This window comes from Pseudomonas sp. JL3 (assembly GCF_031570575.1).
GTDB lineage: Bacteria > Pseudomonadota > Gammaproteobacteria > Pseudomonadales > Pseudomonadaceae > Aquipseudomonas > Aquipseudomonas cucumis.
Window position 1 is genome coordinate 1 of the sequence record NZ_JAKWJK010000008.1, and the last position, 54,995, is coordinate 54,995.

Here is a 54,995-nt window from a genome sequence, read left to right on the forward strand (position 1 = left end):
ACAGTAGGGGCGAGTCCATACATAGGAGCGAGGCTTGCCCGGCTTCACACTGTATGCCTGATTCACCGTGCAAAGGCCTTCGCGGGCAAGCCTCGCTCCTACAGGTGATTTCATTCGGTCTGAACAGCCTCGAAACTTTGAGACGACGGCTCCCGTCGAATCATCCCCTTCATCTTCCACTCAAACGCCAGTGTCAGGCTCACCGCCGCACATGCCAGTCCCAGTGCCAGGCCCCACCAGACCCCCGTTGGCCCCCAGTTCAAATGGAAAGCCATCCACCAGGCGGCCGGCGCGCCGATCAGCCAATAGCAACCCAAACCCACCAGGAACGTGGTCTTGGCATCCTTGAGCCCGCGGATGCAACCCATGGCGATGGTTTGCGTGCCGTCGAACAGCTCGAACCATGCCGCTACCGCCAGCAGGCTCACGGCCAGGTTAATGACTTCGCGAAACGCCGGGTCGTTGTGGTCCAGGAACAAACCGATCAACTGATGCGGCAGCAGCCAGAAGACCATCGCAAAGCCGAGCATGGCCGCCGCACCAAAGGCGATCCCGACCCGTCCGGCCAACCGCGCATCAAGCAATTGCCCGGCGCCGTAATGCTGGCCGATGCGCATGGTGATCGCGTAGGAAAGCCCCGCCGGGATCATGAACGCCACCGAGACGATTTGCAGGGCGATCTGGTGCGCCGCCAGTTGCGTACTGCCCATGGTGCCCATGCACAGCGCGGCGAAGGCAAACAGACCGACTTCCACCGCATAGGTCCCGCCAATTGGCAGGCCCAGGCGCCACAATTCCTTCAAGTACTGACGGTTGGGCCGCGACAGCCCCTGACGCAATGGATACGCGTCGTAAGCCGGATGCCGACGAATGTGTAGCGCGAGCGCCAGCGCCATGAGGTTGGCAACGATCGCCGTGACCAGCCCGATGCCCACCAGACCCATTTTCGGCAGGCCGAACATGCCGGTGATCAACGCATAGTTGAGCAGGAAGTTGGCCACGGTGCCGGCGAGGCTGATGACCATCACCGGTGTCGCCCGGCCGATGGCGCTGGTGAAGCCGCGCAGCGCCATGAAGCTCAGGTAGCCGGGCAGGGCGAACGGCAGGATCAACAGAAACTGGCCGGCCGCCTGAACGTTGGTTGCGGTCTGTCCGAACAGCAGCAACACCGGTTTGAGGTTCCACAGCAGCAACCCCGCCACCAGTGCCATCAACCAGGCCAGCCACAACCCGGCCTGGGTCAGTCGCGCGGCGCCGATGATGTCGCCCGCGCCCTGACGGATCGCCACCAGGGTGCCGACGGCGGCGATCACGCCGATGCAGAAAATCGACACGAACGAATACGTCGCTGCGCCCAGACCACCACCGGCCAGCGCCTCGGGACTCAGGCGCGCCATCATCAATGTGTCGGTGAGGACCATCAGCATGTGCGCCAACTGCGAGGCAATCAACGGCCCCGCCAGCCGCAGGATGGCCCAGAGTTCAATACGCGCTGGATGCTGCATGATCATCACGCTCGATTGTCAGAGAGAACAGGAAGCGTCGATTCTCGGCGCTCTGCGGGGTTTCCACAAAGGGATAAAAAGGATGGGTGGCATGATTAAAACTCATGCCAGGGACTTTCTGATAAGTTGAGGCAACCGCGCTATAGGAGCTTTCCCAATGTCTCGTCGTCTTCCTCCCTTGTATGCCCTGCGAGCATTCGAAGCGGCGGCGCGACATAGCTCGTTCACCCGCGCCGCCGAAGAACTGTCGATCACCCAAAGTGCGGTCAGCCGGCACATTCGTACGCTCGAAGAGCATTTCGCCTGTCGGCTGTTTCACCGCAGCGGGCGCAACCTGCAACTGACCGAATCGGCGCGGCTGATCCTGCCCGGCATTCGTGAAGGCTTCACCGCCCTTGAGCGGGCCTGCAATACCTTGCGCGCCGAGGACGACATCCTGCGCATGAAAGCCCCGTCGACCCTGACCATGCGCTGGCTGTTGGCGCGGCTCAGTCGTTTTCGACACCTGCGACCGGGGAACGAGGTGCAATTGACCAGCGCCTGGATGGACATCGATACGGTGGACTTCAACCACGAACCCTTCGACTGCGCTGTCATCCTCAGCAACGGGAATTTTCCACCAGACTGGGAGGCGACTTTCCTGTTCCCCGAAGAGCTGATTCCGGTGGGCGCACCGAATCTTCTGAAGGATCAACCATGGGACGTTGCGCGCCTGGCCAGTACCGAGTTGCTGCACCCGACGCCGGACCGTCGTGACTGGCGCAACTGGCTGGAGCGCATGGGCCTGACCGATCAAGTCTCGCTCAAGGGCGGGCAGGTATTCGACACGTTGGAGTTGGGCATGATCGCCGCTGCCCGAGGTTACGGCGTGTCCATGGGCGACTTGCTGATGGTGGCTGAGGATGTTGCGCAGGGACGTCTGAGTTTGCCGTGGCCGACGGCCGTCGCCAGTGGTGAGCATTATTACCTGGTCTGGCCGAAAACCCGCCCCGGCGGTGAGCGTTTGCGTCGCCTGAGCGATTTCCTGCAAGGCGAAGTCCGGGCCATGGAATTACCGGATGTCGAACGCCTGGGCTGAATCGATGGAGCCGCCGCAATGGCGGCCTTGAGCCATATCCCCGTTAATTGCTCAAGTATTCAGCTTTGCCGCCGAAAATCTGCTGATGGCACCGTCGTGCAGGTTCCATGTTTTCCCCACAATCAGAAATTTTGCCGAGTGTGCGACGGGTCAGAATGATCCGGCCACTGGGTCAGGAGCTGTCATGTCTCAACCTCGTGCTCGGATTGCCTCACAGCTGGGTCTTGCGCTTGCCGTGATTCTGGCGATTGTCATCAGTGGCAGCACAGTATTTGCCCTGCGCTCGCTTGACTCGGCCAACCTCGCCACCCGCGAAGAGCATCTGGCCAGTGAGGCCCGCTTGCTTGCCGATCAGCTGAGCACCTTTCACGGCACCTTGCGTGAAAGCACCCAGCGCCTGGCCGGCCTGTTCGAGAAGCGCTTCAGTGCCGGTTTGAGCGTGCATCCGGATGAGCCGGTGACTGTGGCGGGTGTGCAGACTCCGGGCCTGCACCTGGGCAGTGATGTGTTGAACAACAACTTCGCCGAAGTCGACGAATTCAAGCAAATGACCGCAGGCGTCGCGACCGTGTTCGTGCGCAGCGGTGAAGAGTTCATTCGGGTCAGCACGAATGTCACCAAACAAGACGGCAGCCGTGCCATTGGCACGCTGCTCGACCACGCGAATCCGGCTTACGCCCGTTTGATGGCGGGGCAGAACTATGTGGGTCGAGCTTTGCTTTTCGAACGCTTCTACATGTCGCAGTACACCCCCGTACGCGACAGCAGCGGTAAGGTCATTGCCGTGCTGTACGTGGGTTTCGATTACACCGACGCGCAGAACGCGCAGTTCGCCAACCTCAAACGCTTCCGCATCGGTCAGACCGGTTCGCTGGCATTGCTGGATGAACAAGGCAAATGGCTGGTGCCTATTGCCGGTGTGGAGGCACTGGATCAGGCGGTCTCGAGCATCGTCGGTCTGGCCAAAACACCGGGCAAAGGCGACTTCTGGAACGACAAGTCGCAAGACTTTTACAGTGTTGCCGTACCGTTCGAAGGCGGGCCGTGGTCGGTGGTGGCGAGCATGCCGAAAACCGAAATCCGCGCCGTGACCTGGAGCGTCGGCATTCAATTGGCGATCGGCAGTCTGCTGGCGATGCTGCTGGCGGTGGGGGCGGCGGTCTGGTTGCTGCGCAGCAAATTGGCGCCACTGGGTGACTTGGTGCGCCAGGCCGAAGCCTTGGGCGCTGGTGATTTGAGTGTTCGCCTGAACGTGTCGAGCAATGACGAAATCGGCCAACTTGCCCGCGCCTTCAATCAGATGAGCCAGGCCCTGTCGACCATGGTCGAGCACATCCGCAAAGCCTCGGGTGAGGTCAACAGCCGTGCCCAGGCGTTATCCGGTTTGTCCGGTGGCGCCTATGAAGGGATGGAGCAGCAGTCCGGCGAAATCACCAGCATGGCCGGCGCCGTGGAAGAGTTCAGCGCCACCTCGCTGAACATTGCCGATAACATGAGCAACACCCAGCGTCTGGCGCAGGAAAACGCACAGCAAACCCAGATCGGTCGTACGTCGATGGACGAAGCGTCCTCATCCCTGGAGCAAATCGCCGGTGCACTGAACAGCACCGCGACGGTGATCAATACCTTGGGCCAGCGCTCCCAGGAAATCGGCGGCATTGTCGGGGTGATTACCGCGATCGCCGAACAAACCAACCTGCTGGCGCTCAACGCAGCCATCGAAGCCGCCCGCGCCGGTGAGCAGGGCCGTGGGTTTGCGGTGGTGGCCGATGAGGTGCGCAACCTGGCCTCACGCACCCGCCAGGCCACTGACGAAATTTCCGGGATGATTCAAAGCATCCAGCAGGAAACCGGCAACGCCATCAGCACCATGGAGCAAGGCAATGTGTTGATGCAGGAAGGCCTGTCGCGCAACGCCAACGTTGCTTCGGCCCTGGCACGGATCGACGAGCAAAGCCGCTCGGCCGGTCAGCAATTCGCCGCCATCACCACCGCCACCCAAGAGCAAAGCAGCACCGCGACCTTGCTCAGCAGCAATCTGCAAAGCATTGCCCTGGCGAACAGTGAGCAACGGGAAGTGGTGTCGAACCTGGCGGTGACTGCCAAAGAGCTGGAGAAGCTCGCGGCGGATTTGCGGCATGAGGTTGACCGGTTTCGTTGAGTCGCCTCTGAAACCGCTTTCGCGAGCAAGCCCCACATTTAGACCTGCGGTGAACACAGTATCTGTGAACGCTAGAGAGCATGTGGGAGCGGGCTTGCCCGCGAAAGGATCGACTCGGTTCCCGATTTCCCCCCCAAACCTGTGGATCAACTATCCGATTGTCTTTCTTTGGTGTTTGCGCCGCTATCTCGGTTTTTATGCTTGCTGAAACGTTTCTTCACGTTTATAAAAATGGCACAACTCCAATAAAGGCTGCTGCCATGACCCCGCTCAAACTCTTCGTTGCTCTCAGCGCACTGTCCGCTGCCTCCCAAGCCATGGCCTGGGACTACGTCCTGCTCGACACCGACAAAGCCGCCCAGAACTGGCAGATCACCAGCCAGCAACTCGGGGTAAAAACCGACAAACCCTTCAGTGTGACCCTGCGCACCTTGCACGGCGGTCGGCAGGAAGGCGTGAGCATCGTCGACATCGATAACGGCACGATGAAACTCTCGGTGGTGCCGACTCGCGGCATGAACGTCCTGCAGGCGTCTGTAGGCGATGTGCGCATGGGCTGGGATTCGCCGGTCAAGGAAGTGGTCAATCCGTCCTTCATCGAACTCAACGGCCGTGGTGGCCTGGGCTGGCTGGAAGGATTCAATGAACTGGTCACCCGCTGTGGCTACGAATGGGTCGGCCACCCCGGCATGGACAATGGCGAACTGCTGACCCTGCACGGTCGCGCCGCCAACATCCCTGCGAACAAAGTCACCCTGCACATCGATGAAAAACCGCCGTACGCCATCAGTCTGCGTGGCGAGCTGAAAGAGCAGGCGTTCAAGAAAGTCGACTTCTCGGTCGCGACCGAACTGGTCACCGAACCCGGCAGCGTAGTGTTCACCCTCAACGACACCCTGAGCAACAACGGTGACTATCCGAAGGAATACCAGGCGCTGTACCACAGCAACTTCAGCACTCCGTTCCTGGAACAGGGCGCCCGCTTCGCCGCCCCGGTGAAACAGGTGTCGCCGTTCAACGACAAGGCCAAAGGCGATCTGCCGGACTGGCAAACCTACCGCGCGCCGACCAAGGACTACGACGAAACGGTTTACAACGTGGTGCCGTATGCCGATGCCAAGGGCGATACGTTGACCGTGCTGCATAACAAGGCCGGCAGCCTGGGTGTTTCGGTCGGCTTCAATACTCAAACACTGCCCGTGTTCTCCCTGTGGAAAAACACCGATACCCAAGGGCAGGGCTATGTCACGGGGCTGGAGCCGGGGACGAGTTTTTCCTACAACCGCCGGTATCAGCGGCCACTGAACCTGGTGCCGACGATTGGGCCTAAGGAACAGAAGCAGTTCGGGATCAGCTACAGCTTGTTGGCGGATAAGGCTGCTGTGGATAAGGCGTTGAAGCGGGTGAGCGAAATTCAGGGCGGGCGGGAGACTGAGGTGCGGCAGACGCCGTTGGTTGATCTCACCAAGGGGTGATGCCTGCTAATTTGTGCTCGGCCGGTATTGCAGTGCCTCGGCCAAGTGCTCGCGGGTAATTCCATCGACTTGCTCAAGGTCCGCCAGGGTGCGCGCCACTTTGAGCAGTCGATGGGCTGACCTCAGCGACAAGGTCAGCCGTTCACACGCCGTTTCCAGCCAGGTTTGGTCAGCAGTGACGTGAATCGCGCGAGCCCTCCCAAAATGCCCTACCGGGTTTTCAGTGCATTGGCCAGGCGCAGCATGGCCGCTTCGATTTCATAAGCGGTCAGCGACGAGTAACCCAATAACCAGCCTTGTTTCTTCTCCTCACCGGCGTACAACCGGCTCAGACCGGAAAGCTGAACGCCCGCGCTGGCTGCTTGGCGGATGGTTTTTTCTTCAGACCAGCCATCGTGCAGCAGGCAGGGAATTTGTAGCCCGCCAGGAGGGCGCAAGGCGGTAACGATGCCGTCCAAGTGCTTACCGATCGTGTCGAGCATGATGGAGCGGCGTCCGGCATACAGCTTGCGCATGGCTCGGACGTGGGCGTTGTAATGGCCGTCCTCCATAAAGCGCGCCAGGGTCAGTTGCAGAATTTGGGGTGTATGGCCGTCAATCATGCTGCGGGCGTAGGTAAAAGCCTTGATCAGCTCGTGGGGCAGTACCATGTAACCCATTCGCAAACCGGGGTAGAGGGTCTTGCTGAAGGTGCCGATATAGAGCGTACGCTGATACTTGTCCAGACCCTGTACGCAGGCGGTCGGTTGCCCGTCGTAGTGAAACTCGCTGTCGTAATCATCTTCGATGACCCATTTGCCTTTCTCCGCTGCCCAGTTGATCAACTCAAGACGACGCTCCAGTGGCAAGGTTGCGCCGGTGGGGTATTGATGAGAAGGCGTGACATAAACGCAATTGGCGCCGCTGCGGTCGGCGTGCAGCAGGTCGGTGCGTATGCCCAGTTCATCGACATCGATGGGAAGAACGTTGGTCTCGGCGGTTTCAAAGGCTTTCTTGGCGCCATAGTAACCCGGGTTTTCCAGCAGGATCGGTTTGCCGGCGTCCACCAGCAACTGCGCACACAGAAAAAGAGCCTGGCGAGTGCTGCTCAATACCATGATCTGGTCGGGGGAGCATTTGGCCCCGCGCTCGAGGTTCAAGTAGGTGGCGATGGCCTTGCGCAGCGGCTCGGCGCCTTGCGGGTCGCCGTGCAACAGCACGTTGGCGCGATAGTCCTTCATCACCTGGCGTTGCAGGCGCTCCCAGACATCGGTAGGGAAGGTACGGGTTTCCGGCAGCCCGGTCGCAAACGCCTTGATTACCTGCTGATCGTTCACGCCGCCACTGTCGAAGATCATCCGCCCGCGCTGGCTCAATCCCGCCCCCGGTGCCGCCTGACTGCTTTTGACTTCCTGCGCCTTGATGCGTCGGCGCGCTGCGCCGCGCAATTCGGTGCCCAGCGTTTCACAGACATAACTGCCAGCCCCCTCGCGCCGCACGATAAAACCGTCGCGGTGCAGTTGCACGTAGGCGTTTTCAACGGTGTCGCGGGCAATCCCGAGTGACTTGGCCAGGACCCGGGTCGCGGGCAGCTTCAAGCCTGGGGCAAGGGCGCCATCGAGGATCAATGCACGCAGTGCGCGCTGAATCCGCTGATGCAGATTCAACAGCTGAAACTCAACATCGTTGAGGCGCATTTTCAGCGTTTCCAGCTCGAACGTTTTCGCCATGCGGTCTGCCTGATCTTATTAAATTGGCCTGCAAAGGCAGGCCAGTCTATCCGTAGAATCCGCCCCTCGTCACTGCCTTTGCGCTCGGTGATCGGTCGATGCATTGAGCGACTTCATGAAGAATTTTGCCCGCGGGCTGAGGCAGGGATCGCTTTCAGTCACAGCAAGCGGTCTGGTAAGTGGTCTGGCCTTCTGCGAGAAAGTGTAGGGGCAAAACATGCCATTTCAACGTTATAAATCCGCCCTTATCCGGGACAGGCACCTCGTTTTGCAAGGAGCAAAGCCATCATGTCGTCTTCAGCATTGCCATCGCCCCTGCGTCTACGGGACCTTATGCATCCGATTGTCGCCGGGCTGATTTCAGTCATCGTCAACTATGGCGGCACTTTCATCCTGGTCTTTCAGGCCGCCAAAGTGGCCGGGCTCAGCCCAGAGCTGACGGCGTCGTGGGTATGGTCGGTGTCGATTGGCGTGGGCATTACCGGGCTGTTTCTGAGTTGGGTGAGCCGTGAGCCGATCATTACCGCCTGGTCGACACCCGCGGCGGCTTTTCTGGTCGTCGCGCTGTCCACCACGCCTTACGCCGAGGCGGTGGGTGCGTACATTATTTCGGCCGCCGCCTTCGTGCTGCTGGGTTTGTCCGGTTGCTTCGAAAAACTCATCCGCCTGATTCCGTCGGGTGTGGCTGCGGGCCTGCTGGCCGGTATCTTGCTGCAGTTCGGAATCGGCGCGTTTGGTGGCATGAGTCTTGACCCAGTGTTGGTCGGGTTGCTGATTGCCGCTTACGTTGTGCTCAAGCGCTTTACCGCGCGCTACGCGGTGGTGGGCATTCTGGTGCTGGGGCTGGCGTTTCTTCTGACGCAGGGCCGTGTAGAACTGTCGGGGCTGGCGCTGCAATTCGCGGCACCGGTATTCACCCAGCCTGAGTTTTCGATCAATGCACTGCTCAGTGTGGCACTGCCGCTGTTCCTGATCACGCTCACCGGCCAGTACATGCCGGGCATGCTGGTGCTGCGCAACGATGGCTTCAGCACCAGCGCTAATCCTATCCTGACTGTCACAGGGCTGGGCTCCTTGCTAATGGCGCCCTTCGGTTCTCACGCCTTCAATATCGCGGCCATCACGGCGGCCATCTGCACCGGCAAAGAAGCCTCGGAGGATCCGTCCAAGCGCTGGATCGCCGGGGTTGCTGCGGGACTGTTCTACATCCTCGTAGGGATTTTCGGGTTGACCCTCGCTGCAGTGTTCATGGCGTTACCGGCCACCTTCATTACGACGCTGGCCGGGCTGGCCCTGCTCGGCACTATCGGCGCGAGCCTGGCCAGCGCCATGGCTGACGTCAAAACCCGCGAAGCCTCGCTGATCACCTTTCTGGCGTCCGCCGCGAACATCACCTTGCTGGGGATTGGTGGGGCGTTCTGGGGATTGCTGATCGGTCTGGCGGCTTACGCCTTACTCAATGGCCGCTTACCGCGTCGCGAGACGATGGTCATTCCGGCTGCCGACGTTGTTGTGACGACCAAAGGAGCCACCCACTGATGTTTGATCAATTGGAAAAAACCGTCACCCTGCACGAGCGTCATGGCCGTTACCCACAGGCCACCAGCGTCGAGGACTTTCGCCGCAACCTGGCAGCCGTGCAGCAGCGGATCGCTAACGCCTGTCAGCGGGTTGGACGTGATCCGGCGAGTGTGCGCCTGCTGCCGGTCAGTAAAACCTTTGACGAAGCTCATCTGCGTCTGGCCTACGCTGCCGGCTGCCGGCTACTGGGTGAGAACAAAGTGCAGGAAGCGCAGCGCAAATCGCAGGCCATGGCCGATCTGGCCGACTTGCAGTGGTCGGTTATCGGCCACCTGCAAACCAATAAGGCCAAGCAGGTGGCGCGTTTTGCCAGTGAGTTTCAGGCGCTGGACAGCCTGCGAGTGGCCGAGGCCCTGGATCGTCGCCTGCACATCGAGGGGCGCCAGCTGGATGTGTTCGTTCAGGTCAATACCTCCGGCGAAGCCAGCAAATACGGCTTGGCGCCCGAAGCCGTCGCGGACTTTTTGTCCGCCCTGCCGGCGTTCTCGGCGTTACGGGTGCGTGGGTTGATGACACTGGCGCTGTTTTCGGCCGACGTGCTCCGTGTCCGCCCTTGCTTTGTACGGCTGCGCGAACTGCGCGAGCGCTTGCGCCAGCGCGCCCCGGCGGGCGTCGGGCTGGAGGAACTGTCCATGGGCATGTCCGGTGATTTCGAAGTCGCCATTGAAGAGGGGGCCACCGTGGTGCGTGTTGGTCAGGCCATCTTCGGCGCACGTGCCATGCCGGATGCCTACTACTGGCCGACCGCGGATGCCCATCCGGGAAGTGATGAGTAGTCGTCGCTGACATTCCCCTTAACATCTTGATCCAGCTCTACAGGAAGCCAATCCGATGTACGACTCAACGCTGACCCTTAAAGCATTCGACGCCGAGCTGTGTGAGGCGATTCATAACGAAGAACATCGTCAGGAAGACCACGTCGAACTGATCGCTTCCGAAAATTACGCCAGCCCTCTGGTGATGAAAATCCAGAGCACCGTGCTCACCAATAAATACGCCGAAGGCTATCCAGGCAAGCGCTACTACAGCGGCTGTGAGTATGTCGATGTGGCCGAGCGCCTGGCCATCGAGCGGGTCAAGGCCCTGTTCAACTGCGACTACGCCAACGTGCAGCCGCATGCCGGTGCCCAGGCGAACGCCGCGGTATTCCTGGCATTGATCAATCCCGGCGACACGGTGATGGGCATGAACCTGGCCCAAGGTGGCCATCTGACCCACGGTAATCCTTCAAACTTCTCGGGCCGTCATTACAAGATCGTTCCTTATGGCCTTGACCCGGAGACGGGCTTTCTCGACTACGACGAGATGGAGCGTATTGCTCTGGAAACTCGACCGAAGATGCTAATCGGTGGTTTTTCTGCCTACTCTCGGTACAAAGACTGGGCGCGCATGCGGGCCATTGCCGACAAGGTCGGGGCCATTTTCTGGGTCGACATGGCCCACGTCGCAGGTCTGGTCGCCGCTGGCGAATACCCGGACCCATTGCCGCATGCCCATGTGGTCACTAGCACCACGCACAAGACCCTGCGGGGCCCACGGGGTGGCTTGATTTTGTCCAAGGGGCAAGACGAAGCATTCTACAAAAAGCTCGATTCTGCGGTATTCCCAGGTGTCCAGGGCGGTCCATTGATGCACCAGATCGCCGCCAAGGCCGTCGCTTTCAGGGAAGCACTGAGGCCCGAGTTCAAAACCTATCAGGCACAGGTGGTGATCAACGCCCGGGCCATGGCGGCCGTGCTGCAAGAGCGGGGTTACAAGATCGTCTCCGGTGGCACCGATAACCACATGATGCTAATCGACCTGTCCGACAGGCCCTATACCGGCAAGGAAGCCGATGCGGCCCTGAGCAATGCCTATATCACCGCTAACAAGAACTCGGTGCCCAACGACCCGCGCTCACCGTTCGTGACCTCCGGGCTGCGCATCGGCACCCCGGCCATCACCACCCGTGGTTTCGGCGTGATCGAATGTGAACAATTGGCGGGCTGGTTGTGCGACGTACTGGACGCCCTGGAAAACGGCAACAGCGAGAAGGTGGGGCATCACGTGCGTGAACAGGTGGTGGAGCTCTGCCGCCGTCATCCTGTCTATCGTTAACCCTGTTACTCCGGGCTATTGCCAGGCTGATGTCATCATTGGGCGAAAAACCAGGCGCGCGGCAAGACGCCTGGGACGAATGGGTGCATCCGATGCCAACCTGTTGCATCTCTAGCTGGGTGCTGATGGCCGATATTGCAGTGCTTCGGCTACGTGGCTGCGACCGATAGCGTCTACTTGTTCCAGATCCGCCAGGGTACGGGCGACTTTCAGTAGGCGGTGAGCCGCACGAAGCGAAAGAGTTAGTCGCTCGCAGGCGCTTTCCAGCCAACCTTCATCTGCTTTGGATAACGCGCAATGCTGGCGTAGCCCTGGCAGGTCGAGAAAGGCGTTGGCGCAGCCCTGACGCTGTTGCTGACGCTCCCTGGCCTGGGCGACCAGGGCAGAAGCGCTGGCCGTGTCGTCACCGGTTTTGATCGGGTTCAGTGCCGTGCTTTCCCGGGCTACGGTCAAATGCAGGTCGATGCGGTCCAGCAAGGGCCCGGACAATTTGTTGCGATAGCGCTGAACCATGTCCGGTGTACAGGTGCAACGGCCGCTCGGCTCGCCAAGATATCCACAGGGGCAGGGATTCATCGCGGCGACCAGTTGAAAGCGCGCCGGAAAGCGCACGCGGTCCTTGGCGCGGGAAATCACGATGTGGCCGGATTCCAGTGGCTCTCTCAGTACCTCCAACACCTTGCGATCAAATTCCGGGAGTTCATCGAGGAACAGCACACCATGGTGAGCGAGGGTGATTTCGCCCGGTTGTGGTTTCGAGCCACCGCCCACCAGTGCTGGTCCTGAAGCGGAGTGGTGTGGCTGTCGGAAGGGGCGCTGTGGCCAATGACTCAACGGCACGCAACTGGCGACCGATTGAATCGCCGCCACTTCCAACGCCTCACTCTCGATCAATGGCGGTAGCAGCCCCGGCAGACGACTCGCCAATAACGTTTTCCCCGTCCCCGGCGGTCCGCTGAACAGCAAGTTATGAGCTCCCGCCGCTGCAATCAGCAAGGCGCGTTTGGCCGCGAGTTGCCCCTGCACTTCATTCAAATCGGGGTAGGGTTTGCTGGCGTAGAGCAAGCCATTGGAAGCGTAGGGTTCGATGGGCGTGTGGCCATTGAAATGCGCGACCGCCTCCAGCAAATGATCCACCGCAATCACTTTCAACCCCGACGCCAAGCAGGCCTCCTCGGCATTCGCTCGTGGCACCACCAGCGTGCGCCCGGCCTTGCGCGCTGCCAGCGCCGCCGGCAACACACCCCGAACCGCCCGCACAGCGCCCGACAACGCCAGCTCTCCCAGGCACTCCACGTCATCCAGCGTCAACGTCGGCACCTGCACACTGGCCGACAGAATCCCCAAGGCAATCGCCAGATCGAACCGTCCGCCGTCCTTCGGTAAATCCGCCGGGGCGAGATTCAGAGTGATGCGCCGAGCCGGAAATTGCAGGCCTGAATTGATGATCGCGCTGCGTACCCGATCCTTGCTTTCCTTCACGGCCGCTTCGGGCAAACCGACCATCGTCAGTGACGGCAAGCCGTTGGCCAGATGCACTTCTACGGTAACGGCGGGCGCTTCCACGCCAACCTGGGCGCGGCTGTGGACGATGGAGAGGGACATGGTCGTTCCTTGAGCTGACAGGGAACCGCTTCCTGCGGTTTTTGAAGGGTAGCCGGGGAGTGAGGGTTTAGCGTGGCGGCAAGGGAAGGAAACTTTCGCAGGATGTTGCGAGTTTTGGTGAGCTAATTCGGGAGCTTCGTCAGGCTCGTGCCTGCAAGCCAGCCACTCGGTTCAAGTTCTTTGCCCTGAGCAGCTGCGACATCAAAAAAGCGGCGTTGATTGACCGATACGCTCCTGGCTAACCGGAGTGCCTCAGCATGGTGTTCAGCGACGAGTAACTGTCTGGCTTTTTGTTTTTTAGATTTCATAGCGACCTCTTTTGGCTTTGTAGATTGTTTTTTTGGTCAATCAGCTTAAGCGGTGGACACGGTTTTGATGCAATGGGAATTGGCGCTTGTTTTTGTAGGATCCGGCTGGATTTCGAAAGCCTTCTGAAGGGCGCAGGTAGTCTTTTTCCTAAAGTTTTGAAAGGGTGGCCAAGAATCGCAACACCGCGTTTGCATAAGTGAATTCAGGTTATACACTCAAGATTAATGCATAACGTTAAGCTTTAAATTATGATCGTTAGCTTTAAGTGTTCTGAGACCGAGTACCTGTTTCGCAGCGGAAAGACCCGTATGTGGTCAGCCATTCTGAGTGTCGTGGAACGAAAGCTGACGATGCTTGATGCTGCTGCCGTGCTGATGGACCTTCGATCACCACCAGGCAATCGATTGGAGGCGCTGGAAGGAGATCGAAAAGGTCAGCACAGCATCCGCATCAACGCTCAATGGCGAATTTGCTTTGTTTGGGGTCTTAACGGGCCAGAGAATGTCGAAATCGTCGATTATCACTGAGGTGAGTAATGACTAAGAATGGTATGCGCCCGGTTCATCCTGGCGAGATCCTCAAAGAGGAATACCTGGAGCCTCTGAGCCTTACGGCTGCGGCCTTGGCCAGAGCGTTGAGCGTTTCGACGCCTACGGTGAACGACATCGTGCTTCAGCGTCGAGGTGTCAGTGCCGATATGGCTCTAAGGCTATCTATCTGCCTGGACACGACTCCCGAGTTTTGGCTGAACCTGCAATCGACATACGATTTGCGAAAAGCCGAGATCGAACGAGGGGCTGCGATCCGGGATCAGGTTGAGCGTCTTCCGCACTGTGCTTGATCCTCTGCTCCTGAACGAACCCCACGCTACGAACGTGGGGTTTTTTTGTCGTTCAGAATGCCTGAAGTATTCGCGACGCACGTTTCCACCACGGCGCATTGACCGAATGCTGTGGCTGTTCTCGATCTGGCAGGATCTGCGGAACATCCTGCAATCGAATCCACGGCTGGTTATTCCAGTGCAGCAAACTCAACGACATCTCCGGCCAATTCAGTAGGCTCAGCATCGGGCGCTCTGTTGAGGTGGGTTGTTGGGCGTCTCTGAGGGCTGGCACGACATCGTGGGTCAGCCATTCGCGCAGGCCTCGGTATTCGGGGCAGTAGTGGTAGATCAGTAACGCGTAGACGCCGGATTCGCTGATCAGCAGTGTGTTTTCTACGGTGCCGTGGATGAGCATTCGCACGGACTGGTGTTGGTCGGGATCGAGTTTTCGTAACGCTCGTTCGTCGAGGAAAAGCCTGAGCAATCGGCCGAGGTCGCGGGCGCTGAACCAGGGTTGGTTTTCCAGGAGGAGGGCGTGGAGGTGGAGTTTGTGGCGGGTGAAGATGTGGGGGATCAGATAAGCGTCATCGCGATTCATTGATACAGCTCCTTTTGCTTAAGGGGCTGCCGGCAATTGTCGCCAAACAATTGGGTGGCAGCTGTACGCGGGTTGGCGAACCGGAGCAAAAGGAACCCGGCAGACCCGAAGATCTCCCACGCACAGCCGCCATGACTCGATGTGGCGGAAATTAGCCCGCCGTCGGATGGTCGTTGTGCACCTTAAGCTTCAGGTCGCCAAACCCAGTGCTGAACATTCAGCAGTAAGGTGAGCTTAGGAACCGGGGCCTTACGACGCAATCGGACGGCGGTGGTGTTCTTTGTAGGACGTTGCCGGGATTTTTGAGGGCTTAAAGATCAAAAGATCGCAGCCTTCGGCAGTTCCTACAGAACACATTGAATGATCGTTCCCACGCTCTGCGTGGGAATGCATCCCGTGACGCTCTGCGTCACATCTGGAGCGGAACGCGGAGCGTCCCTGGCGGCATTCCCACGCAGAGCGTGGGAACGATCAGGTTACTCGGCGTCAGCAGGTGGATTGAGCTTCGCTTCCAGCTCCGCCACTTTCGCCTCAAGGCTCTCCAACCGTGCCCGGGTCCGTGCCAGTACGACCATCTGGCTATCAAACTCTTCCCGGCTCACCAGGTCCAGCTTGCTGAAGCCGCTCTGCAACAGAGCCTTGAACTGGCTTTCGATTTCGCTTTTTGGCAGCGGGGTGTCGCCGCTGAAGAGGCGGGAGGCGGTGCCGCTCAGGGCGTCGAGGAAGTCTTTGGGCGCGAGCATGGGAAATGTCCTGTCAACAATGGCGGGCAGTGTATCACGCAGTGTCTATAGTCAATCTCGGCAGCTGCGATGCACGCTTTTCGCGCAGTCGATTGGGCAGTCGCGCACTGTTGTTGTGCGTAACGGTTGCGCCAATCGGTCGAAAGGCGCTTTGGCAGCGGCCAAGGTATTGAAATCAATGGGTTTTGGATAGATGGCAAGCTTTCTGCTTAGTCGCTGGTGACCCATGCACTGATGCAGTCGCTGTGACGAATGCAGTGCGCCAAGCGGAACGGGGGAAGTTTCGTGCGGAGTGGTTCGCTGGCGTCGGACGGGCAGGTAAGGCCGACGATGCGTTACAAAGCCAGGCACTGCGCTTAGACTTGAGTCGGGTTTGTTTTCCTGGGGCAAGTCCACCAATTCGGGAGAGAGTTTTCATGAAGCTAGTCACTGCCATCATCAAGCCGTTCAAACTGGACGACGTGCGCGAGTCGCTGTCCGAGATCGGCGTGCAGGGCATTACCGTTACTGAGGTCAAAGGCTTCGGTCGGCAGAAGGGTCACACCGAGCTGTATCGCGGCGCGGAGTACGTGGTCGATTTTCTGCCCAAGGTGAAGATCGATGTCGCCATTGACGACAAGGATCTGGACCGGGTTATCGAGGCGATAACCAAGGCCGCCAACACCGGCAAGATCGGTGACGGCAAGATCTTCGTGGTCAATCTGGAACAGGCGATTCGCATCCGTACCGGCGAAACCGATACCGACGCAATCTAAGCCGCCACAAACCCAACGCCCCAGGAGAAAACAATATGACTCTGCGTAAAATCGCAGGGCTAGGAGCCCTGTTGTCCCTCGTAATGCCCGGCCTGGCCATGGCGGCAGACGAGGTGGCGGCCCCAGTCCTCAATTCCGGCGATACCGCCTGGATGATGACCTCGACAGCCCTTGTGCTGTTCATGACCATTCCCGGCCTCGCGCTGTTCTACGGCGGCATGGTTCGCTCGAAAAACATTCTTTCCGTGATGATGCAGTGCTTCGCCATTACCGGTTTGATCAGCATTCTGTGGGTCATTTATGGCTACAGCATTGCGTTCGACACCACCGGCATGGAGCAGGGCGTCGTCAACTTCAACTCGTTCTTCGGCGGCATGGGCAAGGCGTTCCTCGCCGGTGTCACGCCTTCGAGCCTGACCGGTCCCGCGGCGCTATTCCCCGAGGCGGTCTTCATCACCTTCCAGATGACTTTCGCCATCATTACCCCAGCGTTGATCGTCGGTGCTTTCGCCGAGCGGATGAAGTTCTCCGCCATGCTGGTCTTCATGGGCATCTGGTTCACCCTGGTTTATGCACCGATCGCGCACATGGTCTGGTCCGGCAACGGCGGCCTGATGTGGGACTGGGGCGTGCTCGACTTCGCCGGCGGCACCGTGGTGCACATCAATGCCGGTGTGGCCGGTCTGATTGCCTGCCTGGTATTGGGCAAGCGTAAAGGTTTCCCGACCACCCCGATGGCCCCGCACAACCTCGGCTACACCCTGATGGGCGCCGCGATGCTGTGGATCGGCTGGTTCGGCTTCAACGCCGGTTCCGCTGCCGCCGCCAACGGCACTGCCGGCATGGCGATGCTGGTCACCCAGATCGCCACCGCTGCTGCGGCGCTGGGCTGGATGTTTGCCGAGTGGATTACTCACGGCAAGCCAAGCGCACTGGGTATCGCTTCGGGTGTTGTGGCCGGTCTGGTTGCAATCACTCCGGCGGCAGGCACCGTGGGTCCGATGGGCGCTTTGGTGATCGGTCTGTCGGCGGGCGTGGTGTGCTTCTTCTGCGCCACTACCCTGAAACGCAAACTCGGTTATGACGACTCCCTGGACGCCTTCGGCGTGCACGGTATCGGCGGTATCCTCGGCGCGATCCTGACCGGTGTGTTCGCGGCACCGGCCCTCGGTGGCTTCGGCACCGTCACCGACATCGGTGCACAAGTCTGGATTCAGTGCAAAGGCGTGGGCTTCACGGTGATCTACACCGCGATCGTCACGTTCATCATCCTCAAGGTCCTGGACGCTGTCATGGGTCTGCGTGTTACCGAGGAAGAAGAAGCTGTCGGCATCGATCTGGCGCTTCACAACGAACGCGGCTACAACTTGTAAGCACGCGCATGAAAAATTTGCCCGGCTTGCCGGGCATTTTTTTGTCCGGGATTTGTCAGTGAAGGAAGGGCTGAAAGGTTTTTTCATACACGTTCAGTCGCGTTTATGACGGGCGTTTTTCTGCGGCCAATGGCTTACACGATTGAAGGAATATTAGGGCCTTTGTTTTTTTCCAGAGCGCGCTAGAATGCGCCCCGAACGTGCGGAGAACAGTATGTGGCAACAGACTCTGATCACCTTGCGAGCACGGCCCCGAGGCTTTCATCTGGTAACGGACGAATTACTCGCCGGCTTGCCTGAACTCAAGGCGTATCGAGTCGGTCTGTTGCATTTGTGGTTACAGCATACCTCGGCGTCGTTGACCATCAACGAGAACGCCGATCCGGCGGTACGTCGCGACTTCGAACGATTTTTCAATCGTCTGATCCCACAAGGAACAGACGGCTATGAGCATAACGACGAAGGCCTGGACGACCTCCCGGCGCACTTCAAGGCCAGCGTACTTGGCTGTCAGCTCAGTTTGCCGATCTCGGCAGGCCGACTGGCGTTGGGGACCTGGCAAGGTGTTTATCTGGGCGAGCACCGTGATCATGGCGGTGCCCGTAAAGTCCTCGCCACCGTGCACGGTGAAGGGGCATAAAACCGCTGGTTACCAGCGGTGGTTGATTTTTTTCCGGCAGCCGTCGACAGACGGCAAAGCTGGGCTATAACTAATCTGCTTTTCGCAAGTCATGAGGTAGAACATGAGCGACGATGATCTGGAAAACGACGACCTCGAAGTAGGCGACGACGAAACCGAAGAAGGCCTTGAAGCGGCGGCAGAAGACGTCGCTGAAGACGACGGTGGTGATGTGCCCGTTCCGACTGCCAAAGGCAAGGCCAAGGCTGCGGTATCGGTCGATGAGCTGCCGAGCGTCGAAGCCAAAAACAAGGAACGCGATGCCCTGGCCAAGGCCATGGAAGAGTTTCTGGCACGGGGCGGCAAGGTGCAGGAAGTGGAGGCCAATGTGGTCGCCGATCCTCCCAAGAAGCCTGATAACAAGTACGGCAGCCGGCCTATCTAAGCGCCTGTTTGTTGCTTGCTGAAAAAGCCCGCCGTCGCTGCGGGCTTTTTCATGGGTGAGGATAAGTGGGCCCGCGAAGGCGATCTCAAAGCTGCTACGAAACCGAATTCCACCGCGCCAACAACCCCGGCAATTCGTTCAGGCTACGGATCTCGGCATCCGGTACCTTCTCGGCTTCCCACACCTTGCCCGCCGGGTTAAACCAGATTGCCCGCAACCCCGCCTGCTGGGCGCCGGCAATGTCATCGCCAGGATGGTCGCCGATATGCACCGCTGTTTCGGCGGTCGCGCCGCCCCGCTGAAGCGCTTCATGAAACAGTCGCGCATCCGGTTTGGCGATGCCGATGTCTTCGGCGCACAGGGCAAACTTGAAGTAGTCCGCCAGCCCCAGTCGGCGCACATCGGCGTTGCCGTTGGTAACCACGCCAAGCGCATAGTGATTGGCCAGAATTTCCAGGGTCGGTTGCACCTCCGGGAAGATCTCCAGCTGATGCCGCGCATGCAGAAACACTTCGAAACCCTGATCGGCCAGGTTAGATGCGTCGGTATGCCCGTAACCGGCTTCTTCCAGCGCATGGAACAACACCCGCCGACGCAAGGCACTGATGCGGTGCTTGAGGCTCGGTTCGTTGCTCAGCACTCGTTCGCGAATCGACCACAGATGTTCCACCGGCACCGCGCCCAGGTTCGGCGTGTGCTCGGTCAGCCATTCACGCAATATGGCTTCGGCGCTGGCAATCACTGGGGCGGTGTCCCACAGGGTGTCGTCGAGGTCGAAGGTGATCAATTGGATGGTCATGAATCATCGCCTTTAATGCGTTTGGCCCGTGGATGGGCACTGTCGTAGACCGTCGCCAGGTGCTGGAAGTCCAGGTGGGTATAGATCTGGGTGGTCTTGATGTCCGAGTGGCCGAGCAGTTCCTGTACCGCCCGCAAGTCCTGGGAGGACTCCAGCAAATGGCTGGCGAAGGAGTGTCGCAACATGTGTGGGTGCAGGTTCTGCCCCAGCTCGCGTTCGCCAGCGGCCTTGACCCGCACTTGAATCGCCCGTGGACCGAGGCGCCGGCCTTGCTGGCTGACAAACACCGCGTCGTCCGCCGGGTTGGTCATGGCTCGTAGCGGCAGCCACAATTCCAGCGCTTCGCGAGCCTTTTTGCCCACTGGCAACAGGCGGGTTTTACTGCCCTTACCCAGCACCTGAACCATACCGTCAGCCAGATCCAGCTGATCAAGATTGAGCCCCGTCAATTCAGAAAGGCGCAGGCCGGAGGAATAGAACAACTCCAGAATCGCCTGATCCCGACGCGCCAGAAAGTCATCCTCAACCGCGCCCTCCAGCAGTTGTAGCGCGCGGTCGGTGTCGAGGGTCTTCGGCAGGCGGCGTTCGCCCTTGGGCGGTGCCAGGCCATTGGCCGGGTCGTGATCGCACAGGCCTTCGCGGTTCAGATAGTGATAGAGCCCGCGCACTGCGGAGAGCAACCGCGCCAGGCTGCGGGACGATTGACCTTGGGAATGCAGGCGAGCGATCAGGCTGCGCAGGCGCTGGATGTCCAGCGCGGCCCAGCTGTCGATGTTCTGTTTGGTGCACCAGCCCAGCACTTTGTCGAGGTCGCGGCGGTAGGCGTACAGCGTGTGCGGCGACACCTGCCGCTCACTGCGCAGGTGTTCGCAGTAAGCGTCCAGTTGTCGTTCCATGGTCAGCGTACCGAGCGCAGGGAGCTGTTGACCCGTGGCAGCACGCGGCCCATGACTTCGGCGATGTAGCTGAGGAACAACGTGCCCACCGAACTCTTGTAGTGCTGCGGATCGCGGCTGGCGATGGCCAGAACACCATGGATGCCCTGGTGACTGATGGCGACGACGGCGGTGGAGCCGATCTGCTTGCGCTGTTCTTCGCCGAACAGGAAGTCCAGTTCGTGTTCCCGCAGGCTGCCGCTGACGCTTTTATCTTCCGAGAGCAAGCCGCCGATGGCTGTTTGCGCGTCGGCATGCGTCACCCAACGGCCCACCGGCATCGGGTTGTCGCCCAGCAGGATCAGGCTGACGAAGGGCACCTGGAAGTCCTGACGCAGACTGTCTTCAACGCTGATCACCACATCTTCCAGGCTGGTGGCGTCCATCAGCGCGAGAATCAGGCGGCGGGTCTTGTCGAAGAGTCGATCATTGTCCCGGGCCACGTCCATCAAGTGCGAGAGACGATGACGCAACTCGATGTTGCGGTCGCGCAGAATCGTCATCTGGCGTTCGACCAGCGAAATGGTGTCGCCGCGCTGGTGCGGAATGCGCAGGGCCGGGAGCAGTTCTTCATGCTCGATGAAGAAATCCGGATGAGCCTCCAGGTACGCGGCAATCGCCGCCGCCTCAAGGCTTTCGGAAGGGGATTCGTCGGGCTGTAGGGCGGGAACCTGGGGCTTGTCGGTCATGGATTTGGCTCACTCAAAGACGCACTTGTCCTTCGTATACGCGCACTGCCGGGCCGGTCATCATGACCGGTTGGCCAGGGCCTGCCCATTCAATGGACAGACGCCCGCCAGGCAGGTCGATCAATAGCGGCGAATCCATCCACCCCTGGCTGATCGCAGCCACTGCAGCTGCGCAAGCGCCGGTACCGCAGGCCTGGGTTTCCCCGGCCCCGCGTTCCCAGACGCGCAACTGCGCACGGCTCCGGTCGATGACCTGGAGAAAACCGACATTGACTCGCGCCGGGAAGCGCGGGTGATGTTCGATTTTCGGCCCCAGTTCATGCACCGGTGCGTTGTTGATGTCGCTGACCCGCAACACGGCATGGGGGTTGCCCATGGACACTGCGGCCAGTTCGACCGTGGTGCCGTCGACGTCGACCTGATAGCTCAGGGCCTGGCTCGGGGCTTCGAATGGAATCTCGGCCGGCACCAGGCGCGGGGCGCCCATGTTGACGCTGATCTGACCATCGTTGCGGATGTCCAGTTCGATGATGCCGCTTTTGGTCTCGACGCGAATCTGCCGCTTGGCGGTCAGGCGCTTGTCGAGCACGAAGCGGGCGAAGCAGCGCGCACCGTTGCCGCACTGTTCCACTTCGGAGCCGTCGGAGTTGAAGATCCGGTAGCGGAAGTCCACGTCCGGGTTACTCGGCGCTTCGACGATCAGCAACTGATCGAAACCGATGCCGGTGTGCCGATCGCCCCATTGCTTGGCATGTTTTGGCAGGATGTGCGCGTGCTGGCTGACCAGGTCGAGAACCATGAAGTCGTTGCCCAGGCCGTGCATCTTGGTAAAACGCAGCAGCATGGGTTTACTCCGGCAGCAGGCTTTCGCCAGCAAACAACTCGGCTACCGTCTCACGGCGACGCACTTCAAATGCCTGATCACCGTCCACCAACACTTCAGCGGCACGGCCGCGGGTGTTGTAGTTGGAACTCATGACAAACCCATAGGCACCGGCCGAATGCACGGCCAGCAGGTCGCCTTCTTCCAGCGCTAGTTGACGATCCTTGGCCAGGAAGTCGCCGGTTTCGCAGATCGGGCCGACGATGTCGTAGGCGCGAGCGTCGCTGTTGCGCGGGCGCACGGCGGTGACGTCCATCCAGGCTTGATACAGCGCCGGGCGGATCAGGTCGTTCATGGCCGCGTCGACGATGGCGAAGTCTTTGTGTTCGGTGTGCTTGAGGTACTCGACCTGGGTCAGCAGCACGCCGGAGTTGGCGACGATGAAACGGCCCGGCTCGAACACCAGCGCCAGGTCACGGCCGTCGAGACGCTCGCGCACGGCTTTGATGTAGTCGGCAGCCAATGGCGGCTCTTCATCGCGATAACGCACGCCCAAACCACCACCGAGATCGATGTGGCGCAGGTAGATACCGCAATCGCCGAGGCGATCGACCAGGCCCAGCAGACGGTCGAGGGCATCGATGAATGGCGGCAGAGTGGTCAGTTGCGAACCAATGTGGCAATCGACGCCGACCACTTCCAGGTTAGGCAGTTGCGCGGCGCGGACGTACACGTCTTCGGCGTCGGCGATGGCGATGCCGAACTTGTTCTCTTTGAGACCGGTGGAGATGTACGGGTGCGTGCCGGCATCGACGTCCGGGTTGACGCGCAGCGAGATCGGCGCGCGAACGCCCAGCTCGGCGGCGACCACTTGCAGACGCTCGAGCTCGTCGGTGGATTCGACGTTGAAGCAGTGCACGCCGACTTCCAGCGCCCGACGCATGTCGTCACGGGTCTTGCCGACACCGGAGAACACGATCTTGTCAGCCGTGCCGCCAGCGGCCAGTACGCGCTCCAGCTCGCCACGGGAAACGATGTCGAAACCGGCGCCCAAACGCGCCAGGACATTCAGCACGCCCAGGTTGGAGTTGGCCTTGACCGCAAAGCACACCAGGTGCGGCATGCCGGCCAGCGCATCGGCGAAAGCCAGGTACTGGGCTTCGATGTGGGCACGGGAGTAGACGTAAGTCGGTGTACCAAAGCGTTCGGCGATGGCGGACAGGGCAACACCTTCCGCGAACAGCTCACCGTCACGGTAGTTAAAAGCGTCCATAGCGTTCCCTTAGTAGACGTCGTGCTTGTGTGCTTTCGACGGAGTCTGCTGCGACGATTTGGCTTGCTCTGCAGGGTCCTGATTTTCATCAGGCAGGTACAGCGGGCCTTTTTGACCACAGGCCGATACAAGGCAGGCGACCGCGACGAGCGCAGCAAGGGAAGAGATCAGGCGCTTCATGGCGAAATCCTTGAAAATGCGTTAATTGCGCCGGAGTATACCGGCCACCCGGCAGCTTGCCTATGCGACGCACCTCCCGTCCGGCGGGGCTTGGCCGGATGTGCGTCGGTTTAATGCAAGCCCGCTCCCACAGATCGGCGCTTGGACGTTATCCTTTGCAATCACCGGGGCTCGGCCGTATCTTGCGGCGCTTGAGCGTGAGTAGACACTTTTTGAGGTTCCCGCAATGAGTTTGACCGAAGCCCGTTTCCACGACCTGGTCGATGCCACCCAGCAGACGCTGGAGGATATTTTTGACGAGAGTGGCCTGGATATCGATCTGGAGAGCTCGGCCGGTGTGCTCACCGTCAAGTTCGAAAACGGCAGCCAATTGATCTTCAGCCGTCAGGAACCTCTGCGTCAGCTGTGGCTGGCGGCCGTGTCGGGCGGCTTCCACTTTGATTACGACGCAGAGAGCGAGCGCTGGATGTGTGACAAAAGTGAAGAGCAGCTCGGTGAGATGCTTGAGCGCATCGTCAAGCAGCAGGCCGACGTCGAACTCGACTTCGAAGGTCTGTGAGAACGTGACCCAGCCTGCGCCCGTTCGTCCGCCCAAACCGCTTTACAGCAATGTCAGCCCGGCGGTGCCTTCGCCGTGCAGCGGTGTGTGTCGGCTGGATGAACAGAAGGTTTGTCTGGGGTGTTTTCGGCATGTCGAAGATATTCGCGAATGGCGCTCGGCCGATGATGAGCGGCGGCGGGTGATTTGTGCGCAGGCCTCGAATCGTAAGGCCACCGCCAGTTCACTGTAGGAGCGGAAAACCGTCCGCCGCCCCTCACTTGTATATTTATTGAGCTGTGATAGTGTCCAGAGACGCCTCAACCCACCGAGGCTCGTGAAAACCCCGCCTTTTTCTGGCGGGGTTTTGCTTTTTTCGTGCAGAAGAAAGGAGTCTGCCCTGATCATGACCGCACCTTCCATCACCCTTACCCGTCTGGACGTACAACGTCTGGAGCGCCTGATCGACAGCCTGGATGACACGCTGCCGGGCGTTATCGCGCTGCAAACCGAATTGGATCGCGCCGATACCCTGGTCGGTCACGAAGAGGTGCCAGCCGATGTCGTGACCATGAATTCCCGTGTGCATTGCCGTGAAGAGAGCAGCGGCAAGGACTATCACCTGACCTTGGTCTACCCCAAGGATGCCAACGCCGACGAAGGCAAGATTTCCATTCTGGCACCGGTCGGCAGCGCCCTGCTGGGCCTGAAGGTCGGTCAGCACATTGACTGGCCAGCGCCGGGTGGCAAAACCCTGAAACTGACCTTGCTGGCAGTCGAGTCGCAACCGGCCAATGGCGGCGACTTTCCGGAATAAAACCCTCAGACCTGCTCGAGCGCCTCGTTCAGTGCGCGTTCCAGGTCGGCCTTGTAGCGCAGATACAGCTGGCTTGAACCCTGACCATCACCGAGCAGGCCCGACAGGTCCAGGTCGGTGATGTAGCAGCGATAGCGTTCAGCTTCGCGGCGCTGCTCGACGATTTCCCCAGCGACCACACTGAACAGTTGGTCGCCATATTCCAGCTCCGAAAACTCCCGCTGATTGCAATACAACGTGACCTGTACCTGCTCTGGTGCGGCTTTGCCGACGATCGCCTGCACGTCATAGAACGGTTTGTTGACCGGCGTTTGCGGCGCCGGTCGGGCTTCGACCCGACGCGCCCGTGCGGTACCTGAAGGCAATAACTGGTAATACAAAGTCTCCAGGCTCAGTGGCTGGGCTGCGTCCATCGGCAGCAAGGCATCGCGTCGGTACTGGATCGATTGCAGGAAACGTTGCAGTGGCACCAACAGGCTTTGTTCATCGTGATAAGGCAAGCGCTGCTGCCACAAGGCATTGAACTCATCCAGCACATACAGATCCGCCTGGTGTTCGTTGATCCGGTAGAACACCTGAACGCAGTCGGGTTGCCCCATGGGCAGGATCAGCGCCAGATCGTGGTCTTCCAGTGCCGTCGGGTCCAGATGAAACGGGCTGTAGCTCGCCAGCTCTTCGCCGAGGTAGTCGAGCAGCGCCGGCAGGGTAGCAAGGGCGACATGATTGACCTGGCCCGGCACCAGCTCCAGTACGTGGTAATGCTGCTGGACCTGTATCAGGTAACGATGATTGAGTTTGCTCAGCAGCAGGTTCTGCGCGGTGTCGAGGATTTCTTCGACCCGCCGGGCAATGAATTGCGCGCGGTTGTGGCAGAAACAACGCACCCGCAGCTTGGGTTGTTGTGGCCCGTCCGGCAGGTTATTGAGGTAATCGCGCAGACAGTCGAGCAGGGCGTGGGGGCCATCAAAACGGCTGACCAGCACTTCGTTCCAGCTATTGAGCGTGACCTGATCCAGGGTCAGCACCAGGTTTTCCCGCACGCCGGCGTAGCTCAGGGAATCGGTGCGCTCGGTGGTCATCAGGATGTTCAGGTCGCGATGGTGCTTGAGCGGATCGACGCCGACGTTCACCAGGATCAGTATTTCGCTCGGCACGCTGGCACGCAGCAAAGGCTCTTCGGCGACTGTGGCCAGGGGCAGGGCGATGCTTTGTTGCAGGCTGCCGAGCAGGTTGAACAGTTCGAACTCGCTCAAATCGCTGGTGCCGGGGTGCAGGGCCAGGCGGGTGCTATTGTCGATCACGCCGTTACGGTGGCACCAGGTGAGCAGCTCCAGTAACTGACGGCTGCGCTTGATCGGCGCGAAATGTTCCCACTCATGGGCGGCCAGGCTGCCGTTGTACAAACCCCATTGGGTTTGCCCCGGTTCTTTCTTGTTGGGCGCCTGCACCAGCGTCAGAGTGTCTTCGGCCAGGTCGGGAGCGATGCCCGGGTTGATGAATTCGACCTTGTCGGCCTTGCGCTCGAAGGCCGCGTACAGCCGCCGGCCCAGTACATTGAGGTCGCGTTTGTTGATCAGGCTTACGGTCTGCTCGTTGCGGGCAAACTGCGTGAGGAAGCGGTAGCTGTAATTCAGCTCGCCAACCAGGGCTCGACGTTCGGCGCTGACCTGGCGGACTTTCCATTGGCTGCGGCTGTCGAGCAGCGCGAGCTGGCGCTGATCCCAATGCCATTCGTGGGCCAGGCGTTCGAGCAACGAACGCTGCCAGCTCTGGGTGCGACCGCTGCTGGCGGTGAGCTTGCGATTGACCTTCAAGTACAGCGCGCGGCGTACCAGCTCCAAACGTTCCGGTTCACCCCGGGCAGTGAGGTATTCCTCGATTCGCCGGTAAACCACGACGTATGGATCCAGTTCATCGAGGTCCAGTCGATTGGCAAACACCGCCTGCTTGAAGCGCAGGCTCAGGCAATGGACCTTGGGGTGTTCGCTGGCGTAGACCTCGGTCAGCAGCAGTTTGAGCACTGATTTGTACGGTGACTCGATGCCTTTGAACAACTGCCAGAGCCCGGCACCGATGAATTCCCCGGGCGGAATATAGGCCAGATGCCCCAAGTCCAGGGTTTCGTCGGCACGAATGAAACGCTTGGATAACAGCGTGTGGGTATAACGGTCGTACGCCGCCTCTTCATAAACCGGCACCAGCCACCAGATGGGGGTGCGCCCCGCCAGCCAAATCGCGGTGCGGTAGAACTCGTCCAGCAGCAGATAGTGCTGGGTGGTGCCGCAGTCTTCCGAACTCAGTTGGGTATCGCGCTCGCCGAGCACGAAGCGAGCCGGGTCGATCAGGAAGAAATGCGCCTCGGCACCCTGGCTGGCGGCCCATATCTCAAGCAACTGGCATTTCTTGCGCAGCTCTGTGAGCTCGCTTTCGCTCAAGTCCGGCCCGTGACAGACCCATACGTCCATGTCGCTCTGATCGGCCTGGGCCAAGGTGCCGAGGCTGCCCATCAGGAACAGGCCGTGAATCGGTCGCGGCGGATTGCTGCCGTGGCGCGGCTTGTAGGAAAACGAGCGCGTCAGGCGCTGGGCTTCGGCGAGGGCGTTGGCGTCAGGTTCGAAATTCGACAGCCCGGCCGGGGTGCTACCTGAAACATATCCAGGCAACAGCGGGTGATTGACGTGGAAAAACAGCGGCAACAGGGTCAGAACCGTTTGCTGGCGGGGCGACAACCCTTCCATGGCACGGGCCATCCGGCCCTCGTTGAGCTTCAGAAAGCGGGCGCGCAGCTGGCTGAGAACCTTGCGGTCGATTCCCTCGTCCAGATCGGGGCGGATTTCATGGGTGCGGGTCATGTCAGCTCAATCCGGCTCGCGGGGCTCGGACGTGGAGGGCTCGGGATGAGGGGCAGTTTAGCGCCTCGGCCCCGGGACTTTTCAGCGGATTTTGTATTTCTGGCGTCAGATTTCTATCGCACGGCGACAGCGGGCACCAAAGTGTGCCCGCGGAAATCCCGTGACAGAGGTTTCCGTGGGCGATGCGGTGAGGCTCAGGCTGTTTCGCGCACGGACAGAATGGTTAGAACGGTTTGCACATTTTGTGCAGCGTCACGCCCCAGGCTGGTCAGATAACCGCCATCGGGCTGGGTGATCAATTCTTTGTCGAACAGTCTTTGGGCGGCGGCAATGGCTTTCGGGGCAGCGGTCTGATGAATTTTCAAACCTTCCTGGGAACTGTCCAGGTTGAAGAGGGCGAGGATTTCCAGTTCGGCAACCAACTCAGGGGTAAGCGACATAAGGACTCCAGACTTTCTAGGAATTGGACGATAGCGCTCCTAAGGTGATCCCACTCGCGCAGCATGTCCAGTGCTCGTAACAGGGTTTTTTCGCCCCGGGGGGAGCATTCCCTGGCGAGGGCGTGGTTTCTGTAGGAGCGAGGCTTGCCCGCGAAGAACGATATCGCGGTCTTCCTGAAAAACCGCGTCATCGTTCTTCGCGGGCAAGCCTCGCTCCTGCGGATTTGGGGAGTTATTTCTTTTCCGGCGGCAACTCTGGCAGAGCGCGCAGTGCAGCTTCGTACCATTCAGTGTTGAACGCGCGGTCTTCTTCGAGGATCGCGTCGATTTCCACCGCCAGCACGTGGGCCATCAGGTTGAGGATTTCTTCCCGCTCGTAACCCACCAGGGTCAGCTTGTTGAAGGTCGCCTTGGCCGCTGGCGGGTTGTCGCTTTCGATCTGGTTCTCGATCGCTTCGATCAGCGTCGTTTCGGTGAACGCTTCTTCGTCGTTATCGATGTCGTTTGGCTCGCTCATGGCAGGCTCCTCAAGGAAAGGCGGCCAGTTTACCTGCATTCAGCGCTGTGATGCTGCTGGCAAGAAGTGCCCGGGCGTTCTATAAATGGCGCTACCAACCCCTGCACGGCCTGGAGGCTATGTAATGCTCAAGCTTTATGGATTTTGCGTCAGCAACTACTACAACATGGTCAAGCTGGCGTTGCTGGAGAAGGGACTGCCGTTTGAAGAGGTGCCGTTTTACCCAGGCACTACCCCCGAGGCGCTAGCTATCAGCCCACGTGGAAAGGTTCCTGTGCTGGGCGTCGAAGAAGGTTTCATCAATGAAACCAGCGTGATTCTCGAGTACCTTGAGCAGAGCCAGAAAGGCACGCCGCTGCTGCAGAGCGAGCCTTTCGAGCGAGCGCAGGCGCTGGCTTTGGCCAAGGAAATCGAGTTGTACATCGAGCTGCCGGCGCGCGCCTGCTACCCCGCAGCGTTTTTCGGCATGTCCGTGCCGCAGGCTATCCAGGAAAAGACCAAGGCCGAGTTACTGCTGGGGTTTGCCTCTCTGGGCAGACACGGCAAATTCGCTCCTTATGTGGCGGGTGACAGCCTGAGCGTGGCCGATCTGTATTTCCTCTACAGCGTGCCGATGGCCTGTGCCGTGGCGCAGAAGCTGTTCGATATTGATCTGCTGGCCGAGATGCCGGCGGCCAGGGCGCTGCTGGAGCGTCTGGAGCAGAATCCGCATGTGCAGCGGATCGCAATGGACAAGGACGCGGCGATGCCAGCGTTTCTGCAGATGATCGCGTCCAAAAAGTAGGTTTTGTAGTGCTCTGAAGTCAGTCATCGCGGGCAAGCCCGCTCCCACAGGTTTCTCTGTCTGCCATAGATTTTGGCCAATCGGAGATCCTTGTGGGAGCGGGCTTGCCCGCGAAGCTTTTTAACGGCTGGCGAGCAATGCCTGACCGCGAGCCACGGCAGCCTTGACCTGCGCCGGCGCAGTCCCGCCGATGTGGTCACGGGCATTCACCGAGCCTTCCAGGGTCAGCACGGCAAATACGTCCTGCTCGATCTGATCGCTGAACTTGCGCAATTCATCCAGGCTCATTTCCGCCAGGTCCTTGCCACTTTCCACGCCGTACTTCACCGCGTGGCCAACGATTTCGTGGCAATCACGGAACGGCAGGCCACGGCGAACCAGATAGTCAGCCAGGTCGGTGGCGGTGGAGAAACCGCGCAGAGCCGCTTCGCGCATCATCGCGTGCTTGGGCTTGATCGCCGGGATCATGTCGGCAAAGGCCCGCAGCGAGTCGCGCAGGGTGTCGGCGGCGTCGAACAGCGGTTCCTTGTCTTCCTGGTTGTCCTTGTTGTAGGCCAATGGCTGGCCTTTCATCAGGGTCAGCAGGCCCATCAACGCGCCGAATACCCGGCCAGTCTTGCCGCGAACCAGCTCTGGGACGTCCGGGTTTTTCTTTTGCGGCATGATCGAACTGCCGGTGCAGAAACGGTCCGGCAGATCGATGAACTGGAACTGCGCGCTGGTCCACAGCACCAGCTCTTCGGAGAACCGCGACAAGTGCATCATCGCGATGCTCGCGGCCGAGCAGAACTCGATGGCGAAGTCGCGATCGGACACGTTGTCCAGGGAGTTACCGCCGACTGCGTCGAAGCCCAGCAGTTGAGCGGTGTACTCGCGGTCGATCGGGTAAGTGGTGCCGGCCAGCGCGGCGCTGCCCAACGGCATGCGATTGGTGCGCTTGCGGCAATCCACCAGACGCTCGTAGTCGCGGCTGAGCATTTCGAACCAGGCCAGCATGTGGTGCCCGAAGGTCACCGGCTGCGCGGTTTGCAGGTGAGTGAAGCCCGGCATGATGCTGGCGGCTTCGCGCTCGGCCTGCTCCAGCAAGCCTTGTTGCAGGCGAGTGATTTCGCTGAGGATCAGGTCGATCTCGTCTCGCAGCCACAGGCGGATGTCGGTGGCGACCTGGTCGTTACGGCTGCGACCGGTGTGCAGCTTTTTACCGGTGACGCCGATGCGGTCGGTCAGACGCGCCTCGATGTTCATGTGCACGTCTTCAAGGTCGATGCGCCAGTCGAACTGGCCGGCCTCGATTTCACCCTGGATGGTGTTCAGGCCATCGATGATGCTGTCGCGCTCGGCATCGGTCAGCACGCCGACCTTGGCCAGCATGCTGGCGTGGGCGATCGAGCCCATGATGTCGTGGCGATACAGGCGCTGGTCGAAGGTGACGGAGGCGGTGAAGCGGGCGACGAAGGCGTCGACGGGTTCACTGAAGCGGCCGCCCCAGGACTGATTGGTCTTGTCAGTGCTCATGAATTCGCTCGTATCGGCTTGAAGAAAGATGGCGTGGAACGCTGACGCGGATAATAACAGGGTTGCCAATCCTGTCGCTGATACTGGTCGACAGGTTTTTTTCTCATTGCGCTGCCCCTGCTCGAAGCAAGCGATGCGGAAATTGCGCAACGATATTTTTCAATTGAGCAATAACGTCCCGGCAACCGTCTACAGTTGGACAGAGGATCAGCGCACTTCTCGATGCTGCAGCTGACTATAGAGAGAAGAGGGGTGTTCATATTGTGTATCAGCAAACCCTACGGCGATGCCTCGCCAGTGCGGGCCTGGGCCGCCAGTCACGCGGCAGATGAAAATTTAGCCGCCGGTCTCGCGGCACTTTTTGGCCCTCGCGCTAGTCTTAGCGTGGATCGCGGTGACGGACGTCACTTCACCTGTCTACGCTATCCTTGTGCGAGACTCACGCAGGAATCCAGCGCAATATGAATGTCCTGATCGTTGATGACGAACCCCTGGCCCGCGAGCGCCTGAGCCGAATGGTCGGCGAACTCGAGGGATACAATGTCCTGGAGCCCAGCGCCACGAACGGCGAAGAGGCGTTGGCACTGATCGACAGTCACAAACCGGATATCGTGCTGCTCGATATTCGCATGCCGGGCCTCGATGGCCTGCAAGTGGCTGCACGATTGTGCGAACGCGAAACCCCGCCCGCCGTGGTGTTTTGCACCGGGCCCGATGAATTTGCCGTGGAAGCCCTACAGGCCAGCGCCGTGGGCTATCTGGTGAAGCCTGTGCGCACAGAACAGTTACACGAAGCATTAAAGAAAGCCGAGCGACCCAATCGCGTCCAGCTCGCGGCCTTGACTCGTCCGGCAGCCGAAACCGGTAGCGGTCCGCGCAGCCACATCAGCGCCCGCACCCGAAAAGGCATCGAACTGATTCCGTTGGGTCAGGTGGTCTACTTCATTGCCGACCACAAGTACGTCACCTTGCGTCATGAAGGCGGTGAAGTGCTGCTCGACGAACCACTCAAGGCCCTCGAAGACGAATTTGGCGACCGTTTCGTGCGGATCCACCGCAACGCCCTGGTTGCTCGCGAACGCATCGAGCGGCTGCAACGCACGCCCCTGGGGCATTTCCAGCTGTTTCTCAAAGGACTGAACGGCGATGCCCTGATCGTCAGCCGACGTCATGTGGCCGGCGTGCGCAAAATGATGCAACAGCTTTAAGGGCGGATTTCTACCCTATTACCGGACATTGAGGGCCAGGGAGGCCATGCGGTTTCTGATACAAGTCAAAGTGGATTTGGCTGAGCTGTTATTATCCGCCGTATCTATTCAGTACGGATTGATTGATCCATGTCCTCTCGCGAAATCCGCATCGCCACCCGCAAAAGTGCTCTCGCCCTGTGGCAGGCCGAATACGTCAAGGCTCGTCTGGAACAGGCCCATCCGGGCCTGCTCGTGACGCTGGTACCCATGGTCAGCCGCGGCGACAAGCTGCTCGATTCGCCGCTGTCGAAAATCGGCGGCAAGGGCCTGTTCGTCAAGGAACTGGAAAACGCGCTGCTGGAAAATGAAGCCGACATCGCCGTGCATTCCATGAAAGACGTGCCGATGGACTTCCCCGAAGGCCTCGGTCTGTTCTGCATTTGCGAGCGCGAAGACCCACGCGATGCCTTCGTTTCCAACACCTACGCCAGCCTGGATGAGTTGCCCAAAGGCAGTATCGTCGGCACCTCCAGCCTGCGTCGTCAGGCTCAGCTGTTGACCCGTCGTCCGGACCTGGAAATCCGCTTCCTGCGCGGCAACGTCAACACTCGCCTGGCCAAGCTCGATGCCGGCGAATACGACGCTATCATCCTCGCCGCGGCGGGTTTGATTCGCTTGGGCTTCGAAGACCGCATCGCTTCGGCCATCAGTGCCGAAGACAGTCTGCCGGCCGGTGGCCAGGGCGCGGTCGGTATCGAATGCCGTAGCGCCGACACTGAAATCCACGCGCTGCTGGCGCCGTTGCATCATCAGGACACGGCCATTCGTGTTACTGCCGAGCGTGCTCTCAACAAACATTTGAATGGCGGCTGCCAAGTGCCAATTGCTTGCTACGCCGTGCTTGAAGGTGAGCAGATCTGGTTGCGTGGGTTGGTAGGCGATCCGAGCGGCGGTCTACTGCTCTGCGCCGAGGCCCGTGCGCCACGGGCTGATGCCGAGGCATTGGGTGTGCAAGTGGCCGAAGACCTGCTGAGCCAGGGCGCCGCCGACATTCTGAAAGCAGTCTATGGCGAGGCAGGGCACGAGTGACTGGCTGGCGCCTGTTGTTGACGCGCCCTGCGGATGAATCGGCGGCGCTTGCCCGTGTGTTGGCCGACGCGGGGGTTTTCAGCAGCAGCTTGCCGCTTTTGGATATCGAGCCGATTCCCGCCTCTGACACAATGCGCGAAGTGATTCAGAACCTGGAACGCTATTGCGCGGTGATCGTGGTCAGCAAACCGGCCGCCAGAATCGCGGTCGATCTGCTCAACCAGTACTGGCCGCAGCCACCGGCTCCGAAATGGTTTAGCGTGGGCGCGGCGACGGCGCAGATCCTCGAGGATAACGGACTGGATGTGAGCTTCCCGGTCGACGGCGACGACAGCGAAGCATTGCTTGAGCTTGTGCCGTTGCGTGAGGCTGTTATCCGACCCGATCCGCGGGTGCTGATCATGCGCGGGGAGGGTGGCCGCGAGCTGCTGGCTGAGCGTTTACGCGAGCTTGGTGCTAGTGTCGAGTATCTGGAGTTGTACCGACGCGGTTTACCGCGGTACCCGTCGGCAACGCTGCCTGACCGGATCAAGGCGGAACACTTGAACGGGCTGGTGGTCAGCAGTGGACAGGGTTTTGAGCACCTGCACCGACTGGCTGGCGATGCCTGGCCGAGCATGGCGCGGTTGCCGTTGTTTGTTCCAAGCCCCAGGGTCGCCGAGCTGGCACGTGCCGCCGGGGCCCAAACAGTTGTGGATTGTCGTGGCGCCAGTGCCGCGGCATTGCTGGCGGCGTTACGGGAACATCCCGTGCCCGTTTTCTAATGCAAAGGATGGATACGTGAGCGAAACAGCCTTGCCTAAAGATGACGTCCGGCCCGTGCTTGATGCACCGGCTGATGCACCGGTTGAAACTGCGCCACCTGCTGTTGAGCAGCGCCGAGGCAATGGGTTGGCAATCGTCGCGCTATTGTTGGGCGCGGCCGGAGTTGCCGTGGGCGGTTGGGGAGTCTGGCAGGTGCGTCACCTGCAAGCCAATAACCAACAACAGTTGAGTCAACTACAGGCGTTGAATGATCAGGCGCAGAGCCTGAAGCTCAACGAGCAACGCCTGACGGCTCGCCTCGAGCAAATGCCTGCCGCCGAGGAGCTCGACGCACGCAGTCGTCTGGTCACTCAACTTCAGGGCGATCAGCAGCGTCTGAATCAACGTCTGGAAACCGTCCTCGGTGCCAGCCGCAAGGACTGGCGTCTGGCTGAAGCCGAGCACTTGCTGCGTCTGGCCAGCCTGCGCCTGTCTGCGTTGCAGGACATCAGCAGCGCCCAGGCTCTGGTGCAGGGCGCCGATGAAATTCTCCGTGAACAGAACGACCCGGGGGCTTTTGCCGCTCGCGAGCAAGTGGCCAAAACCCTGGTAGCCCTGCGCAGTACCGAACAGCCGGATCGCACCGGGCTGTTCCTGCGACTGGGTGCCTTGCGCGATCAAGTGATCAACCTCACCGAGTTGGCGCCTGAGTACAAGGACCGTGGCGAATCCCTGCTGGGCCTGACCGCCGATGGCGACGGTGCCAGTCGCTGGGCGCAATGGTGGGATCAGATCTCCCGTTATATCCGCATCGATTTCAGCGCTGACAAGAATGTCCGGCCGTTGCTGGCAGGACAGAGTCTGAGCCAAGTGCGTCTGGCCCTGAGCCTGGCGCTGGAGCAAGCACAGTGGGCCGCGCTCAATGGCCAGGCCGCGGTTTACACCCAGGCGCTGGCCGAAGCGCGGGACGTGCTCAAGGGCAATTTCAACCCGGACAACCCTCAGAGCAAAATCATGCTCGAGCAGGTGGTCGAACTGAGCAAGCAGCCGGTCACGGTGGTCACGCCAGATCTGACAGGCACGTTGAGTACGGTTCAGGCCTATCTTGAACGGCGCAACGTCAACGCCGAGGATTCGGTGAAACCTCTGGCCAAACCTGCCGCGAACACTATGCAGGAGGCCACGCCATGAAGCGCCTCTATGTGATCGTGTTCGTGGTCATCGCCGCTGCCGCCGCGCTGGGATTGGCGATTGCCGAGCATTCCGGCTATGTGCTGATCGCCTACAAAACTTTCCGTTACGAATCGAGCCTGTGGGCAACTCTGGCCCTGGTGGTCGTGCTGTGGCTGGTGTTCTGGGGCATCAAGGCGTTGATTGAGCTGGTGACGACTTCCGGTGGAGTGGTCAACCCATGGTCACGGCGCAATCGCAGTCGACGGGTGCAAGTGGCGATCGAGCACGGTCAGCTGGATCTGGCCGAGGGCCGCTGGGCCAGTGCGCAGCGTCATCTGTATCGCGCAGCGGAGGCCGAGCGCCAGCCGTTGCTCTATTACCTCGGTGCCGCCCGCGCCGCGAACGAACAAGGTCACTACGAGGAAAGCGACAACCTGCTGGAGCGCGCCCTCGAGCGGCAGCCCCAGGCCGAGCTGGCGATTGCCTTGAACCATGCCCAATTGCAGACTGACCGCGGCGACACTGAAGGCGCTCTGGTCACCCTGCAAGCCATGCACGAGCGTCATCCTCATAACGTCCAGACTCTGCGCCAGTTGCAGCGCCTGCATCAGCAGCGGGGCGACTGGTCGGCAGTGATTCGCTTATTGCCAGAGTTACGCAAGGACAAGGTGCTGCCACCGGCGGAACTGGCTGAGCTGGAGCGCCGCGCCTGGGGTGAAAATCTTTCGTTGGCGGCGCACCGGGAAGAGGACGGAACGGTTGGTCTGCAATCGCTCAATCGCGCCTGGCAGCAACTCACCGCTGCTCAGCGTCAGGAACCGCAACTGGTGCTGGCCTATGCCGAGCAATTGCGGCAACTGGGGGCGCAGGTAGAGGCCGAAGAGGTCCTGCGTGCAGCCCTCAAGCGCAAGTACGACAGCCATCTGGCACGCCTGTACGGGCTGGTTCGCGGCAGCGATCCGGCCAGGCAACTGCACACCGCCGAGGGTTGGCTCAAAGATCATCCCGCCGATCCGAGCCTGTTGCTGACGCTGGGCCGTTTGTGTCTGCAAAGCAGTCTATGGGGTAAGGCCAGGGATTATCTGGAAAGCAGCCTGCGTGTGCAGCGCAACCCTGAAGCCTGCGCCGAACTGGCGCGATTGCTGGCGCAACTGGGTGACACCGAACGCAGTAATCAGCTGTTCCAGGAGGGCTTGGGTCTATTGGATGAGCGCTTGCTGGCGGCACCGCTGCCGGTGCCGGCTCACGTTTGATTCGCGCGCGGGGCCAATGTAGGAGCTGCCGAAGGCTGCGATTTTTTGATCTTCTTATAAAAGAGCGCAGTCGCTTCGAATCCGCCACTGTTTCAGCGTTGTAATCCTTCACCGGCAAAGTCCTACAAAGGACTACATCAAATCCTCTCGACACTGTCGGGAATTCCCTACACTTCTGGTGAAGTGTCCGTGGCGGCCTGCCTTGAAAGGCTGCCGCGCTTTCCTCTACCGTAACCACCTGTCTCTACTGTTACGGAAAAGCCATGTCTTTGGCCTGCTCACGCTCCTTGTTTTTCATGGTTTTCATTGCAGGTGCCCTGGCCTTGGGCGTTTCCTATCACCTGGAATATGTGGTCGGCCTCAAGCCTTGCGGGTTGTGCCTGTTGCAGCGAGTTTGCCTGGCACTGCTCACGACTGTCTGCCTGGCGGCTTCAGTGCAGGGACCTGGCCGCTTTGGATCCTTCCTGTATTGGTTGCTGGGTCTGCTTTGCAGTCTGGCGGGTACCGTCACGGCATGGCGGCAAGTTCTGTTGCAGAGCAATCCGGTGCATCAGCTATCGGCATGTTCGCCCAATTTGGCCGATCTGTTCGCCAGTACGCCCTGGTTGTGTGTCGTGCAGCGAATGTTTAAAGGAACCGCCGACTGTGCGGAAATTTCCTGGACGCTGTTCGACCTGAGCATCCCGGAATGGAGTCTGCTGTTCTTCGTTGCGATGATGATTCTGGGCGGGTATCAGTTGTTGCGCCTTGTCTGGATCGCATGTCAGCGACCGCTCAGCGGCGAGTCGTCGCACCGGGTACTGCCAGGTGATTAAACACTTGTATGAACTTTATCTCCTGCGTACCTTGAAGCCATAGGCGCGCGGGCATAATCTGGCCCGCACGTGTCATTGGAATTATGTTGCTCGTTGCTGTTCTGCCTGACCAAGACCGGATGTGCCGAGTGTTGGGGGCAGGCGTAGAACGGCATGACCCATTAGGGAAGTGAGATCGCCATGTTAGATAGTTGTCAGAATGCTCAGGAACGCTGGGGTGGGGTTCATAAGCTCATTGACCGCTGGCTACAAGAGCGTGAAGAGTTGGTAAAGGCATTCCACGACTTGCGAAATGCCAAACCGGCTTTCGCCGACAAGTCCTTGAACGGTCGGTTCTGCGAGATTCTTGTCGATTATGTTTCTGCCTGGCACTTCGAAGTGAGCGAGCATCTGGTCAATGAGGCGAAGGCCTTTGGCGACGATGGCGGCCTTGAACTGGTGAAGCAGATCAACCCGCGTATCGACGTGAGCACCGAGATGGCCCTGTCCTTCAATGATCATTGCCACAAAGGTGATTGCAACGATACGGAGCGTTTCGCTGAAGCGCTGGAAAAACTGGGCAGCCAACTGCGTGAGCGCTTCGAGCTGGAAGATTGCCTGATCGAAGTGCTGCACACTGCTCACAAGGAAGAAAGTTCGGTTCAGGCCTGAACCCTTCTCGGCTAGAAACTGAAAACGGTGCGCAAGGCGCGCCGTTTTTCGTTTCCGGCATTCAGCTTGTAGCACCCCGCAATTCGACTTCGAATACCAGCGGGGTGAACGGCGCGATCAAGTCGCCGGCACCGTCGGCACCATAGGCTTGGGCCGATGGAATCACCAGACGCCATTTCGCGCCGACCGGCATGTTTTGCAACGCACTGCGCCATCCGCCGATTACGCTATCAAGACTGAACCACTGCGGCTGGCTGTTCTGGTCGAACACTGTGCCGTCAGGCAGGCGTCCGATATACAGCACCTGGACCTTGCCATTGGGGCCGGCCTTGGTACCGGTGCCCGGCGCCAACTCTGTCAGCAATATTCCATCGGCCATTTCGCGAACGCCAGGTTTGGCTTTTTCCTCGGCTAGAAAACGTCGCTCGTTTTCCAAAGCCAATTCGCTTTGCGGCACAGGCGATTGCATGGCAACCCGGGCTTCATGCTCGGCCAGAATCTGTTCGATTCGCTCATCTTTCAGTGCCAGCGGCTTGCCTTGATAGGCTTGCTGCAAACCTTCGAGCAGGGCCTGGAGTTGCAGATCCGGAACTTCCTGGCGCAAGCGTTCGCCAAGGCTTGCGCCCAAGCTGTAAGCGAGATCGTGAGCGTCATTTGCGGCGATTTTTTCGGCGGCCTGGGCCACGGAAAAAAACACGCACAGCGATAAAAAAAGGTAGCGCGACATGGGCACTCTCCGACCTGAGATGCGCAGGATTATGCCAGTGCGAATGCGCTCGAAGGTGAACTGGTTTTATCTAAGCGCAGAACTTTTTTGATTCGTTGCAACGGAGTACTTTAGATACTGTCAACATGCCCTAGCGGCGGTAGCAGCAGAGGTCTAGTATGAGCCGCATTCACGTCAGCCAGGAGGTAAACCATGTCGGCCACCAAGAAGCCTGTAAATACTCCGTTGCACTTACTCCAACAACTCTCGGGCAGCTTGCTCGAGCATTTGGAAAACGCTTGTTCCCAAGCTATGGCTGATGCTGAAAAACTGCTCGCCAAGTTGGAAAAGCAGCGCGGAAAAGCGCAGGAAAAACTGCACAAATCCCGGACCAAATTGCAGGACGCTGCGGCGGCCGGCAAAGCCAAGGCGCAAGCCAAAGCCAAAGATGCGGTGAAAGAACTTGAGGACTTGCTCGATGCCCTCAAGGATCGCCAGTCCGAAACGCGCAGCTACATCCTGCAACTCAAACGCGACGCTCAAGAAAGCCTGAAACTGGCCCAGGGTGTCGGTCGTGTCCAAGAGGCTGTCGGCAAGGCGTTGTCCCTGCGTTCGGCCAAGCCAGCTGCGGCACCTGCGAAGAAAGCCGCTGCCAAACCGGCTGCTGTAAAAGCATCGGCCAAGCCTGCTGCCAAAGCTGTAGTGAAAGCCGCAGCCAAGCCAGCTGCAAAACCGGCGGCGAAAAAACCAGTCGCTGCCAGTGCTGCGAAACCAGCGGCTAAAACGACGGCTGCCAAACCTGCCGCCAAGCCAGCTGCTGCTAAAACAGCTGCAAAAACCACCGCGGCAAAAACTGCAGCGGCAAAACCAGCGGCTAAATCTGCTGCCAAGCCAGCCGCTAGAACTGCCGCCGCTAAACCGGCTGCCAAGCCAGCCGCTAAACCTGTCGCGGCTAAAACCGCCGCAGCCAAGCCTGCTGCAAAACCAGCGGCTAAACCCGCTGCCAAGCCAGCCGCTAAACCGGCTGCCAAAACTGCTGCTGCGAAACCTGCTGCTGCCAAACCAGCCGCCGCAAAAACGGCTGCAAAACCGGCTGCAAAACCAGCAGCTAAGCCAGCAGCAAAACCGGCCGTGAAAAAGCCAGTCGCCACTGCCAAGCCGGCCGCTGCGCCAACGATCAAGCCAGCAACTCCGGCCCCGGCTTCCTCGGCTTCGCCCTCGCCGGCAGCAACCACCTCGACCACCACGTCTGCGCCAACGCCAGCCGCGTCGTCGAGCACCAGCACCACCCCAACCAGCGCTTCCTAAGTGCCGGTTGCCGCGACGCGCAGCTGATGCAGCGCGTCGCGGTCCAGGTTGGCGGCGTCTGCTGCCACACCTTCCAGCCAGGCCGTTCGTTCGGTCTCCTCACACTGCGGCCAACTCTGTGCCAATCTTTCCAGCCGTGACAACAGATGTCGTTCGGCTTCCATCTCTAGTGACTTTACTTGTTCGCGCAAATCATTCAGCCCGGCATCCTCGCTAGCGGCGGCTTTCCATTGCAGGCGCAAGGCGCGCAACGGTTGCACGACATCCGCGTCCCAAGGCCCGGCTACATCGCGAAGCAGCTGCAAGCGTTGCTTGTTGCAGGTAACTCCACGCTCTTCCAGCCACAACCCGCATAGCAGCAGGCACACATTCACGCCTGCCGACTGCAATTGCAGGCACGCACGTTCCACCCCGCGACGGGAATAAGTGAAAACGGAAAAGCTCCACAGGTCAGAGGACATAGTGCTACTCGCGCCAGTTGCGAGCGAAGCTGGTAGACTCCGCCGCCATTATGATTCGACTTCAGAACCTGACTTTACAGCGTGGCCCGCAACGTCTGCTAGAAGACGCCGAGCTGACCCTGCACGCCGGCCACAAAGCCGGCCTCATCGGTGCCAACGGCGCCGGCAAATCGAGCCTGTTCGCCTTGATTCGTGGCGAACTGCACCCGGACTCGGGTGACTGCTTCCTGCCGGCCGACTGGCGCATCGCCCACATGCGTCAGGAAATCGAGACGCTCGAACGCCTGGCGGTCGACTACGTGCTCGATGGTGACCTGCGTCTGCGCCAGGTGCAACATGACCTGGCGGCAGCCGAAGCAGCCCACGACGGTGCCGCTCAGGCCCGCCTGCATTCGGAACTCGACAGCGCCGATGGCTACACCGCCGACGCTCGGGCTCGAAAGCTGCTGGCCGGCCTTGGGTTCACCAACGAGCAGATGGATCGACAGGTAGGAGATTTCTCCGGTGGCTGGCGGATGCGTCTGAACCTGGCGCAGGCTTTGATGTGCCCTTCGGACCTGTTGCTGCTCGACGAACCGACCAACCACTTGGACCTTGACGCCATCATCTGGCTCGAAGAGTGGCTTAAAAGCTACCCCGGCACCTTGCTGCTGATTTCCCACGACCGGGACTTCCTCGATGCCGTGGTCGATCACGTAGCCCACGTCGATCAACGCAAGATCACCCTGTATCGCGGTGGTTACAGCGCCTTCGAACGCGCCCGTGCCGAACGTCTGGCCCAGCAACAACAGGCCTACGAGAAGCAACAGGCGCAACGTGCGCACATGGAAAGCTACATCGCCCGCTTCAAGGCCCAGGCCACCAAGGCCCGTCAGGCCCAGAGCCGGATCAAGGCGCTGGAGCGGATGGAAGAGCTGTCCGCCGCCCACGTCGATTCGCCGTTCGACTTCGTCTTCCGCGAATCGACGAAAATTTCCAGCCCACTGATTGACCTATCGGATGCTCGACTGGGTTACGGCGACAAAGCCGTGCTGGAGAAGGTCAAGCTGCAACTGACCCCCGGCGCGCGGATCGGTTTGCTCGGCCCCAACGGCGCGGGTAAATCGACCCTGATCAAAAACCTCGCCGGTGAGCTTGAGCCGTTGGCCGGTCGCCTGACGCGCGGTGAAAACACTGTCGTTGGCTACTTCGCCCAGCATCAGCTGGATTCCCTTGACTCCAAGGCCAGCCCGTTGCTGCACTTGCAGCGCCTGGCGCCGACCGAGCGTGAGCAGACCCTGCGCGATTTCCTCGGCGGGTTCGATTTCCGCGGCGCGCGTATCGATGAGCCGGTACTGAATTTCTCCGGCGGTGAGAAGGCGCGTCTGGCCTTGGCCTTGATCGCTTGGGATCGACCGAACCTGTTGCTGCTCGACGAACCGACCAACCACCTGGACCTGGAAATGCGTCTGGCGCTGACCATGGCCCTGCAGGAGTTCAGTGGCGCGGTACTGGTGGTCTCACACGATCGCCATCTGCTCAAAAGCACCACTGACAATTTCTATCTGGTGGCAGACGGCAAGGTCGAGGAGTTCGACGGCGACCTGGAAGACTACGCCCGTTGGCTGGTCGAATACCGTCAACGCAATGCCCCGGTCAGCAATACCCCGGTTAATCCGGACAAGACCGACAAGAAGGCCCAGCGCCAGGCCGCTGCTGCGTTGCGTCAGCAACTGGCACCGCACAAGCGTGAGGCCGACAAGCTTGAAGCCGAGTTGGGCAAGCTGCACGAGAAGCTGGCGAAAATCGATACCAGCCTTGGCGACAGCGACATTTACGAGCCGATGCGCAAGAACGATTTGCGTGATCTGCTGGCTGAACAAGCCAAGCTGAAGGTGCGTGAAGCCGAACTGGAAGAAGCCTGGATGGAAGCGCTGGAACTGCTCGAAAGCATGCAGGCGGAGCTGGAGGCACTCTCCTGATGGAAGCCTTCAAGCTGCCGTTGCCGGCGATGTGGGTCGAGCCGCTCTGGCTGGTCGTGCAAATTCTGCTGATCCTGCTGGCCGGTTATATCGTCCAGCGAATCGTCGCTAAATGCCTGACGCGATTGGGTGAGCGCTACCCGTTTCCGCCGCAGTTTTTCATGCCGCTGCGCGGCGGTTTGCGCTGGCTGATCATGGGCAGCGCGTTGATCTTCGTGCTGGAACGCCTCGGCGTGTCGGCCACGGTGCTCTGGACGGCGTTGTCCGGTTTCGTTGCGGTGGCCGCCGTGGCGTTTTTCGCCATGTGGAGCGTGCTCTCCAACCTGCTGTGCGCGATCCTGATCTTCACCGTCGGCCCATTCCGTATCGGTGATGTGGTCGAGTTGGTGGATACGACCGACAAGCCCGGCGTCAAAGGCCGGGTGGTGGCGATCAATCTGCTCTACACCACGCTTATCGAAGCCGAAGAACTCGGTACCGGCAGCGCTATGGTGCAAGTGCCCAATAGCCTTTTCTTCCAGCGTTCGGTTCGACGCTGGCGCGGTACTGATGTGTTCCCTTCGAGCGGCTTCGAAAGGTAAGCCTTCTGTTGCCTGACACACCGCTTTCGCGGGCTTGCCCGCGATGGCGGTCTGTCAGGCGATGGGCCCTTCAAGCCGTAAACGCTGGTCGACAGTCGCTCTGTCCTACAAAAAATCGGTAGTCATCGGCCCAAAGGCGCATTAGCTTAGACGTCTGTCACGAGTCTGAGTCGAGGTGTGCGATGGTGCTTCAAACATGGCTGGCGTTTTTTGCCGCCTGCTGGGTGATTAGTCTGTCTCCCGGTGCCGGCGCCATTGCGTCGATGTCCAGCGGTTTGCGCTATGGTTTCTGGCGCGGTTACTGGAACGCCTTGGGCTTGCAACTGGGCCTTGCGTTGCAGATTGCGATTGTTGCTGCCGGTGTCGGTGCGATCCTCACGGCCTCCGCTACGGCTTTCTATGCGATCAAATGGTTCGGCGTGGCCTACCTGGTCTACCTCGCGGTCAAGCAATGGCGCGCGTTGCCCAATGATATGAACGACGACGCGGCCATCCGGCAGATCGGCAAGCCGATGGCGCTGGTGTTCCGCGGTTTTCTGGTAAACGTCAGCAACCCCAAGGCCTTGGTGTTCATGCTCGCGGTGCTGCCGCAATTCATCGATCCCCACGCGCCGCTGGTGGCTCAGTACCTGATTCTCGGCGTGACCATGATCTGTGTCGACTTGATCGTCATGGCCGGCTACACCGGTCTGGCGGCCAAGGTGCTGCGTTTGCTGCGTACGCCCAAGCAGCAAAAACGCATGAACCGCACCTTTGCCGGGCTGTTCATCGGCGCGGCGGCGTTCATGGCGACCCTGCGCAAAGCGGCGGTGTAAAACCTTCAGGCACAAAAAAGGCGACCTCTTCAGGTCGCCTGATCGTTCCCATGCTCTGCGTGGGAATGCCTCAACGGACGCTCCGCGTTCGGCTCTTTGGGACGCAGAGCGTCCCTGGTTGCTGCATTCCCACGCGGAGCGTGGGAACGATCAGAGCCTGCTCAGTGCAGAATCACCGGTGCCGTATCCCGAGGCAGGTTATTGCGCAACGGCGCTTGCCCCGGCTGCTCGTAGCCACCGCCACCGAGCTGTTGGCTCAGTTGCGCAGCCACATCCTCACCCAATGCCTTGGACACATCGCGCACCACCCGTGGGCGGTTCAGCGAAATCTTGATATCCCGGCCATTCACCAGTTTGGTGTCCTGACCTTCGCCCATCGCCGTGAAGGCCGAGGTGATCTCGAAGGTCTTGGTATTGATCAGGCTGAAATCCGCCACTAGCGTCAGCCCCAGCACCGCTGAATAACTGTCGGTGTTGGCCAGTTCATTCATGTCGCGGGTGAAGTCGATGTCTGACACAGTGCCGAACAGCACATAGTCGGCACCCTTGAAGCTGCCGGCCTTGATGCGCTTGATCACGTCATACACATCACCTTTGGACGATGCGGTGTAAGGCGTGCCCTGCACCAGCTGGAACATGCCGGTGCGCAGAATCTCACCCTTGATGTCGCCGGTGAATTTTCGCAGTTCACCTTGCTCGATGTAGCTGCTGGTTGCTTCGTACTCTTCGTAACTGGACGAACCGCTGGCGCCGTAATAGCTCTGGCTGTGGTTGCTCTGGGCCGAAACAGTGTGGACGTATTGCTCCACCCGTTCCTGATACGCCAGGTCCGCTACTGCGACTTTCGGGGCCGCTTGCACGCTGAACGCGCAAGCCAGGGCCATCATGCCAATCCATGCGCGCATCGATTAACGCTCCGTGGTTTTGCGAATCTCTTTTTCGTCCATCCACTCGGCCAGACCGCTTTCAACGTCGATCAACTGCAGGCTGAATTTGTAGAAGACGTCCTTGTAGTCGCTGCTGCGTTTGACGATCGAGCTGATCGAGCCTTCGATGCGATATTTGGCAGCGATCATGTTGCCGGTCTTGGCCACGGTGCTTTTCTTGTACAAGCCGCTCTGGTTTTGCAGCTTGAGCTGGTCGACCTGGCTTTGCATCGCGGTGTTGTCGCTGGCGAAGCGGGCGACGCCGGTCTTCATCAACTGGGTCTTGATGCTGGTGGTGATTTCGCGGGTATCGATGTACTCGCTGGTCTTGTTCTTCACGTCGTAGACCTGAACCACCGGACGGCCTTGCAGGATGCCGGACTGGGCCAGGGAGCGGGTCATGGATTCGGCGATCATCTGCAGGTCGGTGGAGCCGAACTCGTTGGTCACGGTTTCCACGGCTTTGGTGTCGCCGTAGCTGATGTTTTTACTGCCCAGGGTCGGCGAAGTGTTGGCGCAACCGCTGGCCAGGAGGGCAATGACGGCGATGAACGAAAAGCGTGCAAACATGGGAATGCTCTCTAGAACTGAACGAATAGGGTGTCGGGCTTAAGGCGTTTTGATTTCGAGACGGAAATCCACGGCTTTGGCGGTTGGCGCGATAGCCTGAATGAAGCTGGTCTGCGCGCCGTACATCATCTGGCTTTTCCAGACTTCTTCCTCGGCCACCGGGAAGCCTTCCGGGCCGAGCCAGGCAAAGCGGTAGTAGAACGTCTTGTTGCTGTTGAGGGTGTTGCTCAACTGCACATTAACGGTCATGAAACCGTTCTCGCGGGCGACGCGCATGGCGCCGACCACGATGTGTTTCTGCGGGCCCATGGCCACGACCTTGCTGGCAGCGCTGCCTGGCTCCGGCGGTGGCGGGGTGGCGCAGCCGGCCAGCAAGGCGAGGGCGACGACAGCGATGAATTTGAAGCGCATGCAAAGACTCCGTTCTTAAGGTTGTTTGAGGCTGGCCACGGCGGTCGGGTTGGCGCTCGGGATCACGTGCGCAGCCAGGCCGCTGGCGAATACTTGATTGCCCACGGCGCGCAGGGTGATGACCTGAAAACGCTGATCGACGTTGACCTTGACCACCGAGCCGCCCACGGCGCTCGGCAGCGTGAGGCTATGCTCGCCTTTCTTCAGACGCAGACGCACCACCTGAGTGTTGTCCGGCAGCGTGCGCCACGTACGGGTATCGGCGCCTTCGAGTACGGCTGAAGTGATGCCGACCGCAAGACCGGCCAGTGGGTTGGTTTCGTTGATCTGCTTCTGTGCCACGCCACGGGTGATCGCCCGCACGGTGGTGCGCAGGATGATGCCCGGCATGTCATCACGCAGCGCGCGACGGGACATGGCGGTGGTGCTGTTGAGTTGGGTCAAGTCCAGCTGCTGACCGTCCACGCCGATCTGGGCGAAGGTAGCGGTGGAGGTGTCCGGTTTGATGATCGGAAACGACAGCGGCGTGATCACCACGTTGTTGCTGATCGGCAATGGCAGCGGAATGCGGATCGAGTCGCGGGACGGCGCCAGGCCGCTTTGCACAACGATCAGGATGTCGCTGTCATCGTTCTTGGCGGGTTTGTCGAGATTCACCAGCGCCTGTTCCAGCAGCGGTGTGTTCGGGCGCAGCTCGGCGGCCTTGCGATAACCCGGCGCCGCCAGATCTTTCTCGCCCAGGGCTTCATAGACGAAACCGGCCAGGTAATGGCTGAATGCGCTCTGGTAGCTGTTTTTCAGACCGACCACTTCCGGGGCATCGAGACTGGCCACCGGATAGCCCTGAAGATCCTTGTACTGGGTTTTGACGCCTTCTTTCTCGGCTTGCTCTTCGCTCTTGAGGTATTCCTTGTCACGCAGGTCGGCGATCACCGCTTCACGCTCGTGAGTCTTCTTGATTGCGGTGCGCGCGCCGTCGAAGTCATTCACTGCCAGCAGGTTGAGGGCCATCTGCGTGGTCAGCATGACTTTTTCGTAGTCGTAGCCTTCGTAGCGACGAACCTTGTCGTTGACCAGGAAGCTGCCGAACTGGGCCAGGTATTTGTCGGTGTCGAGCTTGACCGCATCTTCCCACTTGCCCACCACCTGATCGGCGCTGGTCCAGGCGTTCTGGCTGCCCGACAAGTCGCCCTTGGCGCGCAGCAGTTCACCCTTCTCGAAGTAGTAGAGCAGGTCTTTGTCTTTGCTGGTGTTGTTCTTTTCCAGCAGGGTCAATGCGGCGTCGACGTTGCCGGAAGCCAATTGCTGGTTGGTTTGCGCAAGTTCCGAATCGTAGTTACGAAAGGCCGAGCAGCCGGAAAGCAATGTGACAGCGCTGAGCGCGATCAAGGTGGGGGCACGGAATGCCATAAGGGGTACGTCTTCCCTGAATATAAGCAGCCGCGTGCTGGTCGGGCTGTTGGGACCATCGGCAGGGCTTTGGCCTCCTGCCAATTCCTCATAAAAAGAGGAGCTTAAATGCCGCATCGCTATAACGACGGCGCGGCATTATAAACAGGGATGCTGGCTATGTAATGGCTTTTTAATTTCATTATTCCACAGCGTGCCACTGCTTATTTCAGGCCTGATACCTCAGCGTTTCGCTCTGGAAATACCAACAAAGCTTGAGTGAAACTCATTGGGAGTGAACAATGTGTTACTTCGTATTTCCATTTGAGATTTATTCATGATTGCCTCCTCTCGTTTTCTGGCGTGGCTCGTGCTGCCGGTGATCGCGTTTTGCAGCTTCAATGCGCTGGCCGAAACCGCGGAAGGTGCGCCCAAGGCCCTGCATTTGCTCGATTACATCGGCGCCGATTACCCGGCGACGGTCGAGGCGGGCAAAATCATCGATGAGTCTGAATACCGCGAACAGCAGGAATTCCTGAAGGTGCTGCAAGGTTTGATCGCCGACTTGCCGGCCAAACCCGAACGCGCAGAGCTGGAGCAGGGCGTCAGCAACCTTGGCGCTGCAATCGCCGCTCGCAAGGACGGCGCGGATGTCGCCCGTCAGGCGCGGCAGCTGGGGGCGAAACTGGCGGTGACCTATGAGGTCAGCCAGGCCCCGGTCATCACCCCGGACCCGACTCGCGGCGCGCCGCTGTATGCCCAGCAATGCTCGGTATGCCATGGCGATGCGGGCGCTGGTGATGGCCCGGCAGGCGTCGGCATGACGCCACCGCCGGCCAATTTGCGCGATGCCGTGCGCCTGGACCGTCTGAGCCTCTATGCGATCTACAACACGCTGGGCATGGGCGTCGAAGGCACCGACATGCCGGCCTTCGCCGATCAACTGGATGATCGCCAACGTTGGGACCTGGCGACCTACATCGCCAGCTTCAGCGCCGACCCGGCCGCGGCAAAATCCGGGAAAACCTACAACATCGCCGACCTGGCACGTCAGACGCCAGCCGAAGTGCAGGCCGCCGAGGGGTCGCAAGCGGCCGCGACCTTCCGTGCGCAACGAGCGCAACCGCCGCAGGTCAAGCGTGGCCCGGGGCAGTTGCTGGATTACACGGCGGCCACCTTGGACAAGAGCATCGCAGCCTACCGCGCCGGCGATCACGATCAGGCTTACGACCTGTCGGTGGCGGCGTACCTGGAAGGCTTCGAGCTGGTCGAAAGCTCTCTGGACAACGTCGACGCCAACGTGCGCAAAGACACTGAGAAGTCCCTGATGGCTTACCGCCAGTCGTTGCAGGATGGCTTGCCGGTGGCCCAGGCCGAGCAGCGTCTGGAGGCGGCCAAAGCCAAATTGAAAGAGTCCGCTGGCCTGCTCGGCAGTGATGGCTTGAGCTGGTCGCTGAGCTACATTTCCGGTCTGTTGATTCTGTTGCGAGAAGGTCTGGAAGCGATTCTGGTGCTCGCGGCGATCCTCGCGTTCCTGCGCAATACCGGTCAGCAATCGGCGGTGCGCAGCGTCAATATCGGATGGGGCCTGGCACTGCTGGCCGGGCTGGCGACCTGGGCGGTGGCGGCGTATGTGATCGACGTCAGCGGTGCCCAGCGTGAACTGCTGGAAGGTGCGACGGCGTTGTTTGCCAGTGTCATGGTGCTCTGGCTCGGGGTGTGGATGCACGACCGTCGCCACGCAGCGGCCTGGCAGGATTACATCAAGAGCAGCCTGGTGAGCGGTGGCGGGCGTTTCGGCTTTGCGATCCTGGCGTTCTTCTCGGTGTATCGCGAGCTGTTCGAAGTGATCCTGTTTTACGAAACCCTGTGGTTGCAGGCCGGGCCGGCAGGGCACAACGCTGTAATGGCGGGCGGGGCGACGGCGCTGGTATTACTGATCGGTCTGGCGTGGGTGATTCTGCGCGGCTCGGCAAAACTGCCGCTGGCGTTGTTCTTTGGCATCAATGCCGGGCTGCTGTGCGCGTTGTCGGTGGTGTTTGCCGGCCATGGCGTGAAGGCGTTGCAGGAAGCCGGGATCTTCGGCACGCGGCCGGTGCCGTTCTTTGACTTCGACTGGCTGGGGATCCACGCTGATGCCTATTCGCTGAGTGCGCAGGCCGTGGCGATCATTGCGATCATCGTGCTGTACAGCCGTAGCCGGATGGCCGAGAAGCGGCGTCTGCCGGTTTCTTAAAAGCATTCGCTGCGCTCACAATCGCGAGCAGGCTCGCTCCCACAGGATTGCGTATAACCTGTGGGAGCGGGCCTGCTCGCGATTTTTTTGGAAGAGGAAAACACAATGCGCGTGTGGATCGATGCCGACGCTTGCCCTCGGGCAGCCAAGGATCTGGTGGTGAAGTTCGCCCTCAAGCGCCAGTTCGAAGTGGTGCTGGTGGCCGGGCAGCCGCAGATCAAACCGGGCCTCGCCCTGGTGAAGCTGATCGTGGTGCCCAGCGGCCCGGATGCCGCCGATGATTACCTGGTGGAACACGCGGTGCCGGGTGAGCTGGTGATTTGCAGCGATGTGCCGCTGGCGGATCGGCTGGTAAAGAACGGCGTTGCGGCGCTGGACCCACGGGGCAAGGAGTTCGATGCGCAGAACATGGGCGATCGACTGGCGGTGCGTAACCTGTTCACCGATCTGCGTGAGCAGGGGCAGATGAGCGGTGGGCCAGCACCGTTTGGCGATCGCGAGAAGCAAGCGTTCGCCAATGCGCTGGACCGGATTCTTACGCGCTTATCGCGTAGGTAATGATCGTTCCCACGCGGAGTGAACGATCAAGGCTCCTACAAAGGTTCGCGTTACTCGTCGTTTTCGTGAGTCAGTTCCAGTACGCGGTCGACCAGCTTGTTGATGCCGGAAGCAGCCTCGCTGATCGATTGCGCCAGCATGTACGCCGGAGTGCTCACTAGCTTGCGCGCCTTGTCTTCGACGATGTCGGTCACTGCGCACTCGGCATGGGTGGCGCCCATTTTGCTCATCGCGGCGGCGGTATCGGCATCGTTGCCGATGGTGCAGGTCACACCTGGGCCGTAGATCTTGGCCGCCAGGGCCGGCGAGATGCAGATCAGCCCCACCGGTTTGCCGGCCTCGGCGAATGCTTCGGTCAGCGCCAGGACGTCAGGTTGAATGCTGCAACCGGCGCCTTCGACGGCAAAGTTCGACAGGTTCTTGGCCGACCCGAATCCGCCAGGAACGATCAGCGCATCGAAGTCTTCGACGCTGGCTTCACGGATATCCTTGATGTTGCCCCGGGCGATCCGCGCCGATTCCACCAGCACGTTGCGCGACTCGGGCATTTCTTCGCCGGTCAGGTGGTTGATCACATGCAATTGCGCGATATTGGGTGCGAAACACTGCACCTGGGCACCGCGCTGGTCCAGCCGCAGCAGGGTGATCACGCTTTCGTGGATCTCGGCGCCGTCATACACGCCGCAACCGGAAAGGATCACTGCAATTTTTTTGCTCATGGGCGTTTCTCCAGATTCATGGCGTTAAATGTCCACTAATTTGTCACTCGTTGCCATAGGGTTGATACGCGGCTACACCTAATCTCTGCTGAACGATTCTGATCAGGGCGCGTCATGGACTTCATTCTGTATGCGGTGCCGTTTTTCTTTGTGCTGATTGCGGTCGAGTTGCTGGCCGACCGTTGGCGCGGGGTGAGCAATTACCGCGTGGCAGACGCGATCAACAGCGTCAGTACCGGTGTGCTGTCGACTACCACAGGCCTGTTGACCAAAGGCGTCGGCCTGGTGACTTATGCCTTCGCCCTGAAGCATCTGGCCGTGATTGAGCTGTCGGCCGACAGCGTCTGGGTCTGGGTGTTTGCTTTCGTCTTCTACGACTTCTGCTATTACTGGCTGCATCGCATGGGCCACGAGCGCAACATCCTCTGGGCCGCCCACTCGGTGCATCACCAGAGCGAGGACTACAACCTCTCCACGGCCTTGCGCCAGACCAGCACGGGGTTTCTGTTGAGCTGGATTTTCTACCTGCCCATGGCCGTGCTCGGCGTGCCGCTGCTGGTGTTCGTCAGCGTTGCGGCGCTGAATCTGCTGTACCAGTTCTGGGTGCATACCCGGCACATCCCCAAGCTCGGCTGGTTCGAATGGTTCTTCGTCACACCGTCCAATCATCGGGCTCACCATGCACAGAACGCTCTCTACATGGATCGCAACTACGGCGGGGTGTTCATTATTTGGGACCGCCTGTTTGGCTCGTTCCAGGAAGAGGACGACAACGAGCCGGTGATTTTCGGCGTGACCACACCGCTGGCGAGCTGGAATCCCTTATGGGCGAACGTGCAGTTCTATGCGCAGCTGTGGGATGACGCCCGGCGCGCCGAACGCTGGTGGGACAAGCTGCGGATCTGGTTCATGCGCACCGGTTGGCGGCCGGCGGATGTCGCGGCCAAATACCCGATGAACAAACCGGACCTGAGCCAGTTCCGCAAATTCGAGGTGCCGCTGGACGGGCGCCAGCAGTGGTATGTGGCACTGCAATTTTGCGTCTACATCGCCTTGGGCAGTTACTTGATGAACCTGGAGCAGAGCCTGCCGACTTCAGCCCTGGTGTTGGGCTGGGGGGCTGTGGCATGGGGGCTGTTTGTGTTGGGCGTGGCCCTGGAGAATCGCCCGCAGGCACTGAAACTGGAGCTATTGCGGCTGGCATCGAACCTGCCGCTGGTATGGCTGGCGCCAATGGTCGGACTATGGCCGAGCAGTGTGGTGGGCTGGCTGGGGCTGCTCAGTTACAGTCTGCTCAGCGGAATCGGTCTCTACTGTTGTAGAAACCGCTTCACTCGATGGGCGTCGTAGGTTCGCTGGACTTGGCCTGTTCGGCTTTCAGCGCTTGCTCGTCGGCGTAGATCTTCTTCGCCAGACGGGCATTCTTGAAGCGCCGCCGCAGCCACAGGCAAAAGCCCAGTACCAGCAGGGCGCCCAGCACCCATAGCTCGTACTTCTTGACGCTGCCGAGCATGCCTTCGAGCACCGCGCCGAAGTGATAGGCAGCGGAAGCCAGCGCGGCGGCCCAGATGGCTGCGCCAATTCCGTTGAGCAGCAAATAACGTCCCGGCGGATAGCCCGACAGACCGATCGCCACCGGCATCACGGTGCGCAACCCGTAGACAAAGCGGAAGCTCAGCACCCAGATGTCCGGGTGCTTGCGGATATGTTCCAGCGCCCGATCACCCATCAGTTGCCAGCGCGGTTTGCGCGCCAGCAATTTGCGCCCGTGCTTGCGTCCCAGGAAGTACCACAGCTGATCGCCGGCATAACTGCCGAGGAATGCCACGAGCATTACCACCTTGATGTCCATGTATCCACGGAACGCAAGGAAGCCCGCGAGCACCAGGATGGTTTCGCCTTCGAAGAACGTGCCGAGAAAGAGGGCGAAGTAGCCGAATTCCTGAAGAAATTGTTGGAGCATTGTCTGGGTGCTGGCGAAATGAACGCGCAGCCTAACGCTTCGTGCACATTCATGAAAGTGTCCAAATGTGTCTCGACGTGAACATTTCCTACAAGGACAATGGAATGCGGCTACCTGCACATAACTGTAATACGTTCGTCATAATGGCCGCTTATAACTGTCACGCTCGCCCGCCAGCGCGGGCTCAGGAGTCTGCCGTGAGCTTTACCCCCGCCAACCGTTTGTTTCCTGCAACCCGCCTGCGTCGCAACCGTCGTGATGATTTCTCGCGTCGACTGGTCCGTGAAAACGTACTGACCGTGGATGATCTGATCCTGCCGGTGTTCGTGCTGGACGGTGAAAACCGTCGCGAAGCGGTGGCCTCGATGCCGGGTGTCGAACGCCTGACCATCGATTTGTTGCTGGAAGAAGCGGCCAAGTGGGTCGAGCTGGGGATTCCGGCGCTGGCATTGTTCCCGGTGACACCACCAGAGCTCAAATCCCTGGACGCCGCCGAAGCGTGGAACCCGAACGGCATCGCCCAGCGCGCCACCCGAGCCCTGCGTGACCGGTTCCCGGAGTTGGGTGTGATCACCGACGTCGCGCTGGACCCGTTCACCACCCACGGTCAGGACGGCATCCTCGACGAAGAAGGCTACGTGCAGAACGACATTACCGTCGACGCACTGGTTAAACAGGCCCTGTCCCACGCCGAAGCCGGCGCTCAGGTGGTGGCCCCGTCAGACATGATGGACGGTCGCATCCAGGCAATCCGCGAGGCGCTGGAGCTGGCCGATCACGTCAACGTGCGGATCATGGCTTACTCGGCCAAATACGCCAGCGCCTATTACGGCCCGTTCCGCGATGCGGTGGGCTCGGCGCTGAACCTGGGCAAGGCCAACAAGGCCTCCTATCAGATGGACCCGGCCAACAGCAACGAAGCCCTGCACGAAGTGTCGGCGGACTTGTCAGAAGGCGCGGACATGGTCATGGTCAAGCCAGGCATGCCGTATCTGGATATCCTTTACCGGGTCAAAGAAGAATTCAAAGTGCCGACCTTTGTCTATCAGGTCAGCGGCGAATACGCCATGCACATGGCAGCGATCCAGAATGGCTGGTTGAGCGAAGGGGTTATCCTCGAATCCCTGACCGCTTTTAAACGTGCAGGCGCTGATGGCATCCTGACTTACTTTGCCGTCCGTGCTGCTCAATTGTTACGAGAGCAGAAATAGCCCTCCCAGGAACATTCGATGAATACCGAAGGACTCACTGAAGTTGCCGTAAAAGATGCTCAACCTGTGGTGGAGCAAATCGCCGAAACCCCGCCGGAACTGGAGCCTGCTCCACCCGCGGTAGTGGCCGAGCCCGTTGTGGCGGCACCAGCGATTGCCATTCCCGGGCTGGATGACAGCAGCCTGTACATCCATCGTGAGCTCTCGCAACTGCAGTTCAACATCCGCGTGCTGGAACAGGCGCTGGATGAGTCCTACCCATTGCTGGAGCGGCTGAAGTTTCTGCTGATTTTCTCCAGCAACCTGGACGAGTTCTTCGAGATTCGTGTGGCCGGCTTGAAGAAGCAGATCACCTTCGCCCGTGAACAGGCCGGTGCCGATGGCTTGCAACCGCACCAGGCCCTGGCCCGCATCAGCGAATTGGTGCACGGTCATGTCGATCGCCAATACGCGATCCTCAACGACATTCTGTTGCCGGAACTGGAAAAACATCAGGTCCGCTTCATCCGTCGCCGCTACTGGACCACCAAGCTCAAGACCTGGGTTCGTCGTTATTTCCGCGACGAGATTGCGCCGATCATCACCCCGATCGGCCTCGACCCGACGCACCCGTTTCCGTTGCTGGTGAACAAGAGCCTGAACTTCATCGTCGAGCTCGAAGGCATCGACGCCTTCGGTCGCGACTCCGGTCTGGCGATTATTCCGGCACCGCGTCTGCTGCCGCGGATCATCAAGGTGCCGGAAGAAGTCGGTGGGCCCGGCGACAACTACGTGTTCCTGTCGTCGATGATCCACGCCCATGCCGATGACCTGTTCCAGGGCATGAAGGTCAAGGGTTGCTACCAGTTCCGCCTGACCCGAAACGCCGACCTCGCGGTCGATACCGAAGACGTAGAAGACCTGGCCCGCGCCCTGCGCGGCGAGTTGTTCTCCCGTCGCTACGGTGACGCAGTGCGGCTGGAAGTAGCCGACACTTGCCCAAAACACCTGTCCGATTACCTGCTCAAGCAGTTCAACCTGCACGAGACCGAGCTGTATCAGGTCAACGGCCCGGTCAACCTGACCCGGCTGTTCAGCATCACCGGCCTGGACAGTCATCCGGAGCTGCAATACACCCCGTTTACCCCGCAGATCCCGAAACTGCTGCAAAACAGCGAGAACATTTTCAGCGTGATCAGCAAGCAGGACATTCTGCTGCTGCACCCGTTCGAATCGTTCACCCCGGTG

56 protein-coding genes and 1 pseudogene (1 of these 57 running past the window's edge) are annotated in these 54,995 nt (G+C 60.0%); 32 read left to right on the forward strand and 25 right to left on the reverse strand.

Translation table 11 applies throughout. From position 1 onward, the window contains the following. Nucleotides 1-110 precede the first annotated feature (110 nt). A complete protein-coding gene (locus MMG91_RS15420) occupies nt 111-1,505 on the reverse strand; it encodes a NorM family multidrug efflux MATE transporter (RefSeq protein WP_305447404.1) in 1,395 nt (464 codons plus the stop codon). A gap of 157 nt (nt 1,506-1,662) precedes the next feature. Between MMG91_RS15420 and MMG91_RS15425 the strand changes: the two genes are divergently transcribed. The 3 genes from MMG91_RS15425 to MMG91_RS15435 all read left to right on the forward strand — a co-directional run bounded on the left by MMG91_RS15425 (nt 1,663) and on the right by MMG91_RS15435 (nt 6,219). Continuing rightward, complete coding sequence (locus MMG91_RS15425) at nt 1,663-2,583, forward strand: LysR substrate-binding domain-containing protein (RefSeq protein ID WP_310660070.1); 921 nt, start codon at nt 1,663-1,665, stop codon at nt 2,581-2,583. Nucleotides 2,584-2,767: 184 nt separating this feature from the next. Beyond that, nucleotides 2,768-4,744 carry a methyl-accepting chemotaxis protein gene (locus MMG91_RS15430; RefSeq protein WP_305447402.1) on the forward strand — a complete coding sequence of 659 codons (1,977 nt, stop codon included), beginning with the start codon at nt 2,768-2,770 and terminating at the stop codon, nt 4,742-4,744. 260 nt (nt 4,745-5,004) lie between these two features. After that, entirely contained in the window at nt 5,005-6,219 is a 1,215-nt protein-coding gene (locus tag MMG91_RS15435; protein WP_310660071.1) for an aldose 1-epimerase family protein, read from the forward strand. Between the two features lie 6 nt (nt 6,220-6,225). Here MMG91_RS15435 and MMG91_RS15440 read toward each other — a convergent pair. Further along, nucleotides 6,226-6,396: pseudogene (locus tag MMG91_RS15440) on the reverse strand (magnesium chelatase); the annotation flags it as partial. 32 nt (nt 6,397-6,428) lie between these two features. Next, on the reverse strand, nt 6,429-7,928 hold the full coding sequence (locus tag MMG91_RS15445; RefSeq protein WP_310660072.1) for a PLP-dependent aminotransferase family protein: 1,500 nt from the start codon (nt 7,926-7,928) through the stop codon (nt 6,429-6,431). A gap of 288 nt (nt 7,929-8,216) precedes the next feature. Here MMG91_RS15445 and MMG91_RS15450 point away from each other — a divergent pair, with 288 nt between their 5' ends. The 3 genes from MMG91_RS15450 to glyA are packed head-to-tail and all read left to right on the forward strand — an operon-like array spanning nt 8,217 to nt 11,606. Continuing rightward, nucleotides 8,217-9,467 (forward strand): benzoate/H(+) symporter BenE family transporter, encoded by a 1,251-nt coding sequence (locus MMG91_RS15450; RefSeq protein WP_305447399.1) that lies wholly within the window; start codon nt 8,217-8,219, stop codon nt 9,465-9,467. Continuing rightward, nucleotides 9,467-10,285 (forward strand): YggS family pyridoxal phosphate-dependent enzyme, encoded by an 819-nt coding sequence (locus MMG91_RS15455; RefSeq protein WP_305447398.1) that lies wholly within the window; start codon nt 9,467-9,469, stop codon nt 10,283-10,285. The genes MMG91_RS15450 and MMG91_RS15455 overlap by 1 nt, the downstream gene beginning before the upstream one ends. 55 nt (nt 10,286-10,340) lie before the next feature. Further along, entirely contained in the window at nt 10,341-11,606 is a 1,266-nt protein-coding gene (gene glyA, locus MMG91_RS15460; RefSeq protein WP_305447397.1) for a serine hydroxymethyltransferase, read from the forward strand. A gap of 111 nt (nt 11,607-11,717) precedes the next feature. On the opposite strand, the gene MMG91_RS15465 is transcribed toward glyA, so the two are convergent. Both MMG91_RS15465 and MMG91_RS15470 read right to left on the reverse strand, forming a co-directional pair. Beyond that, nucleotides 11,718-13,211, reverse strand: a complete 1,494-nt coding sequence (locus MMG91_RS15465; RefSeq protein WP_310660073.1) for a YifB family Mg chelatase-like AAA ATPase — start codon at nt 13,209-13,211, stop codon at nt 11,718-11,720. A 122-nt stretch (nt 13,212-13,333) separates the two neighbouring features. After that, nucleotides 13,334-13,519 (reverse strand): hypothetical protein, encoded by a 186-nt coding sequence (locus tag MMG91_RS15470; RefSeq protein WP_305447395.1) that lies wholly within the window; start codon nt 13,517-13,519, stop codon nt 13,334-13,336. Between the two features lie 249 nt (nt 13,520-13,768). Here MMG91_RS15470 and MMG91_RS15475 point away from each other — a divergent pair, with 249 nt between their 5' ends. Next, nucleotides 13,769-14,047, forward strand: a complete 279-nt coding sequence (locus tag MMG91_RS15475) for a type II toxin-antitoxin system RelE/ParE family toxin (RefSeq protein ID WP_310660074.1) — start codon at nt 13,769-13,771, stop codon at nt 14,045-14,047. Nucleotides 14,048-14,055: 8 nt separating this feature from the next. Continuing rightward, complete coding sequence (locus tag MMG91_RS15480) at nt 14,056-14,361, forward strand: HigA family addiction module antitoxin (RefSeq protein WP_030129123.1); 306 nt, start codon at nt 14,056-14,058, stop codon at nt 14,359-14,361. Nucleotides 14,362-14,413: 52 nt separating this feature from the next. On the opposite strand, the gene MMG91_RS15485 is transcribed toward MMG91_RS15480, so the two are convergent. Beyond that, a complete protein-coding gene (locus MMG91_RS15485; RefSeq protein WP_310660075.1) occupies nt 14,414-14,941 on the reverse strand; it encodes a Bro-N domain-containing protein in 528 nt (175 codons plus the stop codon). Between the two features lie 476 nt (nt 14,942-15,417). Beyond that, the gene (locus MMG91_RS15490) at nt 15,418-15,684 is read right to left on the reverse strand and encodes an accessory factor UbiK family protein (RefSeq protein WP_007894783.1); all 267 of its coding nucleotides are present in this window, start codon (nt 15,682-15,684) and stop codon (nt 15,418-15,420) included. A 416-nt stretch (nt 15,685-16,100) separates the two neighbouring features. On the opposite strand from MMG91_RS15490, the gene glnK reads away from it, so the two are divergent. The 4 genes from glnK (at nt 16,101) to sutA (ending at nt 18,876) form a co-directional block, all read left to right on the forward strand. Next, nucleotides 16,101-16,439 (forward strand): P-II family nitrogen regulator, encoded by a 339-nt coding sequence (gene glnK, locus MMG91_RS15495; RefSeq protein WP_002555808.1) that lies wholly within the window; start codon nt 16,101-16,103, stop codon nt 16,437-16,439. Nucleotides 16,440-16,474: 35 nt separating this feature from the next. Next, nucleotides 16,475-17,812, forward strand: a complete 1,338-nt coding sequence (locus MMG91_RS15500; protein WP_310660076.1) for an ammonium transporter — start codon at nt 16,475-16,477, stop codon at nt 17,810-17,812. A 214-nt stretch (nt 17,813-18,026) separates the two neighbouring features. Continuing rightward, nucleotides 18,027-18,452 (forward strand): secondary thiamine-phosphate synthase enzyme YjbQ, encoded by a 426-nt coding sequence (locus MMG91_RS15505; RefSeq protein WP_305447391.1) that lies wholly within the window; start codon nt 18,027-18,029, stop codon nt 18,450-18,452. Between the two features lie 103 nt (nt 18,453-18,555). Then, entirely contained in the window at nt 18,556-18,876 is a 321-nt protein-coding gene (gene sutA / locus MMG91_RS15510; protein WP_305447390.1) for a transcriptional regulator SutA, read from the forward strand. A gap of 94 nt (nt 18,877-18,970) precedes the next feature. Here the strand turns inward: sutA and MMG91_RS15515 are convergent, their stop codons facing one another. Genes MMG91_RS15515 through lptM form a run of 6 tightly spaced genes read right to left on the reverse strand, consistent with a single transcriptional unit; the run spans nt 18,971 to nt 23,575 of the window. Further along, nucleotides 18,971-19,675, reverse strand: a complete 705-nt coding sequence (locus MMG91_RS15515; RefSeq protein ID WP_310660077.1) for an HAD-IA family hydrolase — start codon at nt 19,673-19,675, stop codon at nt 18,971-18,973. Continuing rightward, complete coding sequence (xerC, locus tag MMG91_RS15520; protein WP_305447388.1) at nt 19,672-20,571, reverse strand: tyrosine recombinase XerC; 900 nt, start codon at nt 20,569-20,571, stop codon at nt 19,672-19,674. The genes MMG91_RS15515 and xerC overlap by 4 nt, the downstream gene beginning before the upstream one ends. Nucleotides 20,572-20,573: 2 nt before the next feature. Continuing rightward, nucleotides 20,574-21,299, reverse strand: a complete 726-nt coding sequence (locus tag MMG91_RS15525) for a DUF484 family protein (RefSeq protein WP_007894877.1) — start codon at nt 21,297-21,299, stop codon at nt 20,574-20,576. A 13-nt stretch (nt 21,300-21,312) separates the two neighbouring features. After that, nucleotides 21,313-22,143: a diaminopimelate epimerase gene (dapF, locus tag MMG91_RS15530; RefSeq protein WP_310660078.1), complete on the reverse strand. Its 831-nt coding sequence runs from the start codon at nt 22,141-22,143 to the stop codon at nt 21,313-21,315. Between the two features lie 4 nt (nt 22,144-22,147). Then, entirely contained in the window at nt 22,148-23,395 is a 1,248-nt protein-coding gene (lysA, locus tag MMG91_RS15535) for a diaminopimelate decarboxylase (protein WP_310660079.1), read from the reverse strand. Nucleotides 23,396-23,404: 9 nt separating this feature from the next. Next, nucleotides 23,405-23,575 (reverse strand): LPS translocon maturation chaperone LptM, encoded by a 171-nt coding sequence (gene lptM, locus MMG91_RS15540; protein ID WP_074871901.1) that lies wholly within the window; start codon nt 23,573-23,575, stop codon nt 23,405-23,407. A gap of 226 nt (nt 23,576-23,801) precedes the next feature. On the opposite strand from lptM, the gene cyaY reads away from it, so the two are divergent. The 3 genes from cyaY (at nt 23,802) to rnk (ending at nt 24,930) form a co-directional block, all read left to right on the forward strand. Next, nucleotides 23,802-24,134, forward strand: coding sequence for an iron donor protein CyaY (gene cyaY, locus MMG91_RS15545; protein WP_305447385.1), 333 nt, complete (start codon nt 23,802-23,804; stop codon nt 24,132-24,134). A 4-nt stretch (nt 24,135-24,138) separates the two neighbouring features. Continuing rightward, nucleotides 24,139-24,366: a DUF1289 domain-containing protein gene (locus MMG91_RS15550; RefSeq protein ID WP_310660080.1), complete on the forward strand. Its 228-nt coding sequence runs from the start codon at nt 24,139-24,141 to the stop codon at nt 24,364-24,366. 153 nt (nt 24,367-24,519) lie between these two features. Next, complete coding sequence (rnk, locus tag MMG91_RS15555; protein WP_305447383.1) at nt 24,520-24,930, forward strand: nucleoside diphosphate kinase regulator; 411 nt, start codon at nt 24,520-24,522, stop codon at nt 24,928-24,930. A 5-nt stretch (nt 24,931-24,935) separates the two neighbouring features. Here rnk and MMG91_RS15560 read toward each other — a convergent pair whose 3' ends face one another. From MMG91_RS15560 to MMG91_RS15570, 3 genes are all read right to left on the reverse strand, one after another. Continuing rightward, complete coding sequence (locus tag MMG91_RS15560) at nt 24,936-27,782, reverse strand: class I adenylate cyclase (RefSeq protein ID WP_310660081.1); 2,847 nt, start codon at nt 27,780-27,782, stop codon at nt 24,936-24,938. A 194-nt stretch (nt 27,783-27,976) separates the two neighbouring features. Beyond that, the gene (locus MMG91_RS15565; protein ID WP_007894898.1) at nt 27,977-28,222 is read right to left on the reverse strand and encodes a TIGR02647 family protein; all 246 of its coding nucleotides are present in this window, start codon (nt 28,220-28,222) and stop codon (nt 27,977-27,979) included. Between the two features lie 232 nt (nt 28,223-28,454). Further along, nucleotides 28,455-28,739 (reverse strand): hypothetical protein, encoded by a 285-nt coding sequence (locus MMG91_RS15570; RefSeq protein ID WP_310660082.1) that lies wholly within the window; start codon nt 28,737-28,739, stop codon nt 28,455-28,457. A gap of 124 nt (nt 28,740-28,863) precedes the next feature. On the opposite strand from MMG91_RS15570, the gene MMG91_RS15575 reads away from it, so the two are divergent. After that, complete coding sequence (locus MMG91_RS15575) at nt 28,864-29,523, forward strand: glutathione S-transferase (protein WP_310660083.1); 660 nt, start codon at nt 28,864-28,866, stop codon at nt 29,521-29,523. Between the two features lie 120 nt (nt 29,524-29,643). Here MMG91_RS15575 and argH read toward each other — a convergent pair whose 3' ends face one another. Beyond that, a complete protein-coding gene (argH, locus tag MMG91_RS15580; protein WP_310660084.1) occupies nt 29,644-31,038 on the reverse strand; it encodes an argininosuccinate lyase in 1,395 nt (464 codons plus the stop codon). A 461-nt stretch (nt 31,039-31,499) separates the two neighbouring features. On the opposite strand from argH, the gene MMG91_RS15585 reads away from it, so the two are divergent. From MMG91_RS15585 to MMG91_RS15615, 7 genes are all read left to right on the forward strand, one after another. Beyond that, a complete protein-coding gene (locus MMG91_RS15585; protein WP_007899317.1) occupies nt 31,500-32,246 on the forward strand; it encodes a LytTR family DNA-binding domain-containing protein in 747 nt (248 codons plus the stop codon). A 129-nt stretch (nt 32,247-32,375) separates the two neighbouring features. Next, nucleotides 32,376-33,317 carry a hydroxymethylbilane synthase gene (gene hemC / locus MMG91_RS15590; RefSeq protein ID WP_310660085.1) on the forward strand — a complete coding sequence of 314 codons (942 nt, stop codon included), beginning with the start codon at nt 32,376-32,378 and terminating at the stop codon, nt 33,315-33,317. Continuing rightward, nucleotides 33,314-34,081 carry a uroporphyrinogen-III synthase gene (locus MMG91_RS15595; RefSeq protein WP_310660086.1) on the forward strand — a complete coding sequence of 256 codons (768 nt, stop codon included), beginning with the start codon at nt 33,314-33,316 and terminating at the stop codon, nt 34,079-34,081. The genes hemC and MMG91_RS15595 overlap by 4 nt, the downstream gene beginning before the upstream one ends. A gap of 16 nt (nt 34,082-34,097) precedes the next feature. After that, the gene (locus tag MMG91_RS15600) at nt 34,098-35,252 is read left to right on the forward strand and encodes a uroporphyrinogen-III C-methyltransferase (RefSeq protein ID WP_310660087.1); all 1,155 of its coding nucleotides are present in this window, start codon (nt 34,098-34,100) and stop codon (nt 35,250-35,252) included. Further along, entirely contained in the window at nt 35,249-36,487 is a 1,239-nt protein-coding gene (locus MMG91_RS15605; RefSeq protein ID WP_310660088.1) for a heme biosynthesis protein HemY, read from the forward strand. Before MMG91_RS15600 ends, MMG91_RS15605 begins: the two co-directional genes overlap by 4 nt. 263 nt (nt 36,488-36,750) lie before the next feature. Continuing rightward, nucleotides 36,751-37,302: a disulfide bond formation protein B gene (locus MMG91_RS15610; protein ID WP_305447375.1), complete on the forward strand. Its 552-nt coding sequence runs from the start codon at nt 36,751-36,753 to the stop codon at nt 37,300-37,302. 180 nt (nt 37,303-37,482) lie between these two features. Beyond that, complete coding sequence (locus MMG91_RS15615; RefSeq protein ID WP_007941595.1) at nt 37,483-37,953, forward strand: Rsd/AlgQ family anti-sigma factor; 471 nt, start codon at nt 37,483-37,485, stop codon at nt 37,951-37,953. Between the two features lie 61 nt (nt 37,954-38,014). Here the strand turns inward: MMG91_RS15615 and MMG91_RS15620 are convergent, their stop codons facing one another. Beyond that, entirely contained in the window at nt 38,015-38,680 is a 666-nt protein-coding gene (locus tag MMG91_RS15620) for an FKBP-type peptidyl-prolyl cis-trans isomerase (protein ID WP_310660089.1), read from the reverse strand. A gap of 192 nt (nt 38,681-38,872) precedes the next feature. On the opposite strand from MMG91_RS15620, the gene MMG91_RS15625 reads away from it, so the two are divergent. Next, nucleotides 38,873-39,967 (forward strand): AlgP family protein, encoded by a 1,095-nt coding sequence (locus tag MMG91_RS15625; protein WP_310660090.1) that lies wholly within the window; start codon nt 38,873-38,875, stop codon nt 39,965-39,967. Here the strand turns inward: MMG91_RS15625 and MMG91_RS15630 are convergent. Next, on the reverse strand, nt 39,964-40,428 hold the full coding sequence (locus tag MMG91_RS15630) for a TIGR02444 family protein (RefSeq protein WP_305447372.1): 465 nt from the start codon (nt 40,426-40,428) through the stop codon (nt 39,964-39,966). The genes MMG91_RS15625 and MMG91_RS15630 overlap by 4 nt on opposite strands. A 50-nt stretch (nt 40,429-40,478) precedes the next feature. Between MMG91_RS15630 and MMG91_RS15635 the strand changes: the two genes are divergently transcribed. From MMG91_RS15635 to MMG91_RS15645, 3 genes are all read left to right on the forward strand, one after another. Next, nucleotides 40,479-42,389 (forward strand): ATP-binding cassette domain-containing protein, encoded by a 1,911-nt coding sequence (locus MMG91_RS15635; RefSeq protein WP_305447371.1) that lies wholly within the window; start codon nt 40,479-40,481, stop codon nt 42,387-42,389. Beyond that, the gene (locus tag MMG91_RS15640) at nt 42,389-42,970 is read left to right on the forward strand and encodes a mechanosensitive ion channel family protein (protein WP_310660091.1); all 582 of its coding nucleotides are present in this window, start codon (nt 42,389-42,391) and stop codon (nt 42,968-42,970) included. Before MMG91_RS15635 ends, MMG91_RS15640 begins: the two co-directional genes overlap by 1 nt. A gap of 182 nt (nt 42,971-43,152) precedes the next feature. Beyond that, complete coding sequence (locus tag MMG91_RS15645) at nt 43,153-43,785, forward strand: LysE family transporter (protein ID WP_310660092.1); 633 nt, start codon at nt 43,153-43,155, stop codon at nt 43,783-43,785. A 161-nt stretch (nt 43,786-43,946) separates the two neighbouring features. Here MMG91_RS15645 and MMG91_RS15650 read toward each other — a convergent pair whose 3' ends face one another. Genes MMG91_RS15650 through MMG91_RS15665 form a run of 4 tightly spaced genes read right to left on the reverse strand, consistent with a single transcriptional unit; the run spans nt 43,947 to nt 47,102 of the window. Next, nucleotides 43,947-44,690, reverse strand: coding sequence for a hypothetical protein (locus tag MMG91_RS15650; protein WP_007899342.1), 744 nt, complete (start codon nt 44,688-44,690; stop codon nt 43,947-43,949). A 3-nt stretch (nt 44,691-44,693) separates the two neighbouring features. Further along, nucleotides 44,694-45,281 carry a penicillin-binding protein activator LpoB gene (lpoB, locus tag MMG91_RS15655; RefSeq protein WP_008012492.1) on the reverse strand — a complete coding sequence of 196 codons (588 nt, stop codon included), beginning with the start codon at nt 45,279-45,281 and terminating at the stop codon, nt 44,694-44,696. 39 nt (nt 45,282-45,320) lie between these two features. After that, nucleotides 45,321-45,692, reverse strand: a complete 372-nt coding sequence (locus tag MMG91_RS15660; RefSeq protein ID WP_305447368.1) for a DUF1425 domain-containing protein — start codon at nt 45,690-45,692, stop codon at nt 45,321-45,323. Nucleotides 45,693-45,707: 15 nt separating this feature from the next. Continuing rightward, on the reverse strand, nt 45,708-47,102 hold the full coding sequence (locus tag MMG91_RS15665) for a hypothetical protein (RefSeq protein WP_310660093.1): 1,395 nt from the start codon (nt 47,100-47,102) through the stop codon (nt 45,708-45,710). 316 nt (nt 47,103-47,418) lie between these two features. Between MMG91_RS15665 and MMG91_RS15670 the strand changes: the two genes are divergently transcribed. Beyond that, entirely contained in the window at nt 47,419-49,317 is a 1,899-nt protein-coding gene (locus MMG91_RS15670; RefSeq protein ID WP_310660094.1) for an FTR1 family protein, read from the forward strand. A gap of 105 nt (nt 49,318-49,422) precedes the next feature. Next, on the forward strand, nt 49,423-49,875 hold the full coding sequence (locus MMG91_RS15675; protein WP_007941612.1) for a YaiI/YqxD family protein: 453 nt from the start codon (nt 49,423-49,425) through the stop codon (nt 49,873-49,875). Nucleotides 49,876-49,925: 50 nt separating this feature from the next. On the opposite strand, the gene elbB is transcribed toward MMG91_RS15675, so the two are convergent. Then, a complete protein-coding gene (gene elbB / locus MMG91_RS15680; RefSeq protein WP_310660095.1) occupies nt 49,926-50,594 on the reverse strand; it encodes an isoprenoid biosynthesis glyoxalase ElbB in 669 nt (222 codons plus the stop codon). 114 nt (nt 50,595-50,708) lie between these two features. On the opposite strand from elbB, the gene MMG91_RS15685 reads away from it, so the two are divergent. After that, nucleotides 50,709-51,944 (forward strand): sterol desaturase family protein, encoded by a 1,236-nt coding sequence (locus tag MMG91_RS15685; protein ID WP_310660096.1) that lies wholly within the window; start codon nt 50,709-50,711, stop codon nt 51,942-51,944. On the opposite strand, the gene MMG91_RS15690 is transcribed toward MMG91_RS15685, so the two are convergent. Continuing rightward, entirely contained in the window at nt 51,925-52,557 is a 633-nt protein-coding gene (locus MMG91_RS15690; protein WP_008076083.1) for a DedA family protein, read from the reverse strand. The two genes, MMG91_RS15685 and MMG91_RS15690, sit on opposite strands and share 20 nt — an antisense overlap. Before the next feature lie 197 nt (nt 52,558-52,754). On the opposite strand from MMG91_RS15690, the gene hemB reads away from it, so the two are divergent. Both hemB and ppk1 read left to right on the forward strand, forming a co-directional pair. Next, nucleotides 52,755-53,768 carry a porphobilinogen synthase gene (gene hemB, locus MMG91_RS15695; protein ID WP_305447363.1) on the forward strand — a complete coding sequence of 338 codons (1,014 nt, stop codon included), beginning with the start codon at nt 52,755-52,757 and terminating at the stop codon, nt 53,766-53,768. A gap of 18 nt (nt 53,769-53,786) precedes the next feature. Beyond that, on the forward strand, nt 53,787-54,995 hold the 5' portion of the coding sequence (ppk1, locus tag MMG91_RS15700; RefSeq protein WP_305447362.1) for a polyphosphate kinase 1. It continues 1,014 nt past the right edge of the window; the window shows 1,209 of its 2,223 coding nt (coding positions 1-1,209); its start codon is at nt 53,787-53,789; its stop codon lies beyond the right edge, outside the window.

What these genes read in the sequence shown, in the direction of transcription:
- argH (WP_310660084.1), bottom strand. Translation starts at nt 31,038, where the DNA reads ATGAGCACTGACAAGACCAATCAGTCCTGGGGCGGCCGCTTCAGTGAA.
- MMG91_RS15505 (WP_305447391.1), top strand. Translation starts at nt 18,027, where the DNA reads ATGTGGCAACAGACTCTGATCACCTTGCGAGCACGGCCCCGAGGCTTT.
- MMG91_RS15675 (WP_007941612.1), top strand. Translation starts at nt 49,423, where the DNA reads ATGCGCGTGTGGATCGATGCCGACGCTTGCCCTCGGGCAGCCAAGGAT.
- MMG91_RS15420 (WP_305447404.1), bottom strand. Translation starts at nt 1,505, where the DNA reads ATGCAGCATCCAGCGCGTATTGAACTCTGGGCCATCCTGCGGCTGGCG.
- MMG91_RS15465 (WP_310660073.1), bottom strand. Translation starts at nt 13,211, where the DNA reads ATGTCCCTCTCCATCGTCCACAGCCGCGCCCAGGTTGGCGTGGAAGCG.
- MMG91_RS15455 (WP_305447398.1), top strand. Translation starts at nt 9,467, where the DNA reads ATGTTTGATCAATTGGAAAAAACCGTCACCCTGCACGAGCGTCATGGC.
- MMG91_RS15435 (WP_310660071.1), top strand. Translation starts at nt 5,005, where the DNA reads ATGACCCCGCTCAAACTCTTCGTTGCTCTCAGCGCACTGTCCGCTGCC.
- MMG91_RS15660 (WP_305447368.1), bottom strand. Translation starts at nt 45,692, where the DNA reads ATGCGCTTCAAATTCATCGCTGTCGTCGCCCTCGCCTTGCTGGCCGGC.
- MMG91_RS15650 (WP_007899342.1), bottom strand. Translation starts at nt 44,690, where the DNA reads ATGCGCGCATGGATTGGCATGATGGCCCTGGCTTGCGCGTTCAGCGTG.
- MMG91_RS15445 (WP_310660072.1), bottom strand. Translation starts at nt 7,928, where the DNA reads ATGGCGAAAACGTTCGAGCTGGAAACGCTGAAAATGCGCCTCAACGAT.
- MMG91_RS15605 (WP_310660088.1), top strand. Translation starts at nt 35,249, where the DNA reads ATGAAGCGCCTCTATGTGATCGTGTTCGTGGTCATCGCCGCTGCCGCC.
- elbB (WP_310660095.1), bottom strand. Translation starts at nt 50,594, where the DNA reads ATGAGCAAAAAAATTGCAGTGATCCTTTCCGGTTGCGGCGTGTATGAC.
- MMG91_RS15565 (WP_007894898.1), bottom strand. Translation starts at nt 28,222, where the DNA reads ATGTCGCTTACCCCTGAGTTGGTTGCCGAACTGGAAATCCTCGCCCTC.
- lptM (WP_074871901.1), bottom strand. Translation starts at nt 23,575, where the DNA reads ATGAAGCGCCTGATCTCTTCCCTTGCTGCGCTCGTCGCGGTCGCCTGC.
- cyaY (WP_305447385.1), top strand. Translation starts at nt 23,802, where the DNA reads ATGAGTTTGACCGAAGCCCGTTTCCACGACCTGGTCGATGCCACCCAG.
- lysA (WP_310660079.1), bottom strand. Translation starts at nt 23,395, where the DNA reads ATGGACGCTTTTAACTACCGTGACGGTGAGCTGTTCGCGGAAGGTGTT.
- glnK (WP_002555808.1), top strand. Translation starts at nt 16,101, where the DNA reads ATGAAGCTAGTCACTGCCATCATCAAGCCGTTCAAACTGGACGACGTG.
- MMG91_RS15515 (WP_310660077.1), bottom strand. Translation starts at nt 19,675, where the DNA reads ATGACCATCCAATTGATCACCTTCGACCTCGACGACACCCTGTGGGAC.
- dapF (WP_310660078.1), bottom strand. Translation starts at nt 22,143, where the DNA reads ATGCTGCTGCGTTTTACCAAGATGCACGGCCTGGGCAACGACTTCATG.
- MMG91_RS15570 (WP_310660082.1), bottom strand. Translation starts at nt 28,739, where the DNA reads ATGAGCGAGCCAAACGACATCGATAACGACGAAGAAGCGTTCACCGAA.
- MMG91_RS15525 (WP_007894877.1), bottom strand. Translation starts at nt 21,299, where the DNA reads ATGACCGACAAGCCCCAGGTTCCCGCCCTACAGCCCGACGAATCCCCT.
- hemC (WP_310660085.1), top strand. Translation starts at nt 32,376, where the DNA reads ATGTCCTCTCGCGAAATCCGCATCGCCACCCGCAAAAGTGCTCTCGCC.
- MMG91_RS15500 (WP_310660076.1), top strand. Translation starts at nt 16,475, where the DNA reads ATGACTCTGCGTAAAATCGCAGGGCTAGGAGCCCTGTTGTCCCTCGTA.
- xerC (WP_305447388.1), bottom strand. Translation starts at nt 20,571, where the DNA reads ATGGAACGACAACTGGACGCTTACTGCGAACACCTGCGCAGTGAGCGG.
- MMG91_RS15620 (WP_310660089.1), bottom strand. Translation starts at nt 38,680, where the DNA reads ATGTCGCGCTACCTTTTTTTATCGCTGTGCGTGTTTTTTTCCGTGGCC.
- glyA (WP_305447397.1), top strand. Translation starts at nt 10,341, where the DNA reads ATGTACGACTCAACGCTGACCCTTAAAGCATTCGACGCCGAGCTGTGT.
- MMG91_RS15450 (WP_305447399.1), top strand. Translation starts at nt 8,217, where the DNA reads ATGTCGTCTTCAGCATTGCCATCGCCCCTGCGTCTACGGGACCTTATG.
- MMG91_RS15470 (WP_305447395.1), bottom strand. Translation starts at nt 13,519, where the DNA reads ATGAAATCTAAAAAACAAAAAGCCAGACAGTTACTCGTCGCTGAACAC.
- MMG91_RS15640 (WP_310660091.1), top strand. Translation starts at nt 42,389, where the DNA reads ATGGAAGCCTTCAAGCTGCCGTTGCCGGCGATGTGGGTCGAGCCGCTC.
- sutA (WP_305447390.1), top strand. Translation starts at nt 18,556, where the DNA reads ATGAGCGACGATGATCTGGAAAACGACGACCTCGAAGTAGGCGACGAC.
- MMG91_RS15480 (WP_030129123.1), top strand. Translation starts at nt 14,056, where the DNA reads ATGACTAAGAATGGTATGCGCCCGGTTCATCCTGGCGAGATCCTCAAA.
- MMG91_RS15670 (WP_310660094.1), top strand. Translation starts at nt 47,419, where the DNA reads ATGATTGCCTCCTCTCGTTTTCTGGCGTGGCTCGTGCTGCCGGTGATC.
- MMG91_RS15585 (WP_007899317.1), top strand. Translation starts at nt 31,500, where the DNA reads ATGAATGTCCTGATCGTTGATGACGAACCCCTGGCCCGCGAGCGCCTG.
- MMG91_RS15685 (WP_310660096.1), top strand. Translation starts at nt 50,709, where the DNA reads ATGGACTTCATTCTGTATGCGGTGCCGTTTTTCTTTGTGCTGATTGCG.
- MMG91_RS15430 (WP_305447402.1), top strand. Translation starts at nt 2,768, where the DNA reads ATGTCTCAACCTCGTGCTCGGATTGCCTCACAGCTGGGTCTTGCGCTT.
- MMG91_RS15485 (WP_310660075.1), bottom strand. Translation starts at nt 14,941, where the DNA reads ATGAATCGCGATGACGCTTATCTGATCCCCCACATCTTCACCCGCCAC.
- MMG91_RS15690 (WP_008076083.1), bottom strand. Translation starts at nt 52,557, where the DNA reads ATGCTCCAACAATTTCTTCAGGAATTCGGCTACTTCGCCCTCTTTCTC.
- MMG91_RS15610 (WP_305447375.1), top strand. Translation starts at nt 36,751, where the DNA reads ATGTCTTTGGCCTGCTCACGCTCCTTGTTTTTCATGGTTTTCATTGCA.
- MMG91_RS15560 (WP_310660081.1), bottom strand. Translation starts at nt 27,782, where the DNA reads ATGACCCGCACCCATGAAATCCGCCCCGATCTGGACGAGGGAATCGAC.
- MMG91_RS15630 (WP_305447372.1), bottom strand. Translation starts at nt 40,428, where the DNA reads ATGTCCTCTGACCTGTGGAGCTTTTCCGTTTTCACTTATTCCCGTCGC.
- MMG91_RS15490 (WP_007894783.1), bottom strand. Translation starts at nt 15,684, where the DNA reads ATGCTCGCGCCCAAAGACTTCCTCGACGCCCTGAGCGGCACCGCCTCC.
- rnk (WP_305447383.1), top strand. Translation starts at nt 24,520, where the DNA reads ATGACCGCACCTTCCATCACCCTTACCCGTCTGGACGTACAACGTCTG.
- MMG91_RS15475 (WP_310660074.1), top strand. Translation starts at nt 13,769, where the DNA reads ATGATCGTTAGCTTTAAGTGTTCTGAGACCGAGTACCTGTTTCGCAGC.
- MMG91_RS15665 (WP_310660093.1), bottom strand. Translation starts at nt 47,102, where the DNA reads ATGGCATTCCGTGCCCCCACCTTGATCGCGCTCAGCGCTGTCACATTG.
- MMG91_RS15425 (WP_310660070.1), top strand. Translation starts at nt 1,663, where the DNA reads ATGTCTCGTCGTCTTCCTCCCTTGTATGCCCTGCGAGCATTCGAAGCG.
- lpoB (WP_008012492.1), bottom strand. Translation starts at nt 45,281, where the DNA reads ATGTTTGCACGCTTTTCGTTCATCGCCGTCATTGCCCTCCTGGCCAGC.
- MMG91_RS15645 (WP_310660092.1), top strand. Translation starts at nt 43,153, where the DNA reads ATGGTGCTTCAAACATGGCTGGCGTTTTTTGCCGCCTGCTGGGTGATT.
- MMG91_RS15625 (WP_310660090.1), top strand. Translation starts at nt 38,873, where the DNA reads ATGTCGGCCACCAAGAAGCCTGTAAATACTCCGTTGCACTTACTCCAA.
- MMG91_RS15635 (WP_305447371.1), top strand. Translation starts at nt 40,479, where the DNA reads ATGATTCGACTTCAGAACCTGACTTTACAGCGTGGCCCGCAACGTCTG.
- MMG91_RS15575 (WP_310660083.1), top strand. Translation starts at nt 28,864, where the DNA reads ATGCTCAAGCTTTATGGATTTTGCGTCAGCAACTACTACAACATGGTC.
- MMG91_RS15615 (WP_007941595.1), top strand. Translation starts at nt 37,483, where the DNA reads ATGTTAGATAGTTGTCAGAATGCTCAGGAACGCTGGGGTGGGGTTCAT.